Here is a 57671-nt window from a genome sequence, read left to right on the forward strand (position 1 = left end):
ATATTCAAACCTATAACAATTCTTTCGGAAGTTTTTTCTGTTTCAGCCCGATCAGCCGTGACAGGAGTTTGCGGGCTTCTTCGCAGCTGTCGAGGTGATATTTTGCTACGGAGTGCGTATTACCGATCTTTACAGTATAGGCCTCTCGCGGCATGGCTTTGAAGATATCCTCATCGCCCCAGTCGTCGCCGATGGCCAGCACGAAGTCGTGTGGGTACATGTTGAGCCAGTAACTTGTCGCTTTGCCTTTGCTGACCTCCTGCGCCTTGATTTCCACGGCCATTTGCCCGTCGAGCACCTGCAGGTTGCTGTTGGTAGCCAGGAAGTTGAGGTGACTCACCAGCTCACGGGCACGCAATTCACCCAAACCTGTCTCTACGCGGCGGTAATGCCAAACCAGCGAGTATTCCTTCTCTTCGATAAACGAGCCCGGCGTACGGTCCACGTACAGGTCCAGAATCAGGCGGATATCGCTTTTCCAATCGTCGATCAGGCTGGTCATGGTCTGCCAGCCAGTGCCGCGTTGCTTTATCCAAACGCCATGCTCGGCTATCAGGTCGATGTTCATGTGGCCCAGCCAGCGCTGCATATTGTCTTTCTCGCGGCTGCTGATCACCACCACTCTGTTCTTGGAATTGCTGCTCAATACCTGCAAGAGCTCCAGCAAATCTTCGTCTGGGGCGGCCATGAGCGGACGGTTGTGGTAGTCCACCAAAGCGCCGTCGTACTCCAGGAAGAACAGGCGGGAACTTGCCTCTTCGTAGGAATTGCTGAGTTCCTGGTAGGTTGCTTCGTCGAGGTAAGTCGTAGCCATGGACAGCTGCTTGATCTTCACATAAGAGAGGCGGTCCATAAACATGCTCACCCAATGGTGGATGTTATACCTGCGCAGCGACTCCTGCATGTGCTGCATGTGCTTCTGCTGCACTTCCTCCGGCATGGTCAGGGCCGTGTGCAGGGTTTCCACCATCTGGTTGATATCATTCGGGTTGATGAGCAGTGCCTCTGAAAGCTCTTTCGAAGCGCCTGCCATTTCGCTCAGGATCAGGACACCCTTCTGGTCGAGTTTACTGGCCACGTACTCCTTGCACACCAGGTTCATACCATCGCGCATCGGCGTTACCAGCGCCACATCGGCCATGCGGTAAAAGGCAGAAAGCGTTTCGAGCGGATATGAGCGGTAGAAATACTGGATCGGGTTCCAGTTCATGTGGCTATACTTGCCGTTGATGCGACCCACCAGTTCATCTACCTCCTCTTTCAGCTCCTTGTATTTCTCCACAGCATCGCGCGACGGCACCACCAGCATCACCAGCGTCACCTTCTCGTGAAACTCGGGGTAGCGCTCCAGGAACAGCTCAAAGGACTGCAAGCGCTGCGGTATACCTTTGGAGTAGTCCAGGCGGTCGATGGAGAGCACGATCTTTTTGGAGTGCAGGTTGTTACGGTATACCTTTTCTAATTGCTTTACCTCCTCACTGTCTGCCGTTTCTTCGTACTTCTCGTAGTCAATCCCCATCGGGAAAGAGTCGACAAGCATAGAGCGGGTGCCGGTGTTGATCCAGCCGTGCGTACTGCCGTGGCCTACCAGTCGGTTGACGGAGCTCAGGAAGTGGCGCATGTCGTCGTAGGTATGGAAACCAATCAGGTCGGAACCCAGCATACCTTCCAGCAGCTCTTTTCGCCAGGGCAGGAGGCGGAAAACCTCATACGATGGAAAAGGAATATGCTGGAAGAAACCAATCGTGCTATCCGGCAGTTTTTCGCGCAGCATAGAAGGCAACAGCAAAAGCTGGTAGTCATGCACCCAGATGGTGTCATCCGGTTCTGCCAGTTTCACCACTTCGTCGCAGTACTTCTGGTTTACCTCTACATAGGTTTCCCAAAGCTGCTGCTCGTATATAGCGTACTGACTGAAGTAGTGGAAAGTAGGCCACAGCGTTTCGTTGCTGAAGCCCTCGTAAAATTCTTTTATCTCTCTATCGGAAAGAAAGACGGGGTGCATGTTCTGCCCGTTCAGGTTATCGACGATTTGCTGCTGTTGCGTCTCATCTTCGACTACCATGCCAGGCCAGCCAATCCAAAGGTTGTTCTTCTTTTTATAGATAGAGCCTAACCCCGTTGCGAGGCCACCCTCACTCGGTTTAAAATCAAGCCGACCTTCGCTTTCCTGTAGCTTTACAGGGAGTCGGTTTGATACAATAATCAATTTTGCCATGTGATTACACCTTATGTCAGGCTTCTGCAGCTGCTAGCCCAGGGTGTGGGTCAACAACATTCAGTGTCCGGATTCAAAAAAATTCTTCGCCTATTTGTGGTACAGGCAGTCTTTATATCATACGGATATAGTTGCATGCACGTTTTAACTATATAGTCATTTTTCTATTAAATAAAAAACGCCTCCTGAAACAGAAGCATTTACCTGCCAGTATGGTACCCATCTTTATGAATAAGCGTATGTGAGAGGCGATGACAGGACGCCCAACCCGACTGTTTTTAGCTTATGCAACGATTATCTCAATTTATAGCCGAACTGGACCATCTTGCACTCGGACTACTGATTATGGGAATTGCCATACTGGTAGGACTGCTGGTGAAAGTGCTGCTCTTCTGGATGCTGAACCTCTACAACCGCAAGACAAGCCCGCAATTGATGGCCTCGGTTACACGCCACCTTGACCGGCCGCTCACCTTTTTTATACCGCTGCTCTTTGCCGCTTTCGTACTTAGCTCGACCCCTTTTACGCCCGATCAGTACTATTTTTTCAGACGCCTGATCGAGTTGCTCAACATTGCGGGATTTGGCTGGATCCTGCTGCAGTTGGTTTTTGTGGTGCAGGATATGGTGCGGCTCAAGTACAATATCACCAAAGAAGACAACATACGGGAGCGGCGCCTGATCACACAGCTGCAGTTTATCAAAAAACTGTCCATGGTGCTGATCAGCTTCATCACGGTATCGCTCATGCTGCTGTCGTTTGAGCCGGTTCGCAAGCTGGGTACTGGTATGCTTACTTCGGCAGGTATAGCGGGCATCATCGTAGGTTTTGCAGCCCAGCGCTCCTTGTCCAACCTGCTGGCTGGTTTGCAGATTGCCTTCTCGCAGCCCATCCGCATCGACGATGTGCTGGTGCTGGAGGGTGAGTTTGGCCGTGTAGAGGAAATTACGCTAACCTATGTGGTCCTGCGCATCTGGGACAACCGTCGCATGGTACTGCCGCTCAACTACTTCATCGAGAAGCCCTTCCAGAACTGGACACGCAGCAGTTCCGACATCCTGGCCACGGTATACCTACACCTGGATTACCGGGCACCGATCGAGAAGATACGGGCCGAGCTGGCTCGCATTCTTGAAAATACGCCGCTGTGGGACCGCCAGGTGCAAAACCTGCAGGTAACTGATGCCAAAGAGCGCACGCTGGAGCTGCGTGTGATGGTGAGCGCCCCCAGTTCCGGCGCAGCCTGGGATTTAAGGTGCCATATCCGCGAAAAACTTATTACCTTTATACAGGAGCATCACCCGGAAGCCTTGCCTAAGGTCCGTGCCTCCCTGGATCAGGAAACCATTTCTGGCCATTCGTAGTAACAGCTTACACATTTGCCAAAGGATAAACCAAAACATGGATTACTTCAAAGGAATTGACCCTGACCTTGTCAATTGGGTCATTATACCTGTGCTTATATTTCTTGCCCGTATTATGGACGTGACGCTGGGCACCTTGCGTATCGTTTTTATTTCGAAAGGTGACAAAGTAGTGGCTCCGCTGCTGGGCTTTCTGGAAGTGCTGATCTGGCTTGTCGCCATCACGCAGGTGATGCAGAACCTGAGCAATTTCGCTTCATACTTTGCCTGGGCAGCTGGCTTTGCGACCGGTAACTTCCTGGGCCTGCGTATTGAGCAGAAACTGGCCCTGGGCCAGGTAGTGGTGCGTGTTATCACCGTTGACTCAGGCGAACAGCTAATCGACCGCCTGGCCGGCCGTGGCTACCGCCTCACCGCCCTCGACGCCAAAGGCACCCGCGGCAAAGTCAATCTGCTCTTTATGATCGTCAAGCGCAAAAAGCTACAGGAGGTCATCCAGATCATCCGCGACTACAACCCCAACGCCTTCTATTCGATCGAGGACGTGCGGTCCGTGTCCGAAACGGATATGCCGGAAGAAGAAGGCAAGCGCAGCATCTGGAGACATCTCCCGCTGAGGAAGGGGAAGTAAAGAACCGGGGGTAGCTTAGACAAAAAGAGAGCGTCTGTTCAGTCAGAACAGACGCTCTCTTTTTTCATTGGCTTCACACCAATCCAATCATATAAGACTAAGCCGGCTGATACTTAAAATACACCACGGCCATAGGTGGCAACTTCAGTACAATAGAGTAATCATGCCCGTGGAAAGAATCAGGTATAGCCTGCAGTGTACCATGGTTGTGGAAATTACTACCTCCAAAACGGTTATCGTCGCTGTTGAACACCTCTACCCAGCTGCCTCCAAGCGGAACACCCAGGCGGTAATGCTCGTGCACACCCGGAGTGAAATTGCAAACTACCAACAACTGGTCTTCAGGTCGCTCCCCTTTGCGCAGGAAGCTCATCACGCTGTTGTGCGCATCGTTAAAGTCGATCCACTCGAAGCCTGACGGGTCAAAGGCTTTGCTATAGAGAGCAGGCTGCTCACGGTAGGTATGGTTCAGTGCGCGTATAAGCTCCTGAATACCGGCATGGTACTTAAACTCCAACAGGTGCCAGTCCAGGCTGCTGTCATGATTCCATTCAGTGCTTTGTGCCAGTTCAGCGCCCATGAACAGGAGCTTGGCGCCAGGATGCGCATACATGTAGGTATAGAGCGCCCGCAGGTTCGCAAAAGCCTGCCATTCGTCGCCTGGCATTTTGCGGATCAGAGAGCCTTTGCCGTGCACCACTTCATCGTGTGAGAGCGGCAGCATGAAACGCTCGCTAAAGGCGTAAATGATACTGAAGGTAATATCGCCCTGGTGGTGCCTGCGGTAGATCGGATCTTTGGAAAAGTAGGTCAGCGTATCGTGCATCCAGCCCATCATCCACTTCATATCAAAGCCAAGGCCGCCGTCTGCTACTTTACCCGTCACCTGCGGCCAGGCCGTGGACTCTTCTGCAATCGTGAGCGTTTCCGGGAACTGCGTGTGTACTGCTTCATTGAAATCTTTCAGCAAAGAGATCGCCTCCAGGTTCTCGCGCCCGCCAAATTCATTCGGGATCCACTCATCATGTTTGCGGCTGTAGTCCAGGTATAGCATGGAAGCCACGGCATCTACTCGTAAACCATCCACATGGTACTTATCGAGCCAGAACAAGGCGTTGCTGATCAGGAAAGAACGCACCTCGTTGCGCCCGTAGTTGAAAATGTAGCTGTTCCAGTCCGGGTGATAGCCTTTGCGTGGATCGGCATGCTCGAACAGGTGCGTGCCGTCGAAGTAAGCCAGGCCATGTTCGTCTGACGGGAAGTGCGAGGGCACCCAGTCCATGATCACGCCGATGCCTTCGCGGTGCAGCGCATCGATCAGGCACATCAGATCTTCCGGTGAGCCGTAGATGCTGGCCGCTGCAAAGTAACCCGTGATCTGGTAGCCCCAGGAGCCGCTAAAAGGATGGTACATCACCGGCATGAACTCTACATGCGTAAAGCCCAGGTTCTTGACATAAGCCGGCAGTTCCTCGGCCAATTCGCGGTAGGTTAGCGGCCGGTTATTGTCTTCGGGCTTGCGACGCCATGAGCCGACGTGCAGTTCGTATACCGAGTAAGGCTGCGGCTGGCCATGGCGCGCCCTGCGCTGCTCCAGCCAGTCATTGTCCTGCCAGTTGTGGTGCAGTTCGTGCACGACCGAAGCGGTTTGCGGCGGTTTTTCACGGCGCAGCGCAAAGGGGTCGCTCTTCTCTACATGGTACATGTGGTAGCGTGACCGGATGTGGTACTTGTACAGCATGCCGGCATGCACCACAGGTATAAAACCTTCCCAAATGCCGGAGCCATCAGCCCGGGCCAGCAGTTGGTGGCTTTCACGATTCCAGGAATTGAAATCGCCCATCACGGATACTTGCTCGGCGTTTGGGGCCCATACTGCAAAGTATGCCCCTTTGGTGCCCTGTCGCTCCATCAGGTGCGAACCCAGCTTCTCGTACAGGTTGAAATGACGGCCTTCGCGGAACAGGTAGATATCAAACTCTGACAGGCGGCTGATGTCGTAATAAACCGGCCCGGTCTGTTCCTGCTGCGGCTGCTCCATCACGGGGGCTGGCGTGGTAGACAAGCCCGTCTCCTGCGCCTCCGCCTCCTGTTGCTGCGTCACCGACTTGGCGGACCTGCCTCGTTTCGGCTTTGCTTCACCAGTTGCAGACGTCTCTTCGGCTGTGGTAGCCTTGGCTGCACGTCCCCGCTTTGGCTTCACCATCACTTCCTGCGCTGCCGCTCCCACTTCGGAAGTGTCCGATTTACGCGGTCTGCCCCTTTTGGCAGGAGCCGCAGCCGCACCTGACTGCACTTCCACGGTGGCTATACCTTCGTCTTTTTTGCTTTTCTTTCTGCCACCAGCCTTTTTCGTGTCCGTGCCTTCGTTCATGGCTGCGCCGGCCCCGGTTTCCATACCTGTTCCCGCCATCGGGTTCTGCTGTGTGTTCTCCTGTTCCTTTTTCTTAGCCATTCTGATATTTCCTCATGATGTACTTTATGCCCCTGATCGGGATGAGCACCCAATCCGGACGGTTGTTCAGTTCATATCCCAGTTCATAGATCGCCTTCTCGAGCAGGAAGGTTTCCATCAGTACTTCTATATCTTCTTCATTTTCGGGCACTACGCCCGTACCCTTGGTTATACCCAGGTAAGTATGCATAAAGAAGCCGCTCGCGTAGTGGTACCATTGCTCAGCCCACTGTTCCAGATAGTCGCCATCTTCTTTGCGGAAACTGTCCTGCTGGAAAAGCGCGTTGTAAGCCGCATAGTGGAATGAGCGGATCATGCCGGCCACGTCACGCAGCGGTGAGCGCTTCAGTCGGCGTTCGCTGAAAGAGCGGGCTGGCTCGCCCTCGAAGTCGATGATAATGAAGTCGCGGCCCGTGAAGAGCACTTGCCCCAGGTGGTAGTCGCCGTGGGTGCGAATCTTCATGGTATCGATCTTGCGGCGGAAGATCATCTTAAGCCGCTCGAGCACTTCCTGTCGCATTTGCAGTACCTCCTCGGCCTCGGCCCGCACGGCATCCGGCAGGTTAGGCAGGTGCTTGCGCAAACTGTCGAAGTTGCTGCGCACCAGTGAGGTGAGCGACGAGTAAAGCGAGCGCTGGTAGTGCAGCGAGAAGTCTTCCGGCGCAAAGTCCTTTGAGGTAGCCATGTCGGATAGCGCCAGGTGCATCTCGGCGGTACGTTGCCCCAGTAGCTCGATGCGCTCTACGGAAGCACCTCCCAGTTGCAGCTGCATGTGCTCCGGTGCCTCTGAAAAAGGCACTGGTTTTGCCAGCGTACCCGTGGTATCAATATGCTCAATATGCTCCTTGTGCGTCTGCAGTCGCTCAAAGAAACGCTTGAGCGAATCTTCCATGTATACCCAGGCATCGCCCTGGTTCGGCACCAGTTCCTGCAGCATCACAAGCACCATCGGTGTTTTGCCTCCTTCTTCGTGCTCTATCGAGCCCAGGTACATCGGCACATTCGGGAAGTTCTTCTCCGTAAGCGCCTGCACAATCTCCACGTCGGGGTTCAGGGTGCGGTCGAGCTTGCGGTATACCTTCAGGAAGAATTGGTTGTCGTACAGCACCGAGGTGTTGCTCTGCTCCGCCCCCAGAATCTTGGAAGAGAGCGGGTGACCAATCTCCTTTATTTTGGCGGCAATAGAACGGTTACCCGTACCCACTAACTCAGCGCTATCGACCTTGATGCACTTGCGTTTGGCCATCAGGTTGAGCAAGAGCTGGCGGTAGTCTTCGGAGTAGACAGCATCATACAGGATGCCTTCTTTCCCGTCCATGGTCACGCGGGCGATCACACTGTTCGGCTGACTGGCAATGAGCTCTTCTTCCTGCTCACCGACCGCGAAAGCGATTGGCAGCTGGTACAGCTCCGGCAGACCTTCGTTGTAGCTTACTTCTATGAACAGCAGCGAAGCGGCAAAGCGACCCGCCGTCATCGGCATGTTACTCACCACCTGCATGCGCTGTATCGTGCGGGCCTTGCCCCCGAACCAGCGGCGGTTCATCACGTATGGTGGCAGCACCTTGCTCTCAAGTGTTTTAAGCGCCCGGGCAGGTATAGGCTGGCTAAGCGGCGGCAGCTGCATGGCAGGCTTCTTCATGTCGAGGCCTTCGCGACCGCTCACTTCCTGCGGCTGCAACTCAAACCAGTAGTAACCATGCGCTCCCATCGTGAGCACGTAGCTTTCCTCTTTTATCTGCGGGAATTTGTTTTTGCTGAACACCTCCACCGGCACATAGCCTCTGAACTCCGGGAGGTCCAGTTCCACCGCCTCCGGGAAGCGCGACAGGTTGGCAATTACCAGGATGTTCTCGTCCTGGTAAGAGCGCACAAAGGCCAGCACTTTGGCGTTAGACGGATTCAGGAAGCGAATTTCGCCACGACCGAAAGCCTTGTAACGCTTGCGCATGTTGATGACGCGGCGCATCCACCAGAGCAGTGAGTTGGCGTTGTGCTGCTGCGTATCCACGTTCACCGACTCGTACTTGTACTCCGGGTCGATGATCACGGGCAGGTATAGCTTCTGCGGATTGGCCGTCGAGAAGCCGGCATTGCGGTTGTCGTTCCACTGCATCGGGGTGCGCACACCGTCGCGGTCACCCAGGTAGTAGTTGTCCCCCATACCTATCTCGTCGCCATAGTATACCACCGGTGTACCTTTCATCGAGAAGAGCAGCACGTTCATCAGCTCAATCTTGGCGCGGTCGTTGCCCAGCAGCGGCGCCAGGCGGTGGCGTATACCTAGGTTGATCTTGGCGAGCGGATCGCGGGTATATACCTTGTACATGTAGTCGCGCTCCTCGTCGGTCACCATTTCGAGCGTGAGTTCGTCGTGGTTGCGCAGGAACATGGCCCACTGGCAGGTCTCCGGTATAGCCGGTGTCTGGTCAAAGATGTCGATGATCGGGTAGCGGTCCTCCATCTTCACCGACATGAACAGGCGCGGCATGATCGGGAAGTGGTAGTTCATGTGACACTCGTCACCGTCGCCGAAATAGGATGCCGAATCCTCGGGCCACATGTTCGCCTCGGCCAGCAGGAGCTTACCCTCGTATTTTTTGTCCACGTGCGCCCGCAGTTTTTTCAAGAACTCGTGTGTTTCAGGCAGGTTTTCGCAGTTGGTGCCATCCCGCTCAAACAGGTAGGGCACGGCATCCAGTCGGAAGCCGTCCACACCCATATCGAACCAATAGTCCAGGGTCTTGAACACCTCTTTCTGCACCTCCGGATTGTCATAGTTCAGGTCAGGCTGGTGATGGAAGAAACGGTGCCAGTAGTATTGGCCCGCCACCGGGTCCCAGGTCCAGTTGCTCGGCTCGTAATCGGTGAAGATAATGCGTACGTCCTTGTACTGGTTCGGGTCATCGGTCCACACATAGAAGTCGCGGTGCTTGGAGCCTTTCTTGGCGCGGCGTGCCCGCTGGAACCAGGGGTGCTGATCGGAGGTGTGGTTGATCACCAGCTCGGTGATCACCTTGAGCCCCCGGCGATGCGCTTCCTTCACAAACAGCTTGAAATCCTGCATGGTGCCGTAGCTCGGATTGATGCTGAAGTAGTCGGCAATGTCGTAGCCGTCGTCTTTGAGCGGCGAAGGGTAGAAAGGCAATAACCAAATAGCGGTTACGCCCAGTTCCTCCAGGTAATCGAGCTTCTGCATGAGACCTTTGAAGTCGCCAATGCCGTCGCCGTTACCATCCATGAAGGCCTTGATGTGCAGCTCGTAGATGATGGCGTCTTTGTACCAGTGAATGTTGTCGTCGAGAAGGGTGTTGTCTTCTGCCATATAGTTTTTTCGGTTTTATTCGTGTTTGCCATGGTCATCAGGCAGCCAGGTGTCGTCCAGACTGTCGTGGCCCATGCCCGGGGTAGCGGATTCGATGCGGAAGACGTGCACAGGCATTTCGTGCGGACGGAGCTCCACGTAATTCCACTCGCTGTTCCAGGTATATTTGTGTTCGGTCATCAGGTCGTGCACCATGTACTGTTGGTTGCTGTCCATTTTGAGGGCGTGCAAGGGCACTTGTACCCAGCCCGCCTGCGTATGGTGCGGGTCCAGGTTCACGACCATCAGCATTTTGTTCCGGTAGCTGCTGTCCCACTTGGCGTAGCACAGGAGCTGCGGATTATCGGTATCGCCAAAGGCAATGTTCCAGGTGGTTTGAAGCGCCGGATTGACTTGTCGTATCTTATTGATTTTGGTGATGACCTCTCTGATCTTGGTGAGGCGGCCCCAGTCCCAGTGCATGACTTCATATTTCTCGGAATTCCAGTACTCCTCCTTGCCCTGTACCGGCGTGTTGATGCCGAACTCGTAAACGGGGCCGTATAGACCATAGTTTGATGACAGCGTAGCCGCCAGCACCACACGGGTAACATGCGCGGGCTCACCGCCCGATTGCAGTTCGTGAGGCAGGATGTCCGGGGTGTTGGGCCAGAAGTTAGGACGGTAGAAGTCGCGCATCTCGGTTTGGGTGAGTTCGCGCATGTACTCTTTTATTTCAGCGGCTGTGTTGCGCCACGTGAAGTAGGTATAGGACTGCGTGAACCCGATCTTGCCGAGCCGCTCCATCACACGCGGACGGGTGAAGGCCTCGGCCAGGAAGATCACCTGCGGATACTGCTGGCGTACCTCCCGTATCAGCCACTCCCAAAACGCGAAAGGTTTGGTGTGCGGGTTGTCCACACGGAAAACGTAAACGCCCTGCTCGATCCAGTGTGTGACGATGCTCTTGAGCTCACGCCAGAGGTTCTGCCAGTCTTCAGTTTCGAAGTTTACGGGCAGCACGTCCTGGTATTTCTTGGGTGGGTTCTCAGCATACTGCACCGTGCCATCAGGGCGCCACTTAAACCATTGCGGATGCTCCTTCACATAAGGATGGTCAGGCGAGCACTGAATGGCAAAATCCAGTGCTACTTCGATGCCATGCTCACGGGCAGCCTGCACAAAGCTTCTGAACTCGTCCAGGCTTCCCAGTTCCGGCAGGATAGATTTATGCCCACCTGACTCGGCACCGATGGCCCAGGGTGAGCCAGGCTCTCCCGGTTCAGAAGTTACAGAGTTGTTTTTGCCTTTGCGGAAAGCATAGCCGATCGGGTGGATAGGCGGTAGGTAGATCGTGTCGAAGCCCATTTCGGCAATGCGCGGCAGCAGTCGCTCGCAGTCCTGGAAGGTGCCATGGCGGCCTGCCTCCTGTGCAGCGGAGCGCGGGAAGAATTCGTACCAGGTACTGAAAAGCGCTTTCTGTCGCTCCACTTCCACGGTCAGTATTTTGTGATAGGTCGTTACGTTCTGGCGGTCACAGCAGGCGTGCATCAGGTCCGACACGTCTTCGCCTGTGGCCAGTGCTACGGCGTCGGCAATAGACCCCGGCTTGTTCAGTTGCTCTGCCCACTTGCGCAGTCGCTTCTGCTGGCCTGGTTTGGCAGTGGCGGCAGATTCTTCTAATAGCTGTGCGCCTATCTGTAGCTCGACCGTAATATCCTGATTCGCTTCAAACTTCTTCTTGAGCCCCTTCTGCCAGGTATAGAAATGGTCCACCCAGCCCTGCAAGGTATACTCATAAGTACCCATACTCTCAGGCGTGAAGGTGACTTGCCAGCGGTCGTTGCCCAGGAAAGTCATCGGTACTTCGGTCCACTTCTTCTTTTTGGAATGGCGATAGAGCAATACAGCTTTTACCTCGTCATGGCCGTCTCCAAACACATCTGCCGTCACTTCGACCTCCTCTCCCACAGTGCGCTTGATTGGATACTGCCCACAGTTTACCTGCGGTTTCACGTTCTCGATGACAACCCTTTTGGTTCCTTCCAGTGCTTCCATGTATGCTTTTTTCCTGATTTGATGTAGAATAGCTAATAGGTACTGAATGCACGCATAATAGGTTTCGGGTGAGTCTGCAGCAGGGCACCTACAGCTTATGTTAAGCGGCTCAGGGGACAACTTTGGAATCATAAAAGATTCAATTGCCTAAAAAAGAACAACCTAATGCCGTATAAGCCAGTTAGAAATCAGGCGTAAAAGGATACTATATGAGCATAACACGAGAGATTGGAGCACATTATACACCAGGTAAGGGTACGCTGTTCACAGTGTGGGCCCCAGCCGCCGCACAGGTGGATGTGGTGTTAAAAGATAATGATAACATAATACCGCTGCAGCGCGAAGCCTTCGGTTACTGGACCGCCCTGAGTGAAGAGACTGGACCCGGCACACGCTATACCTTCCGGCTTGATGAAGAGATGGAACGCCCTGACCCCGCCTCCCACTTTCAGCCCGACGGCGTGCATGAGCCCTCAGCCGTTGTGGACCATTCCTCCTTTGGGTGGACTGACGATAACTGGAAACCGCTGCCGCTGGAGCAGTATATTGTGTACGAACTGCACGTGGGCACTTTCTCTGAAGAGGGTACTTTCCAGGGCGTCATTGACAAGATTCCTGAATTGGTGGACTTAGGTATAACGGCGATTGAAATCATGCCGGTAGCAGCATTTCCGGGTTGCCGCAACTGGGGTTATGATGGTGTATATCCTTTTGCAACACAAAATAGCTATGGTGGTCCTGAAGGCTTGAAGAAACTCGTCGATGCATGTCATGCCGCAGGTATAGCCGTGGTGCTCGATGTGGTTTATAACCACATGGGGCCGGAAGGAAACTACCTCAATGACTTTGGTCCTTACTTCACAAGCAAGTATAGTACTCCTTGGGGAAACGCGCTGAATTTTGATGATGCACATTCTGACCACGTCCGCAACTTCTTTATTCAGAACGCACTGATGTGGCTCCGCGACTTCCACATAGACGCACTACGCCTGGATGCCGTTCACGCTATTTATGACACGGGTGCCAAACACTTTTTGCAGGAGCTAAAGGAGCAAACCAAGCAACTGGGCGAGCAATTAGGTAAAGAATTCATATTGATAGCAGAAAGTGACCAAAGCGATGTACGCCTGCTAAACCCGGTAGAAAAGGGAGGCTATGGCCTGGACTCGCAGTGGTTCGACGACTACCACCATGCCATACACACATTGATAACAGGTGAGTTGGATGGCTACTACGAAGACTTTGGCAAGCCCGAACATCTGAAAAAGGCACTGGAGCACACCTTTGTATACAATGGACTCTACTCTGAGCACAGAAAGCGTACTGTAGGTACGGATGCCACTGACTTACCTGCCAAGCAATTCGTTGTCTGTTCTCAGAACCACGACCAGGTAGGCAACCGCATGCTGGGCGAACGCCTGACCGAATTAGTGTCTTTTGAAATGCTAAAAACTGTGGCGGGCCTGATACTGCTCTCTCCCTATACTCCCATGCTGTTCATGGGCGAGGAGTATGGCGAGAAGAACCCATTCCTGTACTTTGTAAGCCATACCGATGAAGATTTGGTGGAAGCTGTCCGCAAAGGCCGGCGCGAAGAATTTAAATACTTTGCTTCCAAAGGCGACTTCCCCGACCCACAAAGCGAGGAGACATTCAACAAGTCTAAACTTACACATGGGTATAAGCAGGACGAGCAGCAAAACAAATTGCGCAATTTCTATAAAGAGCTGATACGCCTTAGAAAAACTGCACCTGCTCTGGCTAACCCTGACAAGCCGAACATGCGCGTGCAGATGGATACTGATAACCTGGTGTTACAACTGATTCATGCAGGTGAAAGTCCGTACCTCTATACTTTATTTAACATAAGTAATCAACCACAAAAAACGCAAATAGTGAAAGAAGTGGGAGCCTCGTGGGAATTGGTGCTGAGTTCAGATGAAGACAGGTATGGCGGGGCAGGTATAGACTTACCAAGGGAGCTGAGCGCAGGTCAGGAAATAGAGTTGCCAGCCGCTTCTGTCGCGGTATACCAAAGCAACGTCATTTTGTAAAAAGAGGTATGAGCATCATCAGGTATAGCCTTTATTCGGAGCTAAGCCTAAACGGGCTATACCTCGCAGTCTTTTGTCTAACGATCCTTTGTCCTATAATATATGAACAAGTATATCTGCATTCACGGACACTTTTACCAGCCGCCGCGCGAGAACCCCTGGCTCAACGAGGTAGAGCTGCAGGAGTCGGCGCACCCCTACCACGACTGGAATGAGCGCATCACCGCCGAATGCTATGCCCGCAACTCGGCTTCGCGCATCCAGAATGGCAAGGGCCAGATCGTGGACATCATGAACAACTACGCCCGCATGAGCTTCAACTTCGGGCCTACCTTGCTGGAATGGATGGAGAAAAAAGCCCCCGACATTTACCAGTCCATACTCGATGCGGACAAGGAAAGTCAGAAGCGCTTTTCGGGGCACGGAGCAGCCTTGGGTCAGGTATACAACCACATGATCATGCCGCTGGCCAACGAGCGCGATCAGCATACACAGGTGATCTGGGGAATCTATGATTTCCGCAAGCGCTTCGGTCGCGACCCGGAAGGAATGTGGCTGGGTGAAACTGCTGCCAATACCACCACACTGGAGGTGCTGGCTGAGCATGGCATCAAATTCACGATTCTTTCGCCCTACCAGGCCAAACGTTACCGCAAGATCGACGAGAAAGAGTGGCACAATGCCACGGGCGCCAAAATAGACCCAAAGCGGCCTTACCGCTGTACCCTGCCCTCTGGCCGCACGATAGCATTGTTCTTTTATGATGCACCCGTGTCGCAGGCCATCGCCTTTGAAGGACTGCTGGAAAGTGGCGAGAAGTTTGCTCACCGCCTCACCACCACCTTTGACGAGCATAGCAAGGAGCCGCAACTGATGCATATCGCCACCGACGGCGAAACTTACGGACACCACCACCGCTTCGGCGAAATGGCCCTTTCCTACGCCCTGCACCACATTGAGCAGGAAGAGCTGGCCAAGATCACAATCTACGGCGAATACCTGGAGCTATACCCGCCCAAGTACGAAGCTGAGATCATCGAGAACACTTCCTGGAGCTGCATGCACGGCGTAGAGCGCTGGCGCAGCGACTGCGGCTGCCACACCGGCGGACACGACGACTGGAACCAGGCCTGGCGGGCTCCCGTGCGGGAAGCCTTTGACTGGGTGCGCGACCAGTTGGAGCCGCTTTTTGAGCAGGAGATGCAGAAGCTGGGTGCCGATCCGTGGCAGACGCGCAACAACTACATCCAGGTAATCATGGACCGGAACGAGGACCACGTGCGGGAATTCATCTATTCACAAACCAACAGGGAGCTGAGCAAAGGAGAGCAGATTAAGTTTCTGAAATTGCTCGAAATGCAGTACCACGCCATGCTGATGTACACCAGCTGCGGCTGGTTTTTTGATGAAGTGAGCGGCATTGAAACCATGCAGGACATTTTGTACGCGACACGCGCCCTGCAGCTGGCCAAAGACCTGAACGGGGAAGACTATGAAACGAAATTTGTGGAGTTCCTGAGGAGGGCCAAGAGCAACAATAAAGAGTATGGCGACGCCTCCAAGGCCTACTACAAAATAGTGCAGCCTACGCAGCTGGACCTTTTGCGGGTGGGCGCCCACTATGCCGTGTCGTCCCTTTTTGCCGACTCGCCTGATGAACTGCCACTCTACAGCTACAAGGCCAGATCGGAGTATTTTGAAATGCTGGAGGCGGGACGGCAGCGGCTGGCCATCGGCAAGGCTTATATTCGCTCGACCATCACCTGGGAGGAAGTGGACATCTCGTTTGGTGTGCTGCACATCGGCGACCACCAGCTTTTCGGGGGCGTGCGCAAATTCGTGAGTCCGGATGCCTTTGCCACCCTGCACCACGAACTCAGCACCGCCTTCGACAAGGGCAATATCACGGAAGTGATCATGCTGCTCGACAAGCATTTTGAGTCACACAACTACTCTTTCTGGCACCTGTTCCGCGACGATCAGAAGAAGATTCTGGACCAGGTACTGGAGCAAACCATGCGGGCGCTGGAGCACGACTTTCAGCAGGTATACGACAACAACTACCCATTGATGGCTGCCATCAAAAACGTAGACATGAACCTGCCACGTCCACTGCAGATCACGGTAGACTATATCGTATCAGGTCGTCTGCTCGAAGCCCTGATGGCTGAACGGGTGGATGTGGACACCGTGCTCAAACTACTGAAGGAGGTGGAGCGTATGGGTGTGAGACTGGACGAGGAAGCCGTGAATTATGCTGCTACCATCCATGTGGAAGAAGCCATGCACAACCTGGAGGAAAATCCTGATGATACGGAGCACATGCTGTACCTGACAGAACTCCTGACGGTCATCAACGGCTCCAGTCTACAGCCGGAGTACTGGCAGTCACAGAACATCGCCTTCAGGATGCGACAAAGCACCTATGAAACTAACCGCAAAAAGCAGGATGAAAAAGCCGCTGCCTGGTGCAGGCAGTTCGAAGAGTTGTATAAAAACCTGAATCTGAAAATATGAAACTGCAATTACAGTTTGTGCCACAGCCGTAAATAACGGGACACCACCAAATTACCTTTCCCTACATAGCTTAAAAGAAAACAACATGGTATACATACCTTCCTCTACATACAGGGTTCAGCTCTCGCCGAAGTTTACACTACGGGACCTGAAAAACATACTCCCTTACCTGCGGGACCTGGGCATCAGCACCATTTATGCTGCGCCCTTTTTCACGGCCCGTCCCGGCAGTGAACACGGCTACGACGTGACGGATCCGCACCAGCTCAACCCCGACGTGGGCACTATGGAAGAGCTGCAGGAAATTGCCGACGAACTGAAAGTACATGGCATGGGCTGGCTGCAGGACATCGTGCCGAATCACATGGCCTTCCACCCAAACAATGCCTGGCTGATGGACGTGCTGGAGAAAGGTCAGAAGTCGCGCTTTTATACCTTCTTCGACGTCAACTTCAATCACCCCGATTTTGAGGGCCAGCTGATGGTGCCCTTTCTGGGGGAGCCCCTGGAGGAGGTAGTGAAGCAGGGGCAGCTCAAGGTCAGCTTCGATGAAGATGGTTTCCGGCTGCATTACTTCGACAACATCTACCCGATCAGCATCGACAGCTATACCTTCCTGCTGGAGCGTATTGCTGAGAAGCTGAATTCTTCAGAAGCCAGCACAGCACTAATGGAGCAGGTGCAAAAGCTGGAGCAACTGATGTCGCACGACAGGCTGGAGCCAAACGACTGGGAGCAGGCCAAACAGGCTCTTTACCAGACGGCGCAGGATCATTCTGAAATAAAGCAAGGTATAGCCAATGTGCTGCAAGGTATAAACGATGACAAAACAGCCTTACAGGAACTGCTCCGGCAGCAATACTACATTTTGAGTCATTGGCAGGAAACCGAAAAACAGATCAACTACCGCCGCTTCTTCACCGTCAACGACCTGATCTGCACGGCCATGGAGCGGGAGGAGGTGTTTCATCACTACCACCAGTTCATTAAGGAACTGTGTGTGCGGCAACTGGTGCAGGGGCTGCGGGTAGACCACGTCGACGGACTTTTCGACCCCGACAATTACCTAAAGCGGCTGCGGGAATTGGCAGGTGAACAGGTATACCTGGTGGTGGAGAAAATCTTGGAAGGCGAAGAAAACATGCCCGACTACTGGCCGATACAGGGCAACAGCGGCTACGACTTTCTGGCCTGGGTGAGCAACCTTTATACCGATGCTGAAGGTGAGAAAAAGCTTACCAAAATCTACCGTCGCCTGGTGCCCGACGCGCCCCTCGACTACGAGAAGCTGGTGTACGAGAAGAAACTGCTGATACTTGAAAACTACATGCAGGGCGAGCTCCAAAACCTGTTGCGCCTGCTGCGCGATTCCGAACTTATACCTGCTTCTTCAGGAGACAAGAACTGGCACCATGCCCTGGCCACTTTACTGGCCTCCTTCCCGGTGTACCGCATCTACGGCCATACCTTCCCGCTGCCGCCCGAGGCCATGGAAGTGGTGGACAAGGCCTTTGCCATTGCGCATGAAAAAGCACCTGAGTCCAAAGCCGAGCTGGAGCACTTGCGCACTTTGTTCGAGTCGGATGAGCAGGACAGCGAAGAGAGAAGGCGCGAAAAGCTATACTTTGTGATGCGCAGCCAGCAGTTTACAGGTCCGTTGGCGGCCAAGGGCGTGGAGGACACCACCTTCTACAACTACAACCGATTGTTGGCACTCAACGAGGTGGGCAATAGCCCGGATGTGTTCAATCTCGACCGCCGGGATTTCCACGAGCGCATGCAATACCGCATGCAAACCTATCCGCACTCCATCAACGCGACCGCCACCCACGACACCAAACGTGGCGAAGGCTCCCGCATGCGCCTGCAGGTGTTGAGTGAAATACCAGAAGAGTGGGAGAAAAATGCGCAGGATTGGATGCAACTGGCACGGAAGCAAAACAATTCCGATGGCCCGACAGCAAACGACCTTTACTTTATACTGCAAACCCTGCTGGGCGTAATGCCGATCGATGGCAAAGTGGATGACACGCTGGTGGAGCGGGTACAGGAGTACCTCGTGAAGGCTTTCCGGGAGGCCAAGGTCAATACCAACTGGTCGGAGCCGAACGAGGCCTATGAAACGGCGGTCAAGAATCTGGTGCAGCAACTGCTGCAGCAAGACGAAGCTTTTATGGCTTCGTTCATGCCATTTTTCCGGAAGGCAGCCCATTTTGGCTGGCTGTATTCCTTGTGCCAGACGCTCCTCAAAACCACCTGCCCCGGCCTGCCTGATGTATACCAGGGCTGCGAACTCTGGGACTTCAGCCTGGTAGATCCGGACAACCGCCGCCCCGTGGATTACGGGCAGCGACAGCAGTTTTTGCAGGAAATAAAGCAGAACGAAAACGGTGACGAGCTGCAGCAGGAGCTGCTCTCCTCCCCTACCGATGCACGCGTGAAGCTATACCTGCTACACCAGGTGCTCCACCTGCGCAAAGAGCTGAAATCACTTTTCGACGAGGGCGATTATATCCCGCTGAAGTTAAAGGGCCAGCACAGCCGCCATGCCATGGCCTTTGCCCGTCACCACGGAGAGGACTGGTGCATTGTGGTGGTGCCGCGTCTGCTCACGGGCATCATCTCAGAAAAGGAACTGCCACTGGGCGAGCAGGTATGGGGCGACACGGCAGTCGAACTGCCTGCCGAAGCGCCGCAAAACTGGCAGCAGCTTTTTGGAGGCCAGCAGGTTCAGGCGAAGCAGGTTATACCGCTGGCTGATATTTTCAAGACTTTCCCGGTTGCACTTTTAACCTCCTCCAACGCATGATTATACCTAAACGAAGCAGCGGCATCCTGCTCCACATCACCTCGCTCCCTTCCGCTTATGGCATCGGCGACCTGGGCTCAGAAGCCTATAAATTTGCCGACCTGCTGGCCGAGGCGGGCCAGCGCTACTGGCAGATCCTGCCGCTCAACCCAACTGAGATCGGCTCAGGCAACTCACCCTACAGCAGCCACTCCGCCTTTGCCGGCAACCCCCTGCTGATCAGTCCCGAACGGCTGGTGGAAGATGGCCTGCTGGACAAGAAAGACATCCGGGCCGGCGGCGGCTTCGACAAGGCCAAGGTAAACTACCCGAAGGTGGCGGACTACAAAGTGAAGCTGCTGCGACAAGCGTATGACAACTACAAAGACGGCAAGGCAAGCAAGCTGAAAGCCGCGTTTACCCGCTTTCAGGAAGCGCACAAGGCATGGCTTCCCGATTTTACCAGCTTTGTGGCTTTCAAGCATTACTACGATCAAAAATCCTGGGTGGAATGGCCTGAGAAGGTAAAGACACGGCAAGAGCACGCCATGGAGGCGCTTTCGGCGGAGCTGGCGGGTGAGATTGAGCGGGAGGCTTTTTACCAGTTCCTGTTCTACCGCCAGTGGGAGGCACTCAAAGCATACTGCACCTCCAAAGAGATCACGTTTATCGGCGACATGCCTTTTTACGTGAGCCACGACAGCGCCGACGTGTGGTCGCATCCGCATATCTTCAAACTTGACCGCCAAGGTAAGCCCACTGCCGTATCGGGCGTGCCGCCGGACTACTTCAGCGAAACGGGGCAGCTCTGGGGCACGCCGGTATTCGACTGGAAGGCTCTTGAAAAGCAGAACTTCGACTGGTGGCTGCAGCGCATTGCCCATAACCTGGAGCTCTTTGGTTTGCTGCGCCTCGACCATTTCCGTGCTTTCTCGGCTTACTGGGAAGTGCCCGCCGGGGAGGAAACCGCCATCAAAGGCAAGTGGGTGAATACCCCGGGAGCCGAACTACTGAACGTGGTACGCAAAAAATTCCCTGCCATGCCCATCATTGCCGAGGACCTGGGTGAAATAGACCAGCCGGTGCGCGACCTCATGAACCAGTTTGACCTGCCGGGCATGCGGGTGCTGCTCTTTGCCTTCGGCGAAGATTTGCCAGAAAGTATTTACGCCCCTCACCACCACATCCAAAACAGCATCGTGTACACCGGTACACACGACAACAGCACCGTAAGGGCCTGGTACGAGCAGGACGCCAGCCGTGACGATAAGAAGCGGCTGAGCGATTACAGTGCCCAGCGTCTTTCAAAGGAAAACGTGCACGAGGTGATGGCGCGCCTGGCTTACATGTCGGTGGCGCAGCTCGTGGTGCTGCCCATACAGGATGTGCTGGGTCTGGGCAAGGAAGCGATCATGAACAAGCCCTCGACCGCCAATGGCAACTGGCAGTGGCGCCTGCAGCCGGGCCAGTTTACCAAAACGGTGGCGCAGCGCCTGCGAAAGGAAGTAGCGTTGTACGGCAGGTAGCTTCGCCAAAAAAAAAGAAAACGGGTGCTTATTGCGCAACAGCTGTTGCGCAATAAGCACCCGTTTTCTTTTTTAATTCCCACAAAAATCTTACATTGATTCAGCTTTCAGGTATAGCCTGAAAGATTCTCTCACCTAATCTACAGCACTATGCCATTAGCTTCCACAGCATTACCACTGGGCACTGTAGCACCCAACTTTGCACTGCTCGATACAGTTTCCGACAAGCTTGTTTGTTTGGAGGACGTGGTCTCCACAAAAGCCACGGTCATTATGTTCCTCTGCAACCACTGCCCCTATGTGCAGCACATTCTGGATGAACTGGTGCAGGTGGCTGTGGAGTATCAGCAAAAAGATGTGCGTTTTGTAGGGATCAGTGCCAATGATGCAGTGGCTTATCCGCAGGACGGACCACAGCAGATGAGAGAATTGGCCAAGGAGTTAGACTTTCCTTTTCCATACCTGTATGACCAGACCCAGCAAGTGGCCCGCACTTACCAGGCAGTATGCACACCTGAGTTCTTCGTGTTTGACCGCAACATGCGCCTGGCCTACCATGGGCAATTTGATGACGCCCGTCCTAAAAGCGAAGTGCCTGTAACAGGACGTGACCTGCGCCAGGCACTGGATGCCCTGCTGGCGGCTCAGCCAGTGAGCGCCGACCAGAAACCAGGTATAGGCTGTGGCATTAAATGGAAAACTCCGCTGGCGGAAGCTGGGTAGGCTGCGTACTGGCCATATAGCCCGCTACGGCATTGGCATTGTCCAGGTAGTGCGAGGTATAGGTCTGGTCACCCGAGTGGATATACAAGGCTGTCTTGCCTTGTATGGCATCGATTATGCTTTCGTGCTCTCCCAACGGCACCGCCGGACATCCCAGACTACGACCCAGTCTGCCGTATTTGTTCATAAAGTCTTCGGTGGCATACTCAGCGCCATGCATCACCACGGCACGGTCACGGGCGTTAGAGTTGTAGGCTTCATCCAGCCCATCGAGCCGCAGCGACTTGCCATGCTTGCCATAGTATACCTCGTCGGTCACGTAAAAGCCCACACTGCTCATAAAGGACTTGTGCTCATTGGAGAACGTCTGTGCCATCACTTCGCCCGAGCCTCTGCCATGCGCCACATACGTGTTGCTGAGCACCTGCCGGTTATTCAGGTCGAGCACCCAGAGCCGCTTTTCACTGGAGGGTTTTGTAAAATCCACCACTGTAAGTATGCCTTTATCTGATAGGCGCCCTTCGTTGTACATGCCGTAATAGCCCATCAGGGCATTGTTAAACACATCGTAGTTCAGGCCCGAAGCGCTCAGGTTCATTTGGGTGTAGAGGTCAAAGGACACCTGCTCGAAGCGCATGACAGATAATGCTGTCACGTTAGGCTTCACCTTATGATTGACGGATACATATTTACCAGCCCCTATGGAGGCGGAGGGTGATAATATGAGCGGCGCAAAAAGAGGCAGCAGCCGTTTGCCCATTCTCTTTCCGCGGTTGCGCCACCGCTCTTTGATACTTTTCTTTCTGACGTTCGTTCTCACGATCCTTTCCCATTGGTACATCTGTTTTTACGTTCCTGCTCAGGCACTGTTCAGATTTGCCCAAAAGGTACAACATTGCGCTTAAATCATTCTATATCAAGTAAAAGGAATCAAATCAGGTATCATATTTGTATAGAAAGGGATACACATCTGAAATCCGGAAACAAAACCAAGCATGAACAGAAAGCCGATAAGCTATTCTTCTCTCTTATACTTCTTACTCGTCACCCTCTTCCTCTCCAGCTGCGGAAGCCGGGAAACGCTGCGTGGCGTGTTCAAAAAAGAGACGCCTTACGAGGCTTATGTCTCTTCCCTGAAGAGCGCTAAACTTGATCAAACTGCTGTGGGGCAGGACTGGCTGGAGGCAGGTCAAACGGCCTTGCAAACACCGACGCCGGTGACGCTGCCTTTCAAGGAAACAGGCTACTTTCCGGCCGACAAACCACGAGCGCTAGGTTACAGAGTAGAAGCCAAACGTGGCGAGAAACTGGTGGTGAGCCTGGAGATGAAAGCCCGCCAAACGGTGCAGGTCTTTATGGATCTGTTTGAGAACAGCACCGACCCTACCAAAGCTCCAAAACAGGTTGCCCACGCAGATACGACAGCCACTACCCTGACCTATGTGGTAGACGAGGACATGGCCCACCTGCTGCGGGTTCAGCCGGAACTACTCCGTGGTGGCACTTATACCATCACCATACAGGCACAGCCCACCCTGGCTTTTCCTATACCTGGTAAAACCAGCCGCCACATCGCCAGCATCTGGGGCGATCCGCGCGATGCTGGTGCCAGACGTCACGAAGGCATTGACATCTTTGCGCCGCGCGGCACACCTGTTATTGCCTCTGTTGACGGTGTGGTGTCGCGGGTAAATGAAACGCCCCGTGGCGGCAAGGTGATCTGGCTATCGGATATGAGCCGTGGGCAGAATCTCTACTATGCGCACCTGGACCAGCAGTTGGTTACAGCCGGACAGCGCGTCAGTGTAGGCGACACGCTGGGACTGGTAGGTAATACGGGTAATGCGAAGGGCACAGGTCCGCACCTGCACTTTGGCATTTACCGCTACGGCCGCGGCGCCACCAATCCCTACCCTTACGTGCACCAGTCTGCAGCACCTATACCTACCGTGAAAGTAGATGCCACGCAGATCGGCAACTGGGTAAGGGTGTCGTCCAAGATGGCCAATGTGCGGACAGAACCCTCAGCTAAAGCAGCACTCCATACCTCCCTCAGCAAACACACGCCGCTCCAGGTGGTGGGTGCCGCAGACAACTGGTACCGCGTTCGCCTGCCCGATCAGTCGGAGGCTTACATCATCAGTTCACTGGTGGAAGGTATAGCCAAACCCATCGCTGTTAAGAAACTGCGCCAGGAGCGTCCGCTGCTGGATGACGCGCACCCCGAAGCCGGGCAAATGGACAGTCTGCCGGCAGGAGCCGCTATACCTGTAGTAGCCGTGAACGGGCAGTTTGACCTCGTGCGACAGCCGGACGGCAGACTCGGCTGGGTGCAGGCTGCTGAGTAAAATTGCTGGATTAATTGGTAGCACCGATACTTTCTGCGTACAGCATTTATACCTATATTTGGGTTAGTAAAGCATGTTGTACGCTCTTAACCGGATAATTTTTGAAGTTAGCTGCTATTGATATCGGTTCGAACGCGGTGAGGTGCCAGATCTCCAACGTTCTGAATCAGAATGGAAACGTTATTTTTAAACGAGTAGAATATATCCGCTACGCCATCCGATTTGGAGAGGATGTGTTCAATGCCGGTTATATCAGCGAGCACAAAATTCAAAAATTTATCAAGCTACTGCACGCTTTTCAGCTGCTACTCGACGTGCACGACGTGGACCACTACATGGTGTGCGCCACCTCTGCCATGCGAACCTCCCAGAACGCTCCCGAAATTCTGGACCGTGTGTACCAGGCCATCGGCATGGACATACAGGTGATCGACGGGGTAGCCGAAGCCGACCTGATCAACAAAGTCATCGTGAACTTTCTGGACGAGCGCAATTACCTGCACATTGATGTGGGTGGGGGCAGCACCGAGTTCAACATTTATGTGAACCGCGAGAAGATGGCCTCGCAGTCTTTTGAACAGGGCTCCATCCGACACATGCACGGCGTGGATTCGCAGGAGCTCTGGAACAACATGCGGGTATGGATTGAGGAGAACGCCAAAAAATATCACCTAACCCGAGCCATTGGCACAGGCGGTAACATCAACAAAATTTTCGACCTCTCAGGCAAAGCAGTAGGCAAGGCGATTTTCCGCAAGCAAATCGAAGAAATCACGCAGCGGGTAGCGGCCATGACCATGGAGCAACGCATCACGGAACTCCTCCTCAACCCCGACCGCGCCGACGTCATTCTCCCAGCTGCTGAGATATACCTGTCCGCCATGAAATGGGCCAAACTGGAAAGCATGCTCGTGCCTGCCGTCGGCCTCAAAGACGGGATGATCCACGCCTTGTATGAGCAACATCATCAGGAGCGGTTTGTGATCAGCCAGATCAGCAGGTAGGCTTACACAAGCTCCACTTCCTGCGTTGTTTCCTCGAATACCTTCTTGTAGAACAGTTTGTGCACATCCACGATCTCTTCGTTAGCGGCTGGCTTTTTGCGGGAATAGGTACCGTCTTCGCGCATGATGTATGAGTTCTGGTTGTCGAGCAGGTTGTAGTACAGAATATTGATCGCCTCTTTCTTCAGCTCCTCATTCACGATCAGAAAAAGCGCTTCGATACGGCGGTCAAAGCTGCGCACCATAATGTCGGCACTGCCTCCGTATACCTTCGGGTCGCCGTTGTTGTGGAAGTAATAGATGCGGCTATGCTCCAGGTACTCCCCTACGATCGACTTCACCGAGATATTCTCACTCAGGTCTTCACGCCCAGGCCGTAAACAGCAGATGCCGCGCACGATCAGCTTGATCGGAACACCAGCCTTGGAGGCTTTGTAAAACTCGTCGATCACCTCCTTGTCTTCCAGCGAGTTGATCTTGATCACAATCCCGCTCTTCAACCCTTTCTTGGCATTGCGTGCCTCATGGCGAATCAGTTCGATCAACTGCTGGCGCATGGACTTAGGTGAAGTGAGCAGGTACTTGTACTCGTTCGGTCGGGAGTGACCGGTTATTACATTGAAAAACTCCGACACGTCATGCGCATATACCTCATTGGTAGTGAGCAAACTCACGTCGGTATACAGGCGGGCTGTCTGCTCGTTGTAGTTGCCGCTTCCAATGTGCACGTAGCGCGTTACCTTCTCCCCTTCCTTGCGGATGATCATGAGCATTTTGGTATGCGTCTTGTACTTGCTGATGCCGTAGATTACAAAGCAGCCAGCCTTCTCCAGGCGCTCCCCTTCCCTTAGGTTTCGCTCTTCATCAAAGCGGGCCTTCACCTCAAACAATACCGACACGTGCTTGCCGTTTTCAGCGGCTTTGAGCAGGGCAGCTGTCACGCGTGACTGGTCGGCCAGGCGGTAAATCGTCTGCTTAATACCCAGCACATAAGGGTCTTCGGCGGCACGCTCCAGCAGCTGGACCACCGGCTCCATGTTGTTGTAGGGGTGGTGCAGCAGTACATCATGCTCTTTCAGGTACTGAAACATGTCCACAGACTCGGCTGGGAGGCTGAGCGGCGTGACGGATGCGGGTTGCTTAAAGCCCTTGTCCTTGAACTGCCGGTGGTTGATGATCTGCCAGAGGCCACGCAGATCGATCATGCTGTTGATCGTGAAGACGTTGGCATTGTCGATGGTCCAGCGCTCCTTCAGCACCTTCATCATAAAAGCAGACGGATTGCGCTCAATCTCCAGGCGCACCACACGTCCTTTTTTGCGGGTCTTCAGCTTCGACTTGATCTCCTGCACAAAGTCCGCCTCAATGTCGTCGGACTCCTCCAGTGTAAAGTCTCCGTTGCGGGTAATGCGGAAGAGGTTCGCCGACACGATCTCCACGTTGCGGAAAAGCTTTTTGATCTTCCAGCGGATGATTTCCTCAATCGGCACAAAGATGATCTTGTCCTTTCGGTTGATCTCGTAAAAACGGGCCAGGTTCTGTGGTATCTGCACAAAGGTTACGCGGTCCTGCGCCTTCTGCTCCTCGGTGGTGCGGGTTACCACACCAAAGGTTAGCAGCTGGTTCATGAGTAGCGGGAAGCCATGATAATTGTCAAACACCATGGGCGTGAGCAGCGGGTAGATCGTATTCTTGAAGTAGCTGTCTACCTTCTTCTGCTCGATCTCGGTCAGGTCACCCACTTTGAGTATGTCAAAACCGCTTTTGTCAAACAGCTCGGCAAGTTCGTTGTTGAACGTGAGGTACTGATCATTGACGAAGCGGTGGGCGTAGTCGAGCAGCTTCTTGCGGAAAGGCAGTTCGCGCAGACCAGAGTAGTCCAGTCGCTCTTTGCCGTAGTCAATGTAGTTGTACAAACTTCCCACCCGGATCATAAAGAACTCGTCGAGATTGGAAGCCGTGATGGCCATAAACTTGAGCCGGTCGAAAATAGTGCGGCTGGTGTCGCGGGCCTGGTCGAGCACACGGTAGTTGAAACGCAGCCAGCTCAGGTCGCGGCTAATGTATTTACTTCGCTTTATTTGGTCAGAAACCTTATTGGTTAGCATGTTTTCAGATATTAAAGAAGCCTCAAGTCAAGTCGGAGAACAGAGGCTCCCTGACAGACGCAGGTATACGGACATTGGACTAAGTATGCCCAACTGCTAATATAATTTTTGTAAGTGAATTTGTCATGCCTTTTGACGAAAGCTTGCATAAATGTTTTCTAAAAGCTCCCTCCGGCACCAAAAAAAGTTCGCCTATACCTTGATCTTCACCAGAATCTCAGAACCAATCAGCCTGTGCCCGGTATAAAACAAGAGCAATTGAGAGAAGCTATGCAAGCAAACCCAATACCTGATACCAGCGAATTTGAGCTCCCTCCGCTGCCCCTGGCAGATTGGGAGGCCACAAAAAATACACTGCACCTGTACCTGCAGATCGTAGGCAAGATACGTCTGACGCTGATGCCCCCGCTCAATCATTGGTGGCATGTTACGCTGTACGTAAACGCACGCGGACTCACGACAGGACCTATCCCTTTCAGGTTCTATACCTTCGAGATACAGTTCGACTTCATCGATCATCAACTCAGCATCAGAACGAGCACCGGAGCCGTGGAGGAGATCAGGCTGCAGGACGGATTGAGTGTTTCGGAGTTCTATATCACTGTCATGAAATCCCTGGATGTGCTGGGTATCAAGGTAGAGATTCTGGCCAAGCCATACGACAACAAAAGCAAGATACCTTTTGCCGAGGACCATACCCACGCTACCTATAACTCCGAGCAGGTAAACACTTACTGGCGGGTGCTGACTGTGGCAGACGAAGTCCTGAAAGAGTTTAGCGGTCGCTTCTACGGCAAAACCTGTCCTGTTCAGTTCTACTGGCATCACACCGACCTGACGGTGACCCGCTTTTCAGGCAAGAAACTACCCATACGGGAAGATGCCAGCCTGGTAGAGCGCAATGCCTATTCGCATGAGGTGATCAGCTTCGGTTTCTGGCCAGGAGATGATAAGGTGCCCTTTCCGGCATTTTACTCCTATACCTACCCTTCTCCGGAAGGTATAGACAAAGAGCCCCTAAAACCCAAAGCTGCCTCCTGGATAGACTCCAGCGGCAGCCCGATGGCCTTGCTCCCTTACGATAGTCTTCGCAGAGAAGAAAACCCGCGCCAGGCCCTGCTTGACTTCCTGGAGAGCGCCTACCAGGCGGGCGCCAAGCTGGCGGGCTGGCCTGTTGAAGATTTAAAAGTGTCTTGAAGCTGCAAGTAAGGATGTAAAGATGACGAACAGTGGAAGACACTTTCATACCTGCTTACTATTATCCATGGCTTTGGTTCTGTCGCTGCTGTGTAGGCATGCACTGGCAGGTGCTGTGTGGCAAGGCGATTCCATCCGGTCAGCGATCAACATTGGCCTGACGGGGCACACAGGCTTCATTATACCGCATTCACGCGAAATACGTGATATTTCCGGCTCCAATCCCTGGGGTATAGAGGCTGATGTTAGTATGCACTTTACCAACGAGCGTGCCTGGCAGTACATACAGGGTTACCCCAGATTAGGTGCGGCACTGGCTTACTACAACTTCGACAATCCTGACATTCTGGGCAATGCCTATACCTTGCTTCTGTATGTAGAGCCTTTTCTCTCAGCTCACCGCCGCTTTAGCCTGTCTTTCCGTTTCGGGGCCGGGCTGGCTTACATGGACAACATCTATGACCCTGAGACAAACCCTGAAAATCTCTTTTACAGCACGGCCATCAGTTTCCCGCTCGAGATCAACCTGATGGGTAACTACCGGCTGAGTGAGCGCTGGATGCTACGGGCGGGTGGCACCTATAAGCATATTTCGAACGGAGGCTTGCGGCAGCCGAACAAGGGCATCAACTTCCCATCGGCCACAGTGGGGCTCAACTATGCCCTGCGCCCTGCCGCTTTCCCCGAGAGGCAGATGTCAGCAAGTATGCAGGAGCAGCACGAGCGCAATTTTCTGGTAGCCGTGTTTGGCACTGGCAAAGACCGCCGCGACGAACCTTCGCGCAAGCTGCCACTATTAGGTATAGCAGCCTATGTGAGCCAGCCCATTGGCCGCATCAGTGCCCTGACTGGCGGGGCTGAGTGGATAGCAGACTATACCTTGCGCAAGCACCTGCAGGACGAAGAAGATGGTCGTGATTTTCAACGCGGTGCTTTGTTGTTGGGGCACGAGTTGCGCATTGGGCGCTTCCGGTTCAATCAGCAACTCGGTGTGTACGTATACTCCCCATACAAAGCCCGCGACCCGGTGTACCAGCGCTGGGGCCTGGAGTACCATACTGGCGGACGTATGTTCTACGGCATCAACCTGAAGGCCCATCGCCATGTAGCTGATTTTCTGGATGCCCGTGTCGGTTTTAGATTTTAATAAGATGAAGCACCTTGTATCAGCATTTTCCCTGTTGATCTGCATCGCCTGTGCAGGTATAGCACAGCCTTCGCAATCGGAGCGTTTGATTACCAGACCCAGCGCCTACGGCATGGAAGAAACGCTGAACAAGCTGCGGGCTGCCATACAAGGGATGGGCATCAACCTGGTGGCAGAGGTAGATCACACTAAAGCTGCAGCCGACAAAGGTCTGGATCTCCGGCCAACGCATGTGCTTATTTTCGGCAATCCGCTGGTGGGCACTAACCTCATGCTGGCCGATCAGCGCACAGGTCTGGACCTGCCTTTGCGCCTACTGGTGTGGGAAGACGAAAAAGGCCAGGTATACCTGAGCTACCGCCACCCCAACGACCTGCAGCAGCACTATAAACTAAGCGAGCAGCAGGCTGTGCTGGATAAAATGGGGAAGGTGTTTGAGAAGCTGAGTAAAGCGGTAGGCAAGTAGGCCCCTGCCATGTGATAGTGTCCTTAATGTGCGTAAGTATACACCTGACTAAAGAACCATTTGTTTGACATTTACTCCTATCTACGCATTGTAAGTACCTATAATTTAAATTATTATTGTGGCTTGGGAGCTTCTAATGGCTCTTCGAACCAGCTATGCCTATACGTAGTCTACTCTCATTCGCTGCAGGGTTTTTCCTCCTGTTTGCCATTTATCATTTCCCTGAGTTTTTTACTGCTTTTTGGATAATGGCCCTTTTTAAAATCGGGTTTATAGTGGCAGCATTTTTCCTGGCCAGAGCGCAAGGGTGGACAGGACTTGGGGCTTATGGTTTGGGTCTGAAATCTAAATGGTTGGGGCAGCTTATGGTGGGGCTGTTGCTAGGCCTGACATTCTTCCTGCTATCGTTCTACCTCTCGGTTCTGTTGGAGTACGAAAGCATTGTTTCCAGCACAACTATCGCATCTTTTGCCGGACAAGTTCCCATGCTCCTGCTGATGACTGCGGTTCCCTCTGTTGCGGAGGACATTCTAACCCGGGGCTATTTATATGCCCATCTGGAAAAGTATATGAAGCCCGTTCATTGGGTGTTACTATCCGCCTTGGTCTATGTGCTGAATCACATTTGGAGATTAGGTGATGGTGCAGCAGTTCTCTCCTATCTTTTGTTACTAGGCCTGGTGCTGGCCTATGCCGTCATCATCACTAAATCACTCTGGCTTGCCTTCGGCATACACTGGGGTGCCAACATCGCCTACGAATCAACCAAGACACTATTCAGCACTACTCCGACTTCAAGTGATGCCAGCACCTGGATACTTGCAGGCTGTTGGGGCTTGTTATTAGTGCTGTTAATACTATGGCAGTACTACAGGAAGCCTCGTGAAGCCAGGTATAGCGCTGGCGCCTGATATATACTTCAGCGAACACGAAGGTTATAGAATAGTAGCGGCTGCCTTCTTCCGAAAGCAGCCGCTACTATTCTATCTTTACGCTTGTCTATCGTCTGCTTCTAACATAATTGCTAAAAAGGTTTTAATGCTTTTTAACTTTCGCTGGTGAATGGTTTTCATTCTTTATCAAGCCATAACTGCAAGCATATCAAAGACCTTTTCTCCTAAATTTTGCTTGCCTATAATCATCACTTTGTCTGCTGCATCGGTTATAGATATTCCTTTTGTAAACAACCGCCAAGCAATTTGTCCTTCAATTATTACTTCACAAACAGGCTTTTCAGAACAATCTGTTACTAATGTCCAATCTTTACCATTATTAAAAAGAAACCATTCTCCACCACTATCACCTGTGACACTGAATTTAATCAATTCCCCTTCTTCTCCTTTTGTGTCTCTGTAATGATAAGGCAGAGCGCGCATAGAAGTATTTAAGTGTGGATAGTAGAATTCTTTACTGTATAACGTTTTCTCCTCTCCGACCGCTAATCGGATCTGCTGTTGATGATGCCATTTTTCAGTATATTCTCTGGCAATATGAAACCAGTTATCCGATACCTTTTCTCCTGCCCAGGCTACTGAAAATGTTGCCTTTTCAAATGGGTCTAAAGTTTTGAGAAAGTCATTGTATTCCCTTCCTGTAATTGCCAAGAGCTCAGTAAGAACATTGGGGCTTACCCGTTTCATAGCTTTTACCCAATCTGAATTAAGCCTGTTCAAATAAACTACCAGGTTTTGGTAAGAATCAATATTATCAGCTTGATCTCCGAAATAACCATCTCTTAACATGGATAGCGTGCGTAAATTACCATCAAGGAGATGAGCAGCAACATCTTTCACTTTCCATTTAGGCGCAATAGTTTGAACTTCCCAATCCTCTGCTGAGAGTGATTTCAATAATGATATTAATTTCTCGTCAAGCTTTGGGAACAAGTCAATGGTTACTATAGGCTCTACTTGGTTCATGCTGTGCTGTATCTTTTTATACTTACGACCAAAGCTAATATATAACAGGAGTACCTACTCCCACCATTTGCACTATGTGTGGAGTATTCTCGTTACCCCAACAGCATAAACTACAACAGGAGTTACACTCATTTAAATATACACAATTCGCATAGTCACTTCCTATAACATAAATAAAAAAGCGGCTGCCTTCTTTCGAAGGCAGCCGCTTTTAAAATAGGATAGTCTAATAGAATTACACGTCTACACGGGCATACTTAGCGTTGCGCTCGATAAAGTCACGTCGAGGACCTACCTCGTCGCCCATCAGCATCGAGAACAGGTGATCGGCCTCAGCGGCTGACTCAATTGTTACACGCTTCAAGCTGCGGGTTTCCGGATCCATGGTCGTGTTCCAGAGCTGCTCCGGGTTCATCTCACCAAGACCTTTGTAACGCTGCACACCTACACTGTCTTCTTTGCCCTTGCCTAGTTCGGCAATGGCATCGATGCGGTCCTGCTCACTCCAGCAATAGCGCTCTTCCTTGCCTTTCTTCACCAGGTATAGCGGAGGAAGGGCAATGTAGATATAACCATTCTCAATCAGCTCTTTCATGTAGCGGAAGAAGAAGGTCAGGATCAGGGTACGGATGTGCGAACCGTCCACGTCCGCATCCGTCATGATGATGATGCGGTGGTAACGAAGCTTCTCCATGTTCAGGGCTTTCTCACCTTCTGACGTTCCGAAGCTCACGCCCAGGGCGGTGATCATGTTCTTGATCTCTTCGTTTTCGTAGATGCGGTGCTCCTGCGCTTTCTCCACGTTCAGGATCTTACCACGAAGCGGCAGAATAGCCTGAAACATACGGTTACGGCCCTGCTTGGCAGATCCACCCGCTGAGTCACCTTCCACCAGGTATATCTCGCAGTTCTCCGGATTATTGTCAGAGCAGTCAGCCAGTTTACCTGGTAAACTCGTGCTTGAGAGTACGTTCTTGCGCTGCACCATCTCACGCGCCTTGCGGGCTGCGTTACGGGCTTGTGCGGCCAGTATCACCTTCTGCACAATGATACGGGCCTCTTTCGGGTTCTCTTCCAGAAACTGGTTTAGCATCTCGCCTACTGCCACGTCCACAGCACCACCTACATCGGAGTTACCGAGTTTAGTTTTAGTCTGTCCTTCGAACTGCGGCTCCTGCACTTTTACCGAAATTACGGCTGTCAGACCTTCGCGGAAGTCATCACCTGCAATATCGATCTTCACCTTGTCCAGCATACCTGACTTGTCGGCATAGGCCTTCAAGGTACGGGTAAGGGCACGACGGAAACCACCAACGTGTGTACCACCTTCAATGGTATTGATGTTATTCACGTACGAGAAGATGTTCTCGGTATAAGAAGTATTGTACTGAAGGGCGATCTCTACAGGTACGCCGTTTTTCTCACTCTCAATATGGATTGGCTCCGGAATCAGGTTTTCACGTGTCTCGTCCAGGTAGGCCACAAATTCCTTCAGACCACCTTCTGAGTAAAAAGAGTCAGAAAGAGGCTGCCCGTCTTCACCGATCTCACGCAGGTCCGTCAGGTTAATGCGGATGCCCTTGTTCAGGAAAGAAAGCTCACGCAGACGGCTGGCAATTGTATCGTACTTATACTCCGTAGTCGTAAAGATCGAAGCATCAGGCTGGAACGTTACAGTAGTTCCTGTTTTGTCAGTAGTACCGATTTCACGCACCGGATAAGCCGGCACCCCAATGTTGTAGTGCTGCTCAAATACCTTTCCGTTGCGGTGCACGGTTACGTGCAAATCGGTTGAAAGTGCGTTCACGCACGATACACCTACACCGTGCAAACCACCGGATACTTTGTATGTGTCTTTATCGAACTTACCACCGGCGTGCAGTACCGTCATAACCACCTCCAGGGCCGAGCGGCCTTCTTTCTGGTGGAAGTCGGTAGGTATACCGCGGCCGTTGTCTGACACAGTAATGGAATTGTTAGTGTTGATGGTTACATTGATCGTATCGCAGTGACCGGCCAGGGCCTCGTCAATGGAGTTGTCCACTACCTCCCACACCAGGTGGTGCAGGCCTTTGATGCCAATGTCACCGATGTACATGGCAGGACGCTTGCGCACGGCCTCAAGTCCTTCCAGTACCTGAATACTATCTGCTGAATAATTGTTATGCAATTGTTTTTCTTCTACGTCACTCATGTGTGTATCTGGGTAGATTGAATAGGTAAAATTACCAATTTATTTCATTTTATCTATGCTTTTCGGAGCAGTACTTTACACCGATTGCTGCACACCCGGCAGGCTGCTCATAAACCGAGCCGGACGCACCTCAATTTAAACAAAAAAATAGCACCATTAGTGCCTGTTTTACAAATACTTATACCTTATAAATACAAAAAGACCACCTCTTGTGAAGGCAGTCTTTCTGATCAAGTCGAATGCAAATTATATTGGCAAAATAACAGGAGTATAATTACTCACTGATGTTCTACTTTGCCCTTAGGAGCGGCACGCAGGCCGGCCCGGTTTTTTTCATAGCTCAGTCAGGCATTGCATCTTGTTGTAAACGAACATACTGACTCGGCATTGTGAAGGTTGCTTAAAATTTATGCTGCCATCAATGCGCCTTATGTTAAATTTCGGGCATGAAAACGATCATTCTCCTCCTTATCTCCAACATCTTCATGACCTTCGCCTGGTATGGTCACCTGAAGTTCAAAGACACCGTGCTCTGGAAGGTGATCCTGGTGAGCTGGTTCATTGCCTTCTTCGAGTACATGTTTCAGGTGCCGGCCAACCGGATCGGTCACGGACAGTTCTCCGCCTTTCAACTCAAAACGATACAGGAGGTCATCACCCTGGTCGTGTTTGTGGGCTTCTCGGTGCTATACCTGCGCGAAGAGGTCAAGTGGAATTATATTGTCGGCTTTATCTTCATTCTGCTGGCCGTCTTCTTTGTGTTTAAAAAGTGGTAGTTAAATTGTTGATGGTTAAATTGTTTGGGGCGTTTACCATTGTTTCAGTGCTATTGGCGTGCTTGTGGGCGTACTCCCTTTTATCTGATAACCCTCTCTTGGCTGATTCGTTGTAAATAACAGAGTACATGATGTTTAACCATAAAAAAGGAGGTAAACATGTCCATGAATTTTGAGAATTATCAGAAGGAGGCGAAGACCTGGTTGTACGAGCTCTGCGACTACCTGGGTATAGAAGACGAGATGAAAGCTGCCCGCATTTTCAGAGCGGTGCTGCACGCCATCCGCGACCGTATACCTGCCGGAGAAGCGATACACCTGGCGGCCCAGCTTCCGATCGTCTGGAAAGGTATATACTTCGATGGTTTCACCCTGCGTGAAGAGCCTGTGCGCATACGCCATGAAGAAGAGTGGCTGGAGTTTATCCGCTCCAAAGACGCCTTTGCAGACATGGCCGATTTCCCGACGCTGGAGCACGCCCATTATGCCTTCCAGGATGTGATGAAGTTTCTGCGCAGCCGCATCTCCGAGGGACAGTACAACCAGGTGGCACACGCCCTGCACTCAGAACTGGCTGTGCCAGCCTAAACAAAACAAACTTATTCCAAACCAGAGCCTGGCCGCAGCGCCGGGCTTTTTAATGTCCTCTTCAAGGGATTCGCCCAAAACTTAGCACCTGACGGGCCATTATTCTGCCATATCCTGTACCTTTGCAACTATATCTGTTCTTATACCAAACCTTATCAGCTGAACGATGAAAAAGTGGCTGCTATACCTAAGTCTACCCCTCACCCTGCTTGCCTGCGAGGGCGGCGCCAGTGAAGCGGAGCGACAGCAGGCCCTGGAGACGGAGGTGATGGACCTGCACGACGAAGCGATGGCCGGCATGAGCAAGATCTACCGCCTGCGCCGCAACCTCACCAGCCTCCGCGATACCCTGCAGGCACAGTCTGCCGACACAACTACCATCAGCCTGCTCACGCGACGCATACAGGAGCTTGAACAAGCCGATGAAGCCATGATGGAATGGATGCGCCAGTACAAAGCCCCCGACACGCTGGCACACCAGCAGGCGATGCTGTACCTGAATACTGAACACCAGAAAATGGAGCGAGTGAAATCACTGATGGACAGCACCATCACCCACGCACAGGAAACTTATGCAACTTATGGAAAGAAATAAACTGAACACTTTTTTTTCAGCACTGCTGCTTGGCCTCTCTGCGCTCAGCTGGCAGGCCTGTTCGCAGGAGCAGTCCTCTGATGCAAACACGCTCCCCTACCTGGGTGAGCGGCAGCTGGTGCAGCGTGAAGTCGACGGCCAGCAGGTGACCGATACGATATACCACCGCATACCTGACTTCGCTTTCATCAACCAGGACAGCCAGGTGGTGACCAGCCTCACCGTGCAGGACAAGGTATACGTCACCGATTTTTTCTTCACTACCTGCCCGACCATCTGCCCCAAAATGAAAAGCCAGATGCTGCGCATTTACGAGGCTTTTGAAAATGATCCGCGTGTGATGCTCCTCTCCCATACCATCGACCCGAAACACGATACGGTGGCTGTGCTGCGCGACTACGCTGACCGCCTGCAGGTGAACAGCGACAAGTGGCATTTTGTGACCGGCGAGAAAGACAGCATCTACAGCATTGCGATGCAGTACATGGTCTCGGCGATGGAAGACGAAGAGGAGCCCGGTGGATTTGTGCACAGCGGCGCCTTTGTGCTCGTAGACCAGAACCGCCATGTGCGGGGCATTTACGACGGCACCGATCCCGCACAGATCGACCGCCTGATCCGCGACATACCTGCTCTGCTGCCTAAAAAGAAAAAGAAGGATGCTGATAAAAACTAAGTTCTTGCTTTATGCTGCCGGTATAGCTGCTTTGCTCACCCTGACCCAGTGCTTTTATACAGACAAGCAAAACGAAGGAGAGCAGCTCTATACCCAGTACTGCGCCAACTGCCACATGGACGACGGCAGCGGACTCCGCAACCTGATTCCGCCACTGGCAGGCGCCGACTACCTGGAGAACCATCGCGACGAGCTGGCCTGCATCATCCAGCAAGGGCAGACGGGCAACATTGTCGTGAATGGCAAAAACTACAATCAGGGCATGCCGGGTTTTGAGCACCTCAATAAAGGACAGATCACCAACATCCTCAACTATGTGCAGACCAACTTCGGCAATAATTACCCACGCTTCACCATACAGGAGGTGGAGAAGCAGCTGTTTAAATGCCGCCATTTGCTGGAGCAATAACAGTAGAAAGGGCGCTGCAGCTAAGCTGCAGCGCCCTTTCTATACCTGTCAAATACAGATCTTATCTCCCAAAGTCATCCTGCACGCGCACGATATCATCTTCATTGGAAGGGTTGGCCGCATCGGTGTGTTGCCAGATCTCGGCCAGTACGCCCCATTCATCGAGCCCCACCAGGCGGTGGCGCTCACCTTGGCGCAACGTAATCAGGTCGCCAGTGCGTAGCACTTTTAGCTCTCCTTCTTCATCTGTGTCGCTGGTCACGACGCCAACAGTGCCTCTCACTACTTTCCAGATTTCGGCGCGGCGGTGGTGGTACTGCCAGCTCAGTCGCTTGTGCGGTGCCACCAGCAGTATTTTGGGGCTCAGCTTACCTGATATCCTTAGTTCATCTACCGACATATTGTCGAAATAGGTGTTCGCAAAGTCCTGCGCCTGGGATTCGTCGATCACAAAAAATCCGCCCCAGGGACGGTCCTGGTCCTGGCTGCTGATGTTAAAGTGCTGCTGTTTTAGTTGCTGTTCTGTTTCTGAGAAAAGGGTGGCTTTATCTATCGTGTCGGTTGTCATGTTCAATTCAGGCTTTAAGGGTGTTAGCTTTATACTTGCAGGTATATGCTAACGGAAAATGCAGCTCGCCTGTTGAGGCGGGGCGCAAATTTAGTATAATTCTACAGAAGACAAGGCTGTACGCTGAAAGAGTTTACTTATACCTGAGGGGGTAGCACCAGTCACCGGCGATCTTAAGCTTCCCTGCTCTGTAGAACGCCTTGGAAGAATTGCTCGAAGTTTTTGTGCAGGGCTCCCCATCTGAATTCGTGATTGGGCGTCCGGTAGCTGTAGCCGGCAAAGGTATTTTTCATTACCACCGGAAATCTACTGATTTCTTTCCCAGCTATCCAGCCGTAAAACCCTACCTGCTTTTGCGCGAAGTCAACCCAACCCACGATTACATAATCTTTTGAAGCCGGCTTCTGCTCCTGCGGATAACCATAGGTCCAGTTGTCGTTCGGTGGCCTGTCAGTTGATTTCTTCGCTACTTTCACATCTATTTTGCAGCCGCCAATCAAAAAGTCGAACGCATCCGAATTCCTGTTTTCGAAGCCGGCACGATCCACCTCGTAGGTATAGCCTAGGGACTTAAGCCAATGTTCGAACGCATACTCTCCCATACATCCCAGCACCGCCTTCTCCAACCGCTCCTTCTCTGAAAGGCCAAAGCGGGAGTACAGGCCGTTGCGGACCATGTCTGCCGCACATTGCCGGGCTATGGAGAGGTTTGCATCAAAGTCGAAGTTTTGCACGAGCATTGCTTTTCATCAGATTGATTTAAAATCAATACCGATGTCCTGCAAGGTTAGTTGTAAATTAGTCCTGGCAATTTCGTTTAGCTGGAAAAGTGAGTCCGGACAGATGAAGGCTTTGGGCTTCAGTTCTATCGCTTTCTTCAGCACCTCCTCGTTGATCGTATCCAGTCTATACAGGAGCCCTTCCTGCACGACCTCATACAGCACCGTATCACCGACAGGTACTTTGCTTATAGTGGCAGTCAAAGGTATACCTGACCTGAGCAACAGCTCCCACAGCATGTGTTCTGAATGACCTTTCTGTTTTTCTACCTGCTTAAATAAGGTCAGCTGTTTTGCCTGCTCTGTTTCATGGCAGGTATCGTCTCCACGCCAGACTTTGAAATTGGAAGGAGCCAGTTTAAAATACCGGAAACCTATGTCTAGGCTCGCATCCCCCTCCTGCGTCTGCAGTTTTTCATGTAGTAAGAGCAGTCGTTTTCTGGTGATCTCTGAAATAGTACGGAAGCCGTGCTGGTAGGCTTTGGTCGTTGGGGCGATCTGCTCGTCCAGCTGCACGCAGATGTATTTCCGGTAACCGCCGTCCTGCTGGTTCATTTCGAGCACGGCCTGGGCAGTAGCACCCGAACCGGCAAAAAAGTCCATAAAGATGCCCTCCGGATCGTCAGAGAAGCCCAAGAGATACTTGATCAGACTGGGCGGCTTTGGAAAGTCAAACACCTTGGCCCCAAACAGGGCTTCGAGTTGGGCGCTTGCATTTTCGTTTGTACCCACACCGACCTTTGAGTTGATCAGGTTGGGCGGCACTTCTTTGTCGTACACCAGCTTTTCATACGAAGGGCTCAGCTTGATCGTAGGTATACTGATCCGGGTGCCCTTGCTTATTTCCTCGTCCAGCTTCGGCTGCGACCACTTGAATTTGGCCTGCAGCACAACGGGCTTCACAAACAGGCCGTCTTTCACCTCGGTATCCTCCAACAGCTCAATGGCATAACTTTCGGTACCGTAGCTGCCTTTCAGTAGCAGGCCGTCCTCCAGACGGGTGGTTACCACGCCGGCTGGGAAGGTCAGAGTGCCCAATTTATTTGTCTGGTTCAGCAGACCATTGGAGCTGGTGCTGTTCTTCCGGATGCCTTTAAACTTTTCCTTATCCTTATTCTTTTGGTAGCAGAGCACATATTCCACTACCTTCTTGCTCTTTCTGGAAAGGTTGGCAGGAGTCTCGGACTTTGCCCAGGAGAAGTAATCGATGAAGTTCTCTTCCCCGAACACCTCATCCATGACCAGTTTGAGGTTAGCCAGCTCGTTGTCATCGATACTCACGAATATAATGCCGTCTTCACGGAGCAGATGGCGGGCCAGGGACAGCCTCGTGAGCATCATGCTGAGCCAATTGGAATGACCGCTATGCCTACGGTCGTACTGAGAACGACCACCTTTTCCAGCAAAGTTATCAGCGTAGATGAAGCTATCGGAGCCGGTGTTATAAGGCGGATCGATGTAGATGCCCTTTACCTTTCCGGAATAGGCTTTCTGCAGCACCTTCAGCACCTTAAAGTTATCCCCCTCAATAAACAAATGCTGCGTTTGCTCCCAGTTGACGGAAGCTTCCGGAACAGGTATAAGTGTGTCCGTTACAGGCTCCTGGAGTTGCTTGCAGGCCTCCGCTTTGCCTGTCCAGGTCAATTGATAGGTCTCCGGCGCCGTATGCACCTGCTCCCCCAGCAATTGCTTCAGCCGGGCTAAATCCAACTTATTCTCATGGAAAGCAGCAGGTATAAGCGCCTTCAGTTTAGAAAGTAGGTCTTCCGAAACAGTACTGGAATCTCTGTTCATTGTAATTGTATAAATCTCGTCAAAATGCCGGCAGGCTCAGTCAACAAAGAGCAGCTCTAGTTTTGCTTGGCAGAAAACCCGTCAAATCTGAGCACCTGCCATACCTCATCGGCGCTATACCTACCCTGTGCACTTTTGTAAAATGATCAGCTGTTATTTATACCTGACTCTTTGAGGCAAAAGTTGAAGATAAGGAATAATGGGGAGATGCATGAATGGAAGTTTTCAAAAATTGACTTACTTCAGAGTCGGGCTTGCTGCCAGGACGGGTACTGCTGGCGAAGCACCACAGGCTGCCATGCCTGCAGTTATCAAGCCCAAATTTAATCAAACAAAAAAAGGCTTGCAAATCATTGATTTACAAGCCTTTTCAATTTCTGAAAGTGATCCCGTTTGGATTCGAACCAAAGACCTACTGCTTAGAAGGCAGTTGCTCTATCCAGCTGAGCTACGAGACCAGCGTCCTTAGGAGAGCGTTAGCTCTACCCTTAAACAAAAAATTTCGGAATTGCTTCCGAAATTTTTAAGTCGGGGTGGCAGGATTCGAACCTACGACCTCCACATCCCAAATGTGGCGCGATACCGGGCTACGCTACACCCCGAACTGTGCTTTCAACTCCGGTTAGCGATTTTGATGTCGCCGTTAATGTTGAACGCGGTGCAAAAGTAAGCGAAGAATTTAAATTGTCAAAACTTTTTCAATTTATTTTTTTCGCTTGCGGAGGAGGGGGGATTCGAACCCCCGGTACCGTTTCCAGTACGGCAGTTTAGCAAACTGCTGGTTTAAGCCACTCACCCACCCCTCCGGGTCTCTCCCTGCTGAAGAGATTGCAAACATACTACATTAAATTTGCCCACACAATAGCATACCCCAAAATTTTAGTAAACAAACCCGCCTGGCACACCTCTAAACTCCCTTTTCGAAAACTAACTACTTGATTCTATTCAGCTTTCTGAGGCGAAATTTTCAGAAAAAAATTTAAGCCCTCGCTCCCTTTTCTCCTCCCCGCCTCTTACCTCCCCTTCCTGCTATACCTGCATCCTTCTACAAGGTGCCTCAAAATCCCGTGACATTGGCTTTCCTTTCTTATATTTGTCATCGGGCGATTGCCAAAGCCTGCACAACATGACCTGGTACCAAACTTTAACACTGCTTGAGATTCTGTTCGGCATTCTCTTTATGGGACTGTACATTGGGTATCTGTGGCGGGTGCGGAAGGTGTCTGCCTTTTTTGGACAGCGTCCGCATGGTGTTTGGGTGAAGTTTGTGCTGCGACACGCCTATGTCGTGCTACTGGTCATCGCCATACTCGGGCCCTCTTTCGGGGCTATGAAAAAGGAGATCAAAACCATTGGCAAGGACATCTACATCGCCGTGGACCTTTCGGCCTCCATGGACGCCAACGATGTGCAGCCTTCCCGTCTGGAACGGGCCAAGCGCGACATCATCAGGCTGATCAGTCGCTTCAACTCGGATCGCATCGGCCTGATCGTGTTTGACTCCGAAGCCTACCTGCAAAGCCCGCTCACCTACGACCAGCAGGCGCTTACGCTTTATACCCAAACCTTGCGAACCGGTCTGTTACCACACGGCGGAACCAGTTTTATACCTGTGCTGGAGATTGTGTCTCAGAAATTTGGGCAGGCGGCTTCGCCGGAGGCAAGTGAGCAAAAGGCACGCATCTTGGTGCTGATCAGTGATGGCGAAGATTTTGGAGGCCGTACCTCTGACTGGGCTGACAGGCTGCGCGAGCAAAACATACGGGTGTTCGCGCTGGGCATCGGCACGACTGACGGCGCCCAGATACCGGTTGGCAATTCGTTCAAGAAGGACCAGCTGGGCAATCCAGTTGTCACCCGTTTACACCCCGAAGGGCTGGAGCAGTTGGCCGAGGCTACCGATGGCGAGTACTTTGAAGTAAATGGTCGGATCAGTGAAGTGAGCCGGCTGATCAATGCCATCAACAACATAGAAGGTGAATTGCGCGAAAGCAAAACCATTGATGTAACCGCCAACAAGTACATCTATCCGCTTGCGCTGGCCTTGCTCCTTATACTGCTGGATGTGCTGATCACCGTTAAACTGCTCAGGATATGAAAGCTCTTCTGGCAGCCATACTGTTGATCGGATTTCTGTCGGGGGGGCTGCGTACCATCTCGCTCATGAACGAGCATGCAGACCTGGCAGCGGCAGCTTATAAGCGGGGAGAGTACATAGAGGCAGTGGCGTCGTACGAGTACCTGCTGGAAGACCTCAACATGCAGGATGACCAGGTACGGCTTAACCTGGGGCACGCCTATTTCAGGCTGGGTGAACTGCAGAAAGCCCAGCAGCAGTATACCCTCCTGGCCAACCACGCCAGCCGCCACATCAAGGCGGTTTCGCTACTCCAGCTCGGTGCCATCTCCGCACAAAACAGAAAATACAGGCAGGCCCTCTCCTATTTCCGCCAGACACTCATTGTGGAGCCCGGAAACGAGGCAGCCAGGTATAACTACGAATTGATCAAAAAGTTTCTGGAAGAGCGTCCGGAACTGGCACAGACGGATGAAGAGGATGATCAATTCCCGGTAGACCAGCAGCCTGCCCAGAACCAGCCTAAGCCGCAGCAGCAAAAACCGGAAGAGGAAGAGCAGGCAGAACAGCCACGCAAAAACCCCGACAGTGAAGGTGACCAGGAAGCGGAGGTAGATAAGCCTGAACGTGATGACCAGGGACAGCAGCAGGAACAGGGAGGAGGTCAGCAGCCAGATAAAAACGGCAGTGACAAGGAGTCCGAAAAAACAGAAATTAGTGGTCAGCAGCCCGGCGATATGCAGGGCATGAACCCTGATAGTAATTTCGATCCAAGCAGGCCAGAGCGAAGCCGCAGTGGGGAGCCGCTCACTGATGCCGAACAAAGAGCGCAAACCCGGAACAACCGATTGCAGCAGCTCAACATCAATCCTGAAAAGGCACGTCTGATGCTGGAGGCGATGCGCAGCGCAGAGCAGCAGTACATCCAGCAACTTCCTAAAAAATCGACACGCAAGCCTGATCCTACCAAACCGGATTGGTAAGCCGTGATTTGGAAATTAAAAACCGATTGGTTTATTTTGCGTATTCAATTCTGAATGATGCAGACAACCTTATCTAAAGCAGAACGCACACGCCAGCTCATCATAGAGCGATCAGCCCCTCTGTTCAATCAGATGGGTTATGCCGGCACGTCGATGCAGGATATCATGACTGCCACCGGGCTGACGAAAGGAGGCATTTACGGGCATTTTGAGAGCAAGGAGGAGATTGCCCTGGCTGCCTTCGAACATGCCGCCGGCATCATTACCCGGATGATCGGAGAGCGAATTGCTACTAATGAAAGTGCTTCGGATAAGTTGAAGGCGATTCTGCAATTCTATAAAACCTACCTTTTCTCGCCTCCTGTACAGGGTGGCTGCCCTGTTCTGAACACGGCAGTCGAGGCCGACGATACAAACCCACTGTTAAGGGCCAGTGTTGTCAAAGTGCTCAACCGTCTGCACAAAGCGGTTGCCAATATTGTGCTGCAAGGTATAGAGCGAGGAGAATTCAGACAAGAAACAGACGCGCAGAGATTTTCTATTCTGTTTGTGAGCATGGTCGAAGGAGGCATTATGCTTTCAAAAGCTTACGGTGATAACAAGTACCTCAATACAGTTATTTCACAGCTGGAGCATATGCTCGAGACTGAATTGCAAACCTGATATTTTTTTATCTACAAATAAACCAATCGGTCTTTTTAGCACCAATTATTATGGAAAAGAACTATAGCAAAATTCTGGAAAGCAAGGCGCTGATCCGCTTTGAGGACTGCGACCCTTTCGGTCACCTGAACAATGGCCGTTACATTGACTATTACCTGAACGCCCGGGAAGATCAACTGCGCGACAACTACGGCCTGGACATCTATGCCATGGGAAAAACGACGGGCAGGGCCTGGGTAGTAGCCTCCAACCAGATTGCTTACCTGCGTGAAGTGAAGTTCATGGAGACGGTTACGATCAGGACCTGTCTGCGTTGGTACGGCAGCTCTGACCTGATGATGGAGGGCCAGATGGTGGACCCGGAAACAGGCGCGATCATTTCTGTGATCTGGACGCGCTTCGCCTACATCGACATCCGCAAGGGCCAGAAAGCGGAGCACAGCGAGGAACTGACTGAGCTGTTCGGCAAGGTGGCTATACTTGGAGAAGGGAGACCGGCAGAATATTTTGAAGACCGCGTGAAAGAGCTGCGGATGGCACCGGTGCTACTACCTTAAAAACAGGTGTTCTCGCTTAGCAGAATAATACTTCAACAATAAATGCTGACCTTGCCACAACATAGTTTTGCATTAGGAGTATAAGGAGTTCATAGCACAAAATATAACTATGAAAAACGGGCAGCTAGCACTAGCTGCCTTTGTTTTTTTCAGCTACTGCTGTACGTGTTTAAAGCTTTACCTCAGGAGTATAAGCCACCTCCAGCACAAAGCCATTCGGATCCCGAAAATCGACGGTATAATAACTCGCGCTATAGTGTGGCATCTCCTGCGGCCCACGTATGATTGCAGTATTTTGCCCCCGAAGCCACTCCCCTACCTGATCAACCACCTCCCGGCTAACAGCATGAAAGCAGATATGCCGCACACCCAGGCTATCGCAAAACGCAACTGGCATTTGCTTAAAGTAGATTTCGTGCTGGCCGCAGCTAAAGGATGTTTCGTTGAGCGCATGCCAGCCGATTAGCGGGAATAACTCTCCATAGAAAAGCACCGATTCCTTCAGGTCTTTCACCCAGAATTCGATGTGGTTGATGCCGGGGCCGTAGGGATATTCCATTTTAAAGGATGCTTTACTTAAAGTATAAGATCAGCTGTTCTCCAGGATTTCCTTTAGCTTTTTCAGATCCTTGCTATTGGCTTTACGCATCATGGTTGCCATAAAAGGAGCGAACACTTTAGAGAACCCGGATGGCTGCCCGGCATTGCGAAGGGTCATATGTGTGCTGCCGGCATCGATTGCCTCCCAGGTATAGGTGGTTTCCATCGGGAATGGCCCTTCAGCCGTTCGCATCACCATTTTTTGCCCAGGAACATAGCTTATGATTTCGTAGGTATAGGAGAGCTTCTTACCCAGGAAGTGAGCGACGAAAGCGACCTGCGAACCAACAACCAGGGGCATTGACTTCTTCCATTCCACCGACTTGATATTATCATACCACACCGGCGCATTATCCGGATCTGCAGCATAAGCCGACACTTCGAAAAGAGGTCTGTTAATGTCAATTTCAGTGAAGATATCTACCATATAATGCTGCCCCTGCCCGACTGTTTACACAGACTGATTAAGCTTTTCTTACAAACTCTGATTTAAGCCCCATAGAACCAAAGCCATCAATTTTGCAATCGATGTTATGATCACCCTCGGTCAGGCGTATGTTCTTTACTTTTGTTCCAGCTTTCACCGGTTTAGGAGCGCCTTTTACAGGCAGGTCTTTGATGACAACAACTGAATCGCCGTCCTGAAGAATATTGCCGTTCGCATCCACTACTTTCAAACCCGCATCCTCTTCCACTTCATTCGGGTTCCACTCATTTCCACACTCCGGACAAGCATAGAGCGCTTCTCCCATGGCGTATCCGTAAGGCGAGTTGCATTTCGGACACTGTTTCAATTCATCTGACATAATGTTGTTTTATTTTTTTCTGCTTGTGTATAGCACGTGAATAAAGGCAACTCCTTTCTCTATCCATCGCAATTTGTTCAGCTATACCTGTCAGCAAGCGAATATACTAACATTCCTGCAATCATTGCCTTTTCTTTCTTCCACAAAAGTTCAATCGCCTGATTAGCTTTGCGTATAATTGCACAAAAAAAACACCACATGTCGACCAAACCTGAAGCCCATCACCGGAAACTGGAAAGGCTATACCTGAGCGCCAATGTACAGCAGCTGTTCAGCGGCAGCAGCATCGAAGTGTCGCATAGCAAGGCTGAAATCAAACTACCGGTCGACTCAAAGCACTTTCACGGAGCACAGGCCATACATGGTGCTACCTATTTTAAGCTGCTCGATGATGCGGCTTACTTTGCCGTTGCTTCTCTGGTGCCGGACGTATTCATCGTGACTTCCTCGTTTCAGATCAATCTGCTGCGGCCTGTAAATGCCGGCACCTTAAGGGCCGTAGGTACGGTGCGCTCTATAAGCAAAAATCTCTTTGTGGCAGAGGCAACGCTTTACAATGAAAGGGGCAAAGAAGTAGCTTTTGGGACGGGGCAGTTTATGCGAACGAACCAGCCTTGGGAAAGTCTGGAGCATTACGAATTTGAATTGAATAAGTAAGCATTAGAAACCAAAGAAACCGCCAGGACTGACCAAAGCGGTTTCTTTAGTTTTAGATTAAGTCGTGATCTAACTAGCTTAAACAGCGTCTGACAGACTGCTGAACGTAAAGTCACGGACCTTGAGTGGTGGCAGAATATAATTGATGTTCGACTCCCCACTCACCACCCTTTCCGGACGTCCCATTTCCTCCAGGTTGTTCAGCATAATGATCGGACTTTCATTGAAGCGGAAGTTCTTCACCGGATGCTTTACCTTCCCATTCTCAATTAAAAAAGTACCGTCGCGTGTAAGACCTGTCAGCAGGAGGGTCTGCGGATCCACAGAGCGGATGTACCACAAACGCGTCACCAGTATTCCCCGCTTGGTGTTTTTGATCATGTCATCCAGCGATGCCTTGCCGCCTTCCATAATCGCATTATTCGGCATTGGGATTGACTTTGCCCCTTTATTTTCTGCCCAGTAGCGCGAGGCATACAGATTCTTCATCACCCCATTCTCGATCCAATTAGTTCTTTCCAGAGGCCGTCCATCTTCACTCCAGGTGGCTGTAGGCAAGTCTGGGTGAGTAGGGTCCGAGTAGATATTCACTTTTGAATCTACCAGTTTTTCGCCGATCTTGGTTTTGCCCCCTGGCTTGCTCATAAAGCTGCGGCCTTCGTCGGCATTGCGTGCATCCATATTAAAGAACATGTTCTCCAGCAGCACCGCCACGGCAGCAGGTTCAAGTATGACCGTATACTTGCCTGGCTCTATGGCAACTGCCTTGGCTGAACCTTCAGCTTTGTCCATGGCGATTTTGGAAGCTGTGGCCGTGTCCAGTTTGGTGATGTCGTTGTATCCGCGGGATGCATAGCCCGAACCTGTACCTGCTTCGTTGCGCACCGTTACCGAGAATCTTACATCGGTACTGGGATGGTAGGCAAACAAGCCTTTGGAATTGAGCATGGCCTGGAAACCATTATTATGTTGCAGATAGCCAGCGGCTATGAGCTTGCGTTGGCGGGCGGGCAGTATGCTCGCCGCCGCGGCATTGGCGCGTTGCTCGGGTGAGAACGCTGCCGTGCTCTTGAAATAAGCATTGGAGCTGCTGTATTTCTGCGGTCCGAGTATCGGCATATACTCCGGATTTTCGGGCGCCAGTTGAGCCAGTTCTTCGGAGCGGCGCACCACCTTCTCCAGCGAGGCATCGTCAAATTCGTTGATGGTGGCTATACCTGTTTTTTTGCCGAATGCAGATGTCACTACTAAACTGGTGGTACTATTTTCGCCGCTGGTAGACACAGCATTATTCGCATAGCGTATGTTCCCGCTGTCACTGCCCTGCAGGTTCACCACACACTCATCTGCTTTGGAGTATTGCAGCGTCTTCTGCATAATATCCCGTGCCTGTTGTTCCGTGAATAACATAGTTTGAGAGTTTAGATTTTACGAGCTGTATTGATCACATTCACTCCATTAAAGCGGGTGGTCGCGCTGCCATGGGACACGGAGCTCACTTGCTCTGGCTGACCTTTGCCGTCGAAGAAGGAGCCGCCTAAGCGGTAGTCACGCTCATCACAGATAGCGGTGCAGGAGTTCCAGAATTCCTGGGTATTACTCTGGTAGGCCACATCCCGCAGCTGACCGGCAATCTGCCCGTCTTTGATCTCGTAAAAAAGCTGGCCCCCAAACTGGAAATTGTAGCGCTGCTGGTCTATCGAGAAAGAGCCGTCCCCGATGATGTAGATGCCTTTCTTCACATCCTTGATCATGTCCTGTACGCTGAGCGGCGTCTTACCTGCCGCCAGTGACACGTTCGGCATGCGCTGGAACTGCACCGAGCTCCAGCTGTCGGCGTAGCAGCAGCCATGCGATTCTTTCTCGCCGATGATGTGCGCCTGGTCGCGGGTGGCCTGGTAATTCACCAGTGTACCGTCTTTTACCAGATCCCACTTCTTGGTCTTCACGCCCTCGTCATCATAGCCCACAGCACCGAGCGAACCGGGCTGTGTTTTGTCTGCAAACAGATTGACGATTTTGCTGCCGTAGTTAAAGTTTTTGGATTTCCACTTGTCCAGCGTGGCAAAAGAGGTGCCGGCAAAGTTCGCTTCGTAGCCCAGCACACGGTCGAGCTCCAGCGGGTGCCCCACCGATTCATGTATAGTCAGCCAGAGATGCGACGGATCAAGCACGAGATCATATTTGCCTGCCTCCACCGACTTTGCTTTTAGCTTTTCTACGGCCTGCTTGCCGGCTGCGGTGGCGTCTTCCAGCATATCATAATGATTGCCGTAAAGAGTCGTCACGCTGGCGATCTTGCTCTCTTTGCGCCCATCCAGGTACTCATACCCCATGCCCATCGGTGAGCTCAACGACTGACGTGTCTCGAACTTGCCCGTGGCAGGGTCAATGGCCGTAGCGATGAAAATAGGCCAGATACGGTGCACGTCCTGGTCAATGTAAGAGCCATCGGTTGAGGCAAAGTACTTTTGTTCGTTCACCAGAAAGAGGAGCGAGTTCATGTAATTGGCCCCGCTTTTCATAGCGGCATCGTTGACGGCCAGCAACAGATCAGCTTTCTCCTTGATAGGTATAGCCAGTGCGTTTTTCTCGATGGGCGTTTTCCAGCTCACTTCGCCATAGCCCTGCTGCGGCGCCAGCACGACTGGCTGCTCCAATAGCCTGGCATTGGCTTTGGCGATGGTAACGGCCTTTTTGGCCATGCTGGCAATGTTGTCGCGGGTGATATTATCGGCAGCCACAAAGCCCCAGGCACCGTCGGCCAGCACACGTACACCGGCACCGTAGGACTCCGTGTTTACAGTGTTCTCCACTTTGTTATCGCGGGTGATCACGTACTGGTTCAGGTAGCGACCGATGCGGATATCAGCGTAAGTCGCGCCGCTGGATCGGGCTGCGTTCAAAGCGACATCTGCCAGTTCTTTCTTCAGCGCCACATCCATTTGCCCCAGCAGGGCCTCCGGCGGCACATGATTCCCCATTACAGGTATAGGCAGCATCAGCGCTCCAGCGCCCATACCTGCCAGGTACATAAAGTCACGACGTTTCAAGCTTCTATTCCATTAGTTAACAGATAGTTGAAGCTAAACAATACCTTTCACAAATACAAGTTTTTATTGAATTTAAACTAATATATTTAATACTATGCTTATGATGGGATCAGTAAATTATTCTAAAAAAAACAGCGGCCGTTTCTTTGCAGAAACGGCCGCTGTTTTATACTGAATCAGGTATAAATTACTCTTTTGGTGCAGAAGAAACCTGCGGCTCTGTCAGTTCAAAACCATAGTCTTTGCCCTTCAGCAAGGTCGGCACGCCCTGGTCCATCCACTTAGGCGCCGGGGCGCCTTTCAGGTAGTGGTCAAAGAACTGCGACATACGCACCGACAGGTCTTTGCGGTTCTTACGCTGCATCAGGTTGTGGTCTTCGCCGTTATACACGAGCATCCATACCGGCTTCTCGAGTCGGCGCAGCGCCATAAAGAATTCGATACCCTGGTACCAAGGCACAGCCCCATCCTGGTCGTTGTGCATGATCAGGAGTGGCGTCTTTACACGGTCCGCGAAGAAGAGCGGAGAGTTCTCGATGAACTGTATCGGTTTCTCCCACAGCGTACCACCAATGCGGCTCTGTGTACGCTCGTACTGGAACTGGCGGCTCAGGCCCGTTCCCCAGCGGATACCACCGTATGCGCTTGTCATGTTGGACACCGGCGCTCCGGCCATCGCCGCCTTGAACATATTGGTGCGGGTCACCATATAGGCGATCTGGTAACCGCCCCAGCTCTGCCCCTGCAAGGCCATGTTCTTGTCATCCACGAAACCCTGTGCTACGATACTTTGCACACCCGGTATGATGCAGTCCATGGCGCTCTCACCCGGATAGCCTTCGGTATACACAATGTCTGGTACGAACACGAGGTAGTCGTTGCTTACAAAGTATGGGATGTTGATGGTAGAAGCGCTTGGAGCCGGTACACGGTGGTTGTGTATACCGTCAGAAGAGCGCTCGTAAAAGTATACCAGCATCGGGTATTTCTTTTTCGGGTCAAAGTTCTCCGGCTTGTACAGCAGGCCTTCTAAAGGCAATCCATCCGTCGATTTCCAGCTCACGAGCTCCACACTGCCCCATAGGTAGTCCTTCATCTGCGGATTGGCATCGCTCAGTTTCTCTACATTGGCAAAGCTCAGGTCAGAGGTATAGAGGTCGTTGTACTCACGGAAAGAGCCGCGGCGGAACGTAGTGCGGTCGCTGTTCTTGGCTTTGCGCAATGAGGTATAGCCATGCGGTGTCATCACCAGTTTTTCAGGCTGCGCAGTTTTGCTCACATGGTCGCGGAAGAAACCGGCTGACTTATCCGTCAGGTTAAAGGCGCTCAGGTATAGCGTCGCATCGGCAGGTATAAATTTCTCCTCGCTATCAAGCTGCTCGTAGCGCAGGCGAAGCTTGTTGTTACGGCCATACTTGTCGGTCAGGTTCTCAGGGGCTTTCTTACCGCTTGGGTCCAGCTTCCAGATATCGAACCGATCGTACACCAGAAAGGCATTGTCCTTTTCTATCCAGCCTGCTGCACCATAAGAGCCAGGCAGTGCCGGCACGTCGTTATCCTCTTCATAGAAAGCCTGGCCTATACCTTTGGTCAGGTTGATATTGGCACCGCCCTTGGTATTCATCGCGTGCCAGCTGCTGTCGGTAGGTTCGTACCAGTACACGTATTGCCCCTGTGGCGACAGACGTGGATAGCCTCTTGTTTCTTTCAGAATCTGCTTTGATGTTCCCTTTTTCAGGTCGATCAGGTAGGCATCCTTTCGGGTTGGCGTATCATACCCAATCGTCACTTTATACTTTTCGTCACTCACTGCCAGGGCCACGTCTGCCTGACCGTAAGCGTCCAGGTATACGTCGGGCATTTCGAGGGTGGCCAGCTGCTGCATTTTTCTGCCGCGCAGATCATATAGGGCCAGGAATGAGCGCTTCTGGTCAAGGCTCAGTTGCTTGAGCTGCATCGGCTGGATCAGCGGATCTTTGTAACCCCAGATGTCGAGACTCACCTTCTCCTCGTCGAGTTTGGTGGTGTCTTTTTCAAAGCGGGTCGGGCGCGGGAAGGTGCCGAAGAACAGGCGACGACCGTCTTCTGAGAAGCGCAGATTGCCGTGCTCGCTCACCATCCAGGCAGCTGGCATACCTTTGGTAACCGTATCAGCCAGCGTCACCGCTTTGTTGTCTTTCTTGTTCCAATGGTATAGGTTAAAGTAGCGTATCTCCGCCCCTGTTGAGTCGGTTGTCGCCACATAGGCCAGTTGCTCACCAGCTTTGTCAGTGCTGATGCCTTTGTAAGTCACTTTACCTGTGTCGATCGGCATTGCCTTCATGTCGATCGTGCTGAAGGCGTATACCCCGGCCGTGTGCAGCGAGTCGAGTTCATCCTTCACGAAGTAGAGCATGTTGCCCTTCTCGGAGAACATGTAATCCACCACCCGGTCGAAGCGCTGCTCCTGTCCCGTTTGCAGGTTACGCAGTACCAGCTCCGTACCTTCCGACTTCTTCTGCTTTGGCTTAGCAGCTGGCTTTGCTGCGGCTGTCTTGGCAGGTTCGGTTTTTGGCGCCTCAGGTAAAGCGGGCTCAGTTTTCGGCTCCTCTTTCTTGGCGGCCTCTTTTTTCGCCGGAAGTGGTTTCTCAAGCTGGTAGGCTACCCAGTTATTTCCCTCCTTTGGCAGTTTAAAAGACTTCACGCGCGGCACTTTTACCACGTTCATGTTCTCCAGCGTCACAATGGCCAGCGAATCCTTCGGCAGGTCATCGCCTTTCTTCTTCTTCAGCTTGAGCGCACGCACCTTGTTATATTCCGGCTTGATCTGGAACACAGCATAGCGACTGTCGTTCGTAAACTCCGCCTTGGTGCCACGGGAGAACTCACGCGTGGCCTTGGTGGCATAGTTTCGGATGTAGAGGGCGCCATCGCCTTCCTGCGGATCGACGTTAAAAAGCACGTATTGGCCGTTGTTGGAGAGCTTGTCGCCGCCTACGCCTTTCCAGCTGTCGTACACGTCGTGGGTGAGTGGTTTTTTGGTGGCTTGCTGTGCCTGCGCCTGACTGAGTCCGGCTCCAAACAATGCCATCAACAATAAGAATTTCTTCATTGTAAAAGGTTTGGCTATTGGTTAGCGGTTTTGATTGGTTTTCTAAATGTACAAATTATTTTGCGGCTGTGGCCGTTATACCTTTAGAGCTCACTTTATAAGGAAGGTTTAAAGGCAGATAGTTCCGCCGCTGCATGTGCATGCCGCCAGCTCCTGAATGGGAAGCTTAACAATTTAGCAATTAAACCATTAAGCTACAAAAGCCGCCATTTACCTAACGATTGTTTGGTTTTCAACCTGAATCCTGATAATTTCACACTATAAAACTATTAGACACAATCTTATGCAAACGAAGGAAGTATATATTATTTCGGCTGTGCGCACCCCAATCGGTAGCTTTGGCGGCGCTCTGGCCAGCCTTTCTGCCACGGAACTGGGTGCAGCCGCTATCAAAGGTGCACTGGAAAAAGCCGGTGTTGACAAAAGCCTGGTACAGGAAGTGATCATGGGTAACGTGCTGTCGGCCAACGTAGGCCAGGCGCCGGCCCGTCAGGCTGCCGTGAAGGCGGGTCTGGGTTACGAAGTAGAATGTACGACAGTGAACAAGGTATGTGCCTCCGGAACAAAGGCGATCATGTTTGCGGCGCAGGCTATCATGCTGGGTCACAAAGACATCATCGTGGCAGGCGGTATGGAGAGCATGTCTAACGTGCCTTACTACCTCGACAAAGCGCGCTTCGGTGCGAAGTTGGGTCATGGTCAGATGGTCGACGGCCTGATGAAAGACGGTCTGTGGGATGTGTACAACGACTTCCATATGGGCAACGCGGCTGAGAACACAGCCCGTGAAATGAAGATCACCCGCGAGATGCAGGACGAGTACGCGACACAGTCTTATAAGAAAGTAGCCGCAGCCGCTGAGGCCGGTCTGCTGAAAGACGAGATCGTGCCGGTAGAGATTCCGCAGCGCGGCAAAGACCCGATCGTGGTATCGGAAGACGAAGAATATAAGAAAGTGAACTTCGAAAAAATGGCTGGTCTGCGTCCTGTTTTTGACAAAGCAGGCACAGTAACAGCTGCCAACGCCTCTACCCTGAACGACGGTGCTGCTGCCCTTTTGCTGATGAGCAAAGAGAAAGCTGAGGAGCTGGGTTTGAAGCCAATCGCGAAGATCCGTGGTTTCGCTGACGCGGAGCAGGATCCGATCTGGTTCACAACAACCCCATCACTGGCTATACCTAAGGCGCTGAAAAACGCCGGTGTATCGCCTGAGGAAGTTGACTTCTACGAAATCAACGAGGCCTTCTCGGTAGTGTCGATTGCCAACAACCAGAAACTTGGTCTTGAAGGCGGCAACGTGAACGTATTCGGTGGTGCTGTATCCCTGGGCCACCCACTTGGTGCTTCCGGAGCTCGTATCGTGGCCACCCTGTGCAACGTGCTTGACAAAAAAGGTGGCAAGATCGGTGTGACCGGTATCTGCAACGGTGGCGGCGGTGCCTCTGCCCTGGTTATCGAGAAAATGTAATCTCCGCTTTGCGGTATATTTTTTGCAGGAAGCCTTACGTTATTTCGTAAGGCTTCTTTTTTATACCTTGGCCTGCAGATTAAACTGTTTGCCATACTTTTGGTGTTTATCCAATTTGAATCGCTTATGTCATTAGAAAACGAGCTAGCAAAGTTCTGGGAATGGGCCGGTATGACGCCCGATACTTATAATGAAAACAGAGGCTTAGGCGAGTGGGAAGCCGAATATCCCGGATGGGACGCACTCTACAAAGCAGCCAACGATGCGCTGGAGCAACTGAATCAGGAGTTCAACCATGATCTGGCGCAACTGCTGGTATATGCGCTGGCCATTGACAACGAAGCGGGTGTAGTGCTGAAAAGTGTAGAGGAGAAGCTGGAAACCCCATTGCGGTTTGTACGGAAGGCTGTTTTTTCTGACCAACCGCAGGCCAGGTGGCAAATGGCCGAATTGCTTGGAAGTGTAGAAGTGGAAGGTCGCGAGAAGATGCTCCTGCAGCTGATCAACAGCGAAGACAAGTATGTGGTAAGACGCGCCTTACTGAGCCTGAACAAAGTAAACCGTGCCAAGGCGGTTGAACTGGCGCAGCAATACGTGCGGGATACCGACCCGTTTATGAAATTAGTGGCAAAAGAGATCACCAAAAAATAGCTATGCATTAGAATTAAACGAGAAAAAGGCACTTTTTTCGTTTTGAACTGATTGTGCTGCTAAGTATAAAATTACCAGACAGATAAAGTACCCATGTCGAAATTCCTTTCAATTTTACCGGCTGCTTTGCTCTTCAGCGCTGTGGCTTATGGACAGACCCAACGCAAAGTGGTGACTTACCACGACGAGTCCATGACCACCGTGAAGGAGGTATATTACATGACACCTGACTCAGCCATTGTGGGCTACTATAACCGCTACTATCCTACCGGTGAGCGGGAAGCCTTCGCCAAATTTGTGGAGGGCAAAAAGGACAGCGTGTTCACGGAGTTCTACCAGAACGGACAGCCCCGCATGCAGGTAACCTACGTGCAGGATCAGAAACAGGGACCTTTCAAGGCTTTCCATCCGGACGGCCGTCTGCTACAGGAAGGCAGCTACGATAAGGACCAGCAGAGCGACGTATTCAAGACTTTTTATGCCGATGGCAAGGTACGTAAGGAGACCTCTTTTGTAAACGGCTTCCCTGAGGGGCTGGTGCGGGAGTTTTACCCGAACGGAAAACTGAAATCAGAGATCACTTACAAGAACAGCCAGCAGAACGGTCCGGCCAAAACCTACTTCGACAACGGCAATTTGGAGACGGAAGCCACTTACCGCAATGGTATGCTGGAAGGCTCTTACAAGACCTATTTCGACAATGGCCAGCTCGAAACCGAAGTGATCAATGTGGCTGGTCAGCGCAACGGCACTTTCAAGAGCTACTACCGCAGCGGCAAACTGAGCACCGAGGGAAGTTTCGTGTCTGGTAAAATGCACGGGCCTTCTAAATCATACTTCGAGAACGGCAACCTGCGCAGCATGATCAACTACCGCAACGGGCAGATACAGGGTCTTTCACAGGTATACTTTGAAGAGGGGAAACTAAAAGAAGAAGGACAGTATAGTAACAACGGCGACGACCGCAAGATCACAACCTACTACCCTTCCGGCAACATAAAAGCCGAGGAGCAATACAAAAACAAACTGCGCAGCGGCAGCTGGAAAACCTACTATGACGCTCCGGGCAAGAAGGTAGAATTAGCTGAAACCTATAACGCTAACAAGCTGACCGGGGAGCGCATTGTTTACTATGAAAATGGTCAGGCAAAGGCCAAGTATACTTATGGCAAAGGCGATGGCAAAATCGTGAGCAGTCAGGAGTTCTATGAAAGCGGCAAGCTCAAGTCGGAGACCAGCTACAAAGACGGTCTGCGCTTCGGTCCTTACAAGCAGTACTTCGAAGACGGCAAAGTAGAAGTAACCGGTCAGCACCGCAACAACAGAGCCACCGGTACCTGGAAGTACCACAACGACGAAGGCAAGGTATACAAGACCCGCCTCTACCGGAACGGTGAGGTTGTGGAAGAGAAGGAGAAGTAAGGTATAAAAACAGGTATAGCAAAATCCCCCGCTTGAGAAAGTGGGGGATTTTTTGTTTTTAGCGGTTCAGCACTTATTTAAATCTTCCTATCTTTAGCTATAAATCCAAGCCAGCTCCACCTCGATGAAAAAGCATTTCCTGCTATCACTTTTGGTTATTCTGTCATGTCAGGCTTTCGGTCAGGAAGCAATCAAAGAATATGTATGGTCACACACCATACCTATTCAATCTATAGAAGCTAATTACGCCAACGATGCTGACCTGGAAGAAATAGGAAAAGCGATAGGTGATGCCCGGGTTGTAATGCTCGGCGAACAGGACCACGGGGACGGCGCCACCATGCAGGCAAAGTCAAGGCTTGTGAAGTACCTCCACGAGAAAAAGGGGTTTACTGTTCTGGCTTTCGAAAACGATTTCTATAGTTTGACGAAGGGGTGGGAGGAAGTACCGAAAACACAACAGCCCGTAAAGCATTTTCTGCAGCAAAACCTGTTCGGCATTTGGAGTTTATGTGCCCAATGCGGCGATTTACTCAACAATTACATTCCCTCCACCTATCAAACCAACACTCCCTTAGAATTAGCTGGGTTCGACAATCAGTTAGTATTTAGGTATACCATCGATAGCCTGGCCCTTAACCTGGATCGCTACCTGCAGCGGCTGAACATTCCTTATGTAAATGAAAAAGAATATGCTTCTTCATTTAAGCCAGCGGTGCAAGCGTTGGTGCACCCACATTCTCGCAGGAAAATGACGGCAGAGAAAGCGCCACTTATCCAATTTGATGCAATGGCGGAGAAGGTACTATCTCAACTTAGCGGCAAAGAGAAAGACTCCTTTGAGTACATGCTGATTAAAAATTTGCAAACACATGCCAAGCAACTTGCTGTGATGGGGGATAACCGAAAGTCTGGAGAAATACGAGACAGGCAGATGGCGGATAACCTACGTTGGTTGGCAGATGTAAAGTATCCTGATGCCAAAATAATCGTATGGGCTGCCAATGCGCACATCATGAAGAATGCAAATACAGCATTAAAACACAAACAATATGCGCACGATTGGATGGGCACCGTTTTTACAAGTGACAGCCTCCGCAATGCACAAACCTATGTGATGGGATTCTCCTCAAAATCTGGGGAATTCAAGCGAGTTGGACAACCGAAAAACACCCGCGTCCTGAAGCCTTTGAAAAATAGTTTTGAGACATGGATAGATGACAAGCATGCATACGCCTTTATCGACTTCAAGCGCTTTAGAAAAGAAAACCCCTCTTTCTCTGAGTACTTCCCGATGAAAGGACACGGACAACAACATGGTATAGCAATATGGACCGAAATGTTCGATGGAATCTTCTACATCAGAGACATGACACCTTGCGAAGATATAAGTATACAATCAAAGTAAATTTCATTTAGTTAAACTGACAGCTTAA

At 51.8% G+C, this 57671-nt stretch carries 44 protein-coding genes and 3 tRNA genes; 27 read left to right on the forward strand and 20 right to left on the reverse strand.

Annotated features, from left to right (window positions below; translation table 11 throughout):
- Window positions 1-10: 10 nt before the first annotated feature.
- The gene (locus AC5FXQ_RS00005) at window positions 11-2218 is read right to left on the reverse strand and encodes a bifunctional alpha,alpha-trehalose-phosphate synthase (UDP-forming)/trehalose-phosphatase (RefSeq protein WP_493600460.1); all 2208 of its coding nucleotides are present in this window, start codon (window positions 2216-2218) and stop codon (window positions 11-13) included.
- A 285-nt stretch (window positions 2219-2503) separates the two neighbouring features.
- Between AC5FXQ_RS00005 and AC5FXQ_RS00010 the strand changes: the two genes are divergently transcribed.
- On the forward strand, window positions 2504-3583 hold the full coding sequence (locus AC5FXQ_RS00010) for a mechanosensitive ion channel family protein (protein ID WP_493600461.1): 1080 nt from the start codon (window positions 2504-2506) through the stop codon (window positions 3581-3583).
- 37 nt (window positions 3584-3620) lie between these two features.
- Window positions 3621-4214: a DUF2179 domain-containing protein gene (locus AC5FXQ_RS00015; protein WP_493600462.1), complete on the forward strand. Its 594-nt coding sequence runs from the start codon at window positions 3621-3623 to the stop codon at window positions 4212-4214.
- 97 nt (window positions 4215-4311) lie between these two features.
- Here AC5FXQ_RS00015 and glgB read toward each other — a convergent pair whose 3' ends face one another.
- The 3 genes from glgB to AC5FXQ_RS00030 are packed head-to-tail and all read right to left on the reverse strand — an operon-like array spanning window position 4312 to window position 12031.
- Window positions 4312-6669: a 1,4-alpha-glucan branching protein GlgB gene (gene glgB / locus AC5FXQ_RS00020; protein WP_493600463.1), complete on the reverse strand. Its 2358-nt coding sequence runs from the start codon at window positions 6667-6669 to the stop codon at window positions 4312-4314.
- A complete protein-coding gene (gene treS, locus AC5FXQ_RS00025; protein ID WP_493600464.1) occupies window positions 6662-9994 on the reverse strand; it encodes a maltose alpha-D-glucosyltransferase in 3333 nt (1110 codons plus the stop codon). Before treS ends, glgB begins: the two co-directional genes overlap by 8 nt.
- A 15-nt stretch (window positions 9995-10009) precedes the next feature.
- A complete protein-coding gene (locus AC5FXQ_RS00030) occupies window positions 10010-12031 on the reverse strand; it encodes an alpha-1,4-glucan--maltose-1-phosphate maltosyltransferase (protein ID WP_493600465.1) in 2022 nt (673 codons plus the stop codon).
- A gap of 209 nt (window positions 12032-12240) precedes the next feature.
- On the opposite strand from AC5FXQ_RS00030, the gene treZ reads away from it, so the two are divergent.
- From treZ to AC5FXQ_RS00055, 5 genes are all read left to right on the forward strand, one after another.
- Window positions 12241-14085, forward strand: coding sequence for a malto-oligosyltrehalose trehalohydrolase (gene treZ, locus AC5FXQ_RS00035; protein WP_493600466.1), 1845 nt, complete (start codon window positions 12241-12243; stop codon window positions 14083-14085).
- 102 nt (window positions 14086-14187) lie between these two features.
- Window positions 14188-16602: a DUF3536 domain-containing protein gene (locus AC5FXQ_RS00040; RefSeq protein WP_493600467.1), complete on the forward strand. Its 2415-nt coding sequence runs from the start codon at window positions 14188-14190 to the stop codon at window positions 16600-16602.
- Between the two features lie 85 nt (window positions 16603-16687).
- Window positions 16688-19411, forward strand: a complete 2724-nt coding sequence (gene treY / locus AC5FXQ_RS00045) for a malto-oligosyltrehalose synthase (protein ID WP_493600468.1) — start codon at window positions 16688-16690, stop codon at window positions 19409-19411.
- Window positions 19408-20916, forward strand: coding sequence for a 4-alpha-glucanotransferase (gene malQ / locus AC5FXQ_RS00050; protein ID WP_493600469.1), 1509 nt, complete (start codon window positions 19408-19410; stop codon window positions 20914-20916). Before treY ends, malQ begins: the two co-directional genes overlap by 4 nt.
- 150 nt (window positions 20917-21066) lie before the next feature.
- The gene (locus tag AC5FXQ_RS00055) at window positions 21067-21639 is read left to right on the forward strand and encodes a thioredoxin family protein (RefSeq protein ID WP_493600470.1); all 573 of its coding nucleotides are present in this window, start codon (window positions 21067-21069) and stop codon (window positions 21637-21639) included.
- Here AC5FXQ_RS00055 and AC5FXQ_RS00060 read toward each other — a convergent pair.
- Complete coding sequence (locus AC5FXQ_RS00060) at window positions 21605-22459, reverse strand: murein L,D-transpeptidase catalytic domain family protein (protein WP_493600471.1); 855 nt, start codon at window positions 22457-22459, stop codon at window positions 21605-21607. The genes AC5FXQ_RS00055 and AC5FXQ_RS00060 overlap by 35 nt on opposite strands.
- A 175-nt stretch (window positions 22460-22634) precedes the next feature.
- On the opposite strand from AC5FXQ_RS00060, the gene AC5FXQ_RS00065 reads away from it, so the two are divergent.
- Both AC5FXQ_RS00065 and AC5FXQ_RS00070 read left to right on the forward strand, forming a co-directional pair.
- Window positions 22635-23987 (forward strand): peptidoglycan DD-metalloendopeptidase family protein, encoded by a 1353-nt coding sequence (locus AC5FXQ_RS00065; RefSeq protein ID WP_493600472.1) that lies wholly within the window; start codon window positions 22635-22637, stop codon window positions 23985-23987.
- 101 nt (window positions 23988-24088) lie between these two features.
- Window positions 24089-24991 (forward strand): Ppx/GppA phosphatase family protein, encoded by a 903-nt coding sequence (locus AC5FXQ_RS00070; protein ID WP_493600473.1) that lies wholly within the window; start codon window positions 24089-24091, stop codon window positions 24989-24991.
- 2 nt (window positions 24992-24993) lie between these two features.
- Here the strand turns inward: AC5FXQ_RS00070 and ppk1 are convergent, their stop codons facing one another.
- Window positions 24994-27099 (reverse strand): polyphosphate kinase 1, encoded by a 2106-nt coding sequence (gene ppk1 / locus AC5FXQ_RS00075; RefSeq protein WP_493600474.1) that lies wholly within the window; start codon window positions 27097-27099, stop codon window positions 24994-24996.
- A gap of 270 nt (window positions 27100-27369) precedes the next feature.
- Between ppk1 and AC5FXQ_RS00080 the strand changes: the two genes are divergently transcribed.
- From AC5FXQ_RS00080 to AC5FXQ_RS00095, 4 genes are all read left to right on the forward strand, one after another.
- Window positions 27370-28296: a DUF5996 family protein gene (locus AC5FXQ_RS00080; RefSeq protein WP_493600475.1), complete on the forward strand. Its 927-nt coding sequence runs from the start codon at window positions 27370-27372 to the stop codon at window positions 28294-28296.
- A gap of 67 nt (window positions 28297-28363) precedes the next feature.
- A complete protein-coding gene (locus AC5FXQ_RS00085; RefSeq protein ID WP_493600476.1) occupies window positions 28364-29443 on the forward strand; it encodes an acyloxyacyl hydrolase in 1080 nt (359 codons plus the stop codon).
- Window positions 29444-29447: 4 nt separating this feature from the next.
- Window positions 29448-29909: a DUF302 domain-containing protein gene (locus tag AC5FXQ_RS00090; RefSeq protein ID WP_493600477.1), complete on the forward strand. Its 462-nt coding sequence runs from the start codon at window positions 29448-29450 to the stop codon at window positions 29907-29909.
- Between the two features lie 155 nt (window positions 29910-30064).
- Window positions 30065-30820: a CPBP family intramembrane glutamic endopeptidase gene (locus AC5FXQ_RS00095; protein ID WP_493600478.1), complete on the forward strand. Its 756-nt coding sequence runs from the start codon at window positions 30065-30067 to the stop codon at window positions 30818-30820.
- A 168-nt stretch (window positions 30821-30988) separates the two neighbouring features.
- On the opposite strand, the gene AC5FXQ_RS00100 is transcribed toward AC5FXQ_RS00095, so the two are convergent.
- Both AC5FXQ_RS00100 and gyrB read right to left on the reverse strand, forming a co-directional pair.
- On the reverse strand, window positions 30989-31828 hold the full coding sequence (locus tag AC5FXQ_RS00100; RefSeq protein ID WP_493600479.1) for a maleylpyruvate isomerase N-terminal domain-containing protein: 840 nt from the start codon (window positions 31826-31828) through the stop codon (window positions 30989-30991).
- Between the two features lie 235 nt (window positions 31829-32063).
- Window positions 32064-34022, reverse strand: coding sequence for a DNA topoisomerase (ATP-hydrolyzing) subunit B (gyrB, locus tag AC5FXQ_RS00105; protein ID WP_493600480.1), 1959 nt, complete (start codon window positions 34020-34022; stop codon window positions 32064-32066).
- 446 nt (window positions 34023-34468) lie between these two features.
- Here gyrB and AC5FXQ_RS00110 point away from each other — a divergent pair, with 446 nt between their 5' ends.
- The 5 genes from AC5FXQ_RS00110 to AC5FXQ_RS00130 all read left to right on the forward strand — a co-directional run bounded on the left by AC5FXQ_RS00110 (window position 34469) and on the right by AC5FXQ_RS00130 (window position 37066).
- The gene (locus AC5FXQ_RS00110) at window positions 34469-34798 is read left to right on the forward strand and encodes a DMT family protein (protein ID WP_493600481.1); all 330 of its coding nucleotides are present in this window, start codon (window positions 34469-34471) and stop codon (window positions 34796-34798) included.
- Window positions 34799-34957: 159 nt separating this feature from the next.
- Window positions 34958-35386 carry a DUF2267 domain-containing protein gene (locus AC5FXQ_RS00115; protein WP_493600482.1) on the forward strand — a complete coding sequence of 143 codons (429 nt, stop codon included), beginning with the start codon at window positions 34958-34960 and terminating at the stop codon, window positions 35384-35386.
- Window positions 35387-35552: 166 nt separating this feature from the next.
- Window positions 35553-35981 carry a hypothetical protein gene (locus tag AC5FXQ_RS00120; RefSeq protein ID WP_493600483.1) on the forward strand — a complete coding sequence of 143 codons (429 nt, stop codon included), beginning with the start codon at window positions 35553-35555 and terminating at the stop codon, window positions 35979-35981.
- On the forward strand, window positions 35968-36657 hold the full coding sequence (locus AC5FXQ_RS00125) for an SCO family protein (protein WP_493600484.1): 690 nt from the start codon (window positions 35968-35970) through the stop codon (window positions 36655-36657). Before AC5FXQ_RS00120 ends, AC5FXQ_RS00125 begins: the two co-directional genes overlap by 14 nt.
- Window positions 36641-37066 (forward strand): c-type cytochrome, encoded by a 426-nt coding sequence (locus tag AC5FXQ_RS00130; protein WP_493600485.1) that lies wholly within the window; start codon window positions 36641-36643, stop codon window positions 37064-37066. The genes AC5FXQ_RS00125 and AC5FXQ_RS00130 overlap by 17 nt, the downstream gene beginning before the upstream one ends.
- Before the next feature lie 61 nt (window positions 37067-37127).
- On the opposite strand, the gene AC5FXQ_RS00135 is transcribed toward AC5FXQ_RS00130, so the two are convergent.
- The 6 genes from AC5FXQ_RS00135 to AC5FXQ_RS00160 all read right to left on the reverse strand — a co-directional run bounded on the left by AC5FXQ_RS00135 (window position 37128) and on the right by AC5FXQ_RS00160 (window position 41013).
- A complete protein-coding gene (locus tag AC5FXQ_RS00135) occupies window positions 37128-37634 on the reverse strand; it encodes a cupin domain-containing protein (protein ID WP_493600486.1) in 507 nt (168 codons plus the stop codon).
- Window positions 37635-37807: 173 nt separating this feature from the next.
- Window positions 37808-38374, reverse strand: a complete 567-nt coding sequence (locus AC5FXQ_RS00140; RefSeq protein ID WP_493600487.1) for a hypothetical protein — start codon at window positions 38372-38374, stop codon at window positions 37808-37810.
- 9 nt (window positions 38375-38383) lie between these two features.
- Window positions 38384-40207, reverse strand: a complete 1824-nt coding sequence (locus tag AC5FXQ_RS00145; protein ID WP_493600488.1) for a site-specific DNA-methyltransferase — start codon at window positions 40205-40207, stop codon at window positions 38384-38386.
- A gap of 384 nt (window positions 40208-40591) precedes the next feature.
- A tRNA-Arg gene (locus AC5FXQ_RS00150) sits at window positions 40592-40665 on the reverse strand.
- Window positions 40666-40735: 70 nt separating this feature from the next.
- Window positions 40736-40809, reverse strand: a tRNA-Pro gene (locus AC5FXQ_RS00155).
- 117 nt (window positions 40810-40926) lie between these two features.
- Window positions 40927-41013: transfer RNA gene (locus AC5FXQ_RS00160), tRNA-Ser, on the reverse strand.
- A 320-nt stretch (window positions 41014-41333) separates the two neighbouring features.
- Between AC5FXQ_RS00160 and AC5FXQ_RS00165 the strand changes: the two genes are divergently transcribed.
- From AC5FXQ_RS00165 to AC5FXQ_RS00180, 4 genes are read left to right on the forward strand one after another with little or no spacing between them, the layout of a single operon-like run.
- Window positions 41334-42305, forward strand: coding sequence for a vWA domain-containing protein (locus AC5FXQ_RS00165; protein WP_493600489.1), 972 nt, complete (start codon window positions 41334-41336; stop codon window positions 42303-42305).
- Window positions 42302-43267, forward strand: a complete 966-nt coding sequence (locus AC5FXQ_RS00170) for an aerotolerance protein (RefSeq protein ID WP_493600490.1) — start codon at window positions 42302-42304, stop codon at window positions 43265-43267. Before AC5FXQ_RS00165 ends, AC5FXQ_RS00170 begins: the two co-directional genes overlap by 4 nt.
- A 54-nt stretch (window positions 43268-43321) precedes the next feature.
- Entirely contained in the window at window positions 43322-43930 is a 609-nt protein-coding gene (locus AC5FXQ_RS00175; protein ID WP_493600491.1) for a TetR/AcrR family transcriptional regulator, read from the forward strand.
- 50 nt (window positions 43931-43980) lie between these two features.
- Window positions 43981-44487 (forward strand): acyl-CoA thioesterase, encoded by a 507-nt coding sequence (locus AC5FXQ_RS00180; protein WP_493600492.1) that lies wholly within the window; start codon window positions 43981-43983, stop codon window positions 44485-44487.
- A 169-nt stretch (window positions 44488-44656) separates the two neighbouring features.
- On the opposite strand, the gene AC5FXQ_RS00185 is transcribed toward AC5FXQ_RS00180, so the two are convergent.
- From AC5FXQ_RS00185 to AC5FXQ_RS00195, 3 genes are read right to left on the reverse strand one after another with little or no spacing between them, the layout of a single operon-like run.
- Window positions 44657-45046, reverse strand: coding sequence for a VOC family protein (locus tag AC5FXQ_RS00185; protein ID WP_493600493.1), 390 nt, complete (start codon window positions 45044-45046; stop codon window positions 44657-44659).
- A 30-nt stretch (window positions 45047-45076) separates the two neighbouring features.
- Window positions 45077-45514 carry an SRPBCC family protein gene (locus tag AC5FXQ_RS00190; protein WP_493600494.1) on the reverse strand — a complete coding sequence of 146 codons (438 nt, stop codon included), beginning with the start codon at window positions 45512-45514 and terminating at the stop codon, window positions 45077-45079.
- 37 nt (window positions 45515-45551) lie between these two features.
- Window positions 45552-45893, reverse strand: coding sequence for a zinc ribbon domain-containing protein YjdM (locus tag AC5FXQ_RS00195; protein WP_493600495.1), 342 nt, complete (start codon window positions 45891-45893; stop codon window positions 45552-45554).
- Window positions 45894-46091: 198 nt separating this feature from the next.
- On the opposite strand from AC5FXQ_RS00195, the gene AC5FXQ_RS00200 reads away from it, so the two are divergent.
- Window positions 46092-46550, forward strand: coding sequence for a PaaI family thioesterase (locus tag AC5FXQ_RS00200; RefSeq protein WP_493600496.1), 459 nt, complete (start codon window positions 46092-46094; stop codon window positions 46548-46550).
- Window positions 46551-46628: 78 nt separating this feature from the next.
- Here AC5FXQ_RS00200 and AC5FXQ_RS00205 read toward each other — a convergent pair whose 3' ends face one another.
- The 3 genes from AC5FXQ_RS00205 to AC5FXQ_RS00215 all read right to left on the reverse strand — a co-directional run bounded on the left by AC5FXQ_RS00205 (window position 46629) and on the right by AC5FXQ_RS00215 (window position 52694).
- Complete coding sequence (locus AC5FXQ_RS00205; RefSeq protein ID WP_493600497.1) at window positions 46629-47960, reverse strand: TldD/PmbA family protein; 1332 nt, start codon at window positions 47958-47960, stop codon at window positions 46629-46631.
- Window positions 47961-47971: 11 nt separating this feature from the next.
- The gene (locus tag AC5FXQ_RS00210) at window positions 47972-49603 is read right to left on the reverse strand and encodes a TldD/PmbA family protein (RefSeq protein ID WP_493600498.1); all 1632 of its coding nucleotides are present in this window, start codon (window positions 49601-49603) and stop codon (window positions 47972-47974) included.
- A 187-nt stretch (window positions 49604-49790) separates the two neighbouring features.
- On the reverse strand, window positions 49791-52694 hold the full coding sequence (locus AC5FXQ_RS00215; protein ID WP_493600499.1) for a S9 family peptidase: 2904 nt from the start codon (window positions 52692-52694) through the stop codon (window positions 49791-49793).
- Between the two features lie 283 nt (window positions 52695-52977).
- On the opposite strand from AC5FXQ_RS00215, the gene AC5FXQ_RS00220 reads away from it, so the two are divergent.
- From AC5FXQ_RS00220 to AC5FXQ_RS00235, 4 genes are all read left to right on the forward strand, one after another.
- Complete coding sequence (locus AC5FXQ_RS00220) at window positions 52978-54162, forward strand: acetyl-CoA C-acyltransferase (RefSeq protein WP_493600500.1); 1185 nt, start codon at window positions 52978-52980, stop codon at window positions 54160-54162.
- A 126-nt stretch (window positions 54163-54288) separates the two neighbouring features.
- Complete coding sequence (locus AC5FXQ_RS00225) at window positions 54289-54813, forward strand: HEAT repeat domain-containing protein (RefSeq protein WP_493600501.1); 525 nt, start codon at window positions 54289-54291, stop codon at window positions 54811-54813.
- 93 nt (window positions 54814-54906) lie between these two features.
- A complete protein-coding gene (locus AC5FXQ_RS00230) occupies window positions 54907-56235 on the forward strand; it encodes a toxin-antitoxin system YwqK family antitoxin (protein ID WP_493600502.1) in 1329 nt (442 codons plus the stop codon).
- Window positions 56236-56359: 124 nt separating this feature from the next.
- The gene (locus AC5FXQ_RS00235) at window positions 56360-57643 is read left to right on the forward strand and encodes an erythromycin esterase family protein (RefSeq protein ID WP_493600503.1); all 1284 of its coding nucleotides are present in this window, start codon (window positions 56360-56362) and stop codon (window positions 57641-57643) included.
- Window positions 57644-57671 lie beyond the last annotated feature (28 nt).

The organism is Pontibacter sp. LHS1 (genome assembly GCF_058932855.1).

Excerpts from the sequence above, each read along its gene's own strand:
- AC5FXQ_RS00005 (WP_493600460.1), bottom strand. The coding sequence starts at position 2,218 with ATGGCAAAATTGATTATTGTATCAAACCGACTCCCTGTAAAGCTACAG.
- AC5FXQ_RS00010 (WP_493600461.1), top strand. The coding sequence starts at position 2,504 with ATGCAACGATTATCTCAATTTATAGCCGAACTGGACCATCTTGCACTC.
- AC5FXQ_RS00015 (WP_493600462.1), top strand. The coding sequence starts at position 3,621 with ATGGATTACTTCAAAGGAATTGACCCTGACCTTGTCAATTGGGTCATT.
- glgB (WP_493600463.1), bottom strand. The coding sequence starts at position 6,669 with ATGGCTAAGAAAAAGGAACAGGAGAACACACAGCAGAACCCGATGGCG.
- treS (WP_493600464.1), bottom strand. The coding sequence starts at position 9,994 with ATGGCAGAAGACAACACCCTTCTCGACGACAACATTCACTGGTACAAA.
- AC5FXQ_RS00030 (WP_493600465.1), bottom strand. The coding sequence starts at position 12,031 with ATGGAAGCACTGGAAGGAACCAAAAGGGTTGTCATCGAGAACGTGAAA.
- treZ (WP_493600466.1), top strand. The coding sequence starts at position 12,241 with ATGAGCATAACACGAGAGATTGGAGCACATTATACACCAGGTAAGGGT.
- AC5FXQ_RS00040 (WP_493600467.1), top strand. The coding sequence starts at position 14,188 with ATGAACAAGTATATCTGCATTCACGGACACTTTTACCAGCCGCCGCGC.
- treY (WP_493600468.1), top strand. The coding sequence starts at position 16,688 with ATGGTATACATACCTTCCTCTACATACAGGGTTCAGCTCTCGCCGAAG.
- malQ (WP_493600469.1), top strand. The coding sequence starts at position 19,408 with ATGATTATACCTAAACGAAGCAGCGGCATCCTGCTCCACATCACCTCG.
- AC5FXQ_RS00055 (WP_493600470.1), top strand. The coding sequence starts at position 21,067 with ATGCCATTAGCTTCCACAGCATTACCACTGGGCACTGTAGCACCCAAC.
- AC5FXQ_RS00065 (WP_493600472.1), top strand. The coding sequence starts at position 22,635 with ATGAACAGAAAGCCGATAAGCTATTCTTCTCTCTTATACTTCTTACTC.
- ppk1 (WP_493600474.1), bottom strand. The coding sequence starts at position 27,099 with ATGCTAACCAATAAGGTTTCTGACCAAATAAAGCGAAGTAAATACATT.
- AC5FXQ_RS00080 (WP_493600475.1), top strand. The coding sequence starts at position 27,370 with ATGCAAGCAAACCCAATACCTGATACCAGCGAATTTGAGCTCCCTCCG.
- AC5FXQ_RS00085 (WP_493600476.1), top strand. The coding sequence starts at position 28,364 with ATGGCTTTGGTTCTGTCGCTGCTGTGTAGGCATGCACTGGCAGGTGCT.
- AC5FXQ_RS00090 (WP_493600477.1), top strand. The coding sequence starts at position 29,448 with ATGAAGCACCTTGTATCAGCATTTTCCCTGTTGATCTGCATCGCCTGT.
- AC5FXQ_RS00095 (WP_493600478.1), top strand. The coding sequence starts at position 30,065 with ATGCCTATACGTAGTCTACTCTCATTCGCTGCAGGGTTTTTCCTCCTG.
- AC5FXQ_RS00100 (WP_493600479.1), bottom strand. The coding sequence starts at position 31,828 with ATGAACCAAGTAGAGCCTATAGTAACCATTGACTTGTTCCCAAAGCTT.
- gyrB (WP_493600480.1), bottom strand. The coding sequence starts at position 34,022 with ATGAGTGACGTAGAAGAAAAACAATTGCATAACAATTATTCAGCAGAT.
- AC5FXQ_RS00110 (WP_493600481.1), top strand. The coding sequence starts at position 34,469 with ATGAAAACGATCATTCTCCTCCTTATCTCCAACATCTTCATGACCTTC.
- AC5FXQ_RS00115 (WP_493600482.1), top strand. The coding sequence starts at position 34,958 with ATGTCCATGAATTTTGAGAATTATCAGAAGGAGGCGAAGACCTGGTTG.
- AC5FXQ_RS00120 (WP_493600483.1), top strand. The coding sequence starts at position 35,553 with ATGAAAAAGTGGCTGCTATACCTAAGTCTACCCCTCACCCTGCTTGCC.
- AC5FXQ_RS00125 (WP_493600484.1), top strand. The coding sequence starts at position 35,968 with ATGGAAAGAAATAAACTGAACACTTTTTTTTCAGCACTGCTGCTTGGC.
- AC5FXQ_RS00130 (WP_493600485.1), top strand. The coding sequence starts at position 36,641 with ATGCTGATAAAAACTAAGTTCTTGCTTTATGCTGCCGGTATAGCTGCT.
- AC5FXQ_RS00135 (WP_493600486.1), bottom strand. The coding sequence starts at position 37,634 with ATGACAACCGACACGATAGATAAAGCCACCCTTTTCTCAGAAACAGAA.
- AC5FXQ_RS00140 (WP_493600487.1), bottom strand. The coding sequence starts at position 38,374 with ATGCTCGTGCAAAACTTCGACTTTGATGCAAACCTCTCCATAGCCCGG.
- AC5FXQ_RS00145 (WP_493600488.1), bottom strand. The coding sequence starts at position 40,207 with ATGAACAGAGATTCCAGTACTGTTTCGGAAGACCTACTTTCTAAACTG.
- AC5FXQ_RS00165 (WP_493600489.1), top strand. The coding sequence starts at position 41,334 with ATGACCTGGTACCAAACTTTAACACTGCTTGAGATTCTGTTCGGCATT.
- AC5FXQ_RS00170 (WP_493600490.1), top strand. The coding sequence starts at position 42,302 with ATGAAAGCTCTTCTGGCAGCCATACTGTTGATCGGATTTCTGTCGGGG.
- AC5FXQ_RS00175 (WP_493600491.1), top strand. The coding sequence starts at position 43,322 with ATGATGCAGACAACCTTATCTAAAGCAGAACGCACACGCCAGCTCATC.
- AC5FXQ_RS00180 (WP_493600492.1), top strand. The coding sequence starts at position 43,981 with ATGGAAAAGAACTATAGCAAAATTCTGGAAAGCAAGGCGCTGATCCGC.
- AC5FXQ_RS00185 (WP_493600493.1), bottom strand. The coding sequence starts at position 45,046 with ATGGAATATCCCTACGGCCCCGGCATCAACCACATCGAATTCTGGGTG.
- AC5FXQ_RS00190 (WP_493600494.1), bottom strand. The coding sequence starts at position 45,514 with ATGGTAGATATCTTCACTGAAATTGACATTAACAGACCTCTTTTCGAA.
- AC5FXQ_RS00195 (WP_493600495.1), bottom strand. The coding sequence starts at position 45,893 with ATGTCAGATGAATTGAAACAGTGTCCGAAATGCAACTCGCCTTACGGA.
- AC5FXQ_RS00200 (WP_493600496.1), top strand. The coding sequence starts at position 46,092 with ATGTCGACCAAACCTGAAGCCCATCACCGGAAACTGGAAAGGCTATAC.
- AC5FXQ_RS00205 (WP_493600497.1), bottom strand. The coding sequence starts at position 47,960 with ATGTTATTCACGGAACAACAGGCACGGGATATTATGCAGAAGACGCTG.
- AC5FXQ_RS00215 (WP_493600499.1), bottom strand. The coding sequence starts at position 52,694 with ATGAAGAAATTCTTATTGTTGATGGCATTGTTTGGAGCCGGACTCAGT.
- AC5FXQ_RS00220 (WP_493600500.1), top strand. The coding sequence starts at position 52,978 with ATGCAAACGAAGGAAGTATATATTATTTCGGCTGTGCGCACCCCAATC.
- AC5FXQ_RS00225 (WP_493600501.1), top strand. The coding sequence starts at position 54,289 with ATGTCATTAGAAAACGAGCTAGCAAAGTTCTGGGAATGGGCCGGTATG.
- AC5FXQ_RS00230 (WP_493600502.1), top strand. The coding sequence starts at position 54,907 with ATGTCGAAATTCCTTTCAATTTTACCGGCTGCTTTGCTCTTCAGCGCT.
- AC5FXQ_RS00235 (WP_493600503.1), top strand. The coding sequence starts at position 56,360 with ATGAAAAAGCATTTCCTGCTATCACTTTTGGTTATTCTGTCATGTCAG.